Raw genomic sequence first — 57,671 nt, 5'->3', positions numbered from 1 at the left:
GGGAGAACAGCGCGGGCGTCACGGGTTCTGGGGCATCCGGTGCCCTAGGCACCCGGCGTATCGATGCGGTCCAAGGTAACTGGCTCTCAAGCATCGGCTCGGCCAGCTTAAACCTCGCCCCCTCTGCCCCAGCCACCTAGCCGGCATCAATTTACGCCAAGAGGAAACTTGCCATTCTGCGGCGGCCCCGATACGGTGATGTCAACAGCACTTCTGTACCACCTTCGTTCGAAAGGTCATCGAATGTCTGAAGAATCTGACTCGACGGTGGACTCTCCCGAAGGAGGACGTCAATATCAAGGTCCCGCCGGCGGAGATGGGGGCAGGCCGTTCTTCGATGACAGCATCGCGTCTGGTGATCGAATTGCTGAAATTCGCATCTGGTCGGGGTCAGTTGTCGACTCCATTCAACTCGTTCTCATCCGAGGCGATGGTTCGATCAGAACGCTCGACCGCCACGGAGGTTCTGGCGGCGATCCCAGTTCGTTCTCGCTTGCGAGAGGAGAGTCGATTGTCAGAATCTGGGGTAGGTGTGGCGACTTGATCGACAAGCTGAATATTCAAACTTCGGCCGGCAAGACATACACTTTTGGAGGTGGAGGGGGGCGGTCCACCTACTCCTTCAGTGTTCCGCAGGGACAAAAATTCGATGGTTTCTGGGGGCGATCCGGAAGCCTCATTGACGCGCTTGGGATAATTCATCGTTAGATCCCGACGACTGGTCGAAGTGTGGTGCTGCTGAAAATTCGACAGCACCTTCCGTCGGGAATCGAGCACTCACTCTGCGGAAGCGAACGGGCTAGGTGAGCGGACAAAACTATCCGCCTCACCACCCCGCGCTCAACACTTCCCCGCCGGCCCGGGTGGCGGCGGCTTGCCAGGTGGCGAGGTCGATGCCGTCGGCGACGAAGCGCACGGCGCCGTCGCAGAGGGCGACCTGCACACCGCCGCTATGAAAGCTGCGGGCGGTCAGGCGGGCTTTTTGTTGGCGTTGGTTCATGCAGTCCCACGCCGCGGCGTTGGGCGGGAGGGCGTGGTCGTAGAGCGTGTTGCCGTAGTTGCCGAGGATCCATTTGCCGCCCCGCTCCGTGAACCAGCCGCCGGCGGCGTCGGCGAGGCAGGCGGCGTCGATGGGGTCGTCGCCGCCGGGGATTTCTCGAATTAAACCGGCCGTCGCGGCCGGGTCGGCGGCCGCCGTCGCCGGGTCCAGATCGACCGTGCCGCCGGGGCCGAGGGGGCGTTCGCTGAAGGCGACGGTGTTCGTCACGCCGTCTCGTAAATCGGCGAAGCGGACCGCCGAGGCGGTGTAGAACACGCCGTCGGCGTCGTTCAACGAGCCGTAGTCTTTCAACCCGCTGCCGGCGTTGCCGGCGTAATTCGTGGCGCCGAAGCGGTCGGGCTCGGTCTCGAACCCGGGCACGCGGCCGAGGCCGTCGGCGGGGCAGAGGAAGGTCGGCACCACGGCCCCCGCCGCGGGGGCGTTCTCGGCCCCGCTGAACGTCACCCCGCCGCCGATGCCGAACGTCACCGGGGCGGCGTCGTAATTGATGCTGCGATGAATCGTGCTGCCCTCCAAGTAGGGCAGCAGATGAGCCTGGGGCGAGAAGATCACCGGCAGCGGCGCCCCCCGGCCGGCGGGGAACGCGCCTTCGACCCCCTCCAAATTATGCAGCGCCAACCCGAGCTGTTTGAGGTTGTTGGCGCACTGCGTCCGCCGGGCCGCCGCCCGGGCCTGCTGCACGGCGGGCAATAACAGGCTGACCAGAATCGCGATCACCGCGATCACGACCAGCAGTTCGATCAACGTGAATCCCGCCCGGTCCCGTGCCGCCCGGTCCCGTGCCGATCGTCCCCGCCCGGGAGCAAACCCCACCCGATCACGCGGGGCGGCGCCGGGGCGGCGGGGGTGAGGGGCGGCGGGCGGCCGGTCTACCATGGGGGCGTCGTCGCCGTTGGGAACATCTGAATTCCATCCGTCCTGTCAGACAGGTTCGCCGTCATGCTTCGCTCCCGCCCCCGTGCCGTCCACCGCCCGCTCCTCGGGGCGGCCCTGCTTGCCGCCGCCGCCGGGTTCGGCACGGCCGGCGCCGCCCCGGCCGCGGACGTCCCCGCCGAGTCGCGGGTGCCCGTCGAGCCGTTCGAGGCGGAGCCGATCCGCATCACCGTCGAGGACCTGCCGGAGCCGTTCGCCTCCGAGAGCGTCAGCAACAACCCGAAGGTCGTCGTCCCGCCGGACGACTTCCACCTGCACGTCCCCGAGGGGTTCCAGGCGAACCTGTTCGCCGAGGGGATCGAGAAGGCCCGCTGGCTGGCGCTCACGCCGGAGGGGGACGTGCTGGTCTCCTGCGGCCGCACGAACAAGATTCACCTGCTCCGCGATACGAACGACGACGGCGTCTCCGACGAACGCAGCCTGTTCCTCGACGAGTCGAACGGCGCCAACCTGCCCTTCGGCATGGATTTCGCGCAGGTCGACGGGCAGTGGCATTTTTATCTCGGCAACACCGACGCCGTGCTGCGGTATCCCTACGAAAAGGGGCAGACGAAAATCACCGCGGTGCCCGTGCCGATCACGGAATTGCCGGGGCAGGGTTATAACCAACACTGGACGCGGAACGTGCGGGTCGCCCCGGACGGCAAGCATCTCTTCGCCACCGTCGGCAGCGAATCGAACGTCGACAAAGAGGCCCCGCCGCGGGCCGCCGTGCTGCGGATGAACCTCGACGGCACGCACCGCAGCGTCTACGCCTCCGGCCTGCGGAACCCGGTCGGGCTGGACTTTCACCCGGAGACCGGCGCGGTCTACGTGAACGTCAACGAGCGGGATAAAATCGGCGACGACCTCGTGCCGGACTACCTCACGCTGGTGAAAGAGGGGGCCTTCTACGGCTGGCCCTACGCCTACCTGACGCCGGAGAACGTCGACCCCCGCCGCACCGAAAACGGGCAAAGCGAGCGGCCGGACCTGGTCGCCCAAACCGTCACCCCGGACGTGCTGTATCGGTCGCACTCCGCGGCGCTGGGGCTGGCCTTCTGCGACAGCGACAAATGGCCGGAACGCTACCGCGGCGGGGCCTTCAGCGCCTTCCGCGGCTCGTGGAACCGGGACGAGGGCACCGGCTATAAAATCGTGTTCGTGCCCTTCGAAAACGGCCGCCCGACCGGCGTCTACGAGGACTTCGTCACCGGCTTCCTGCTCGACCCGTCCGTGCCGCTGACCTGCGGCCGCCCGGTCAGCGTGCACTTTGCCGCGGACGGGGCGCTGCTGTTCACCGAGGAGGGCAACGGCCGGGTGTACCGGATCACCCCGCCGTCGATGTAAGCCGTGTCGATGCGACGCCTCCCCCCTCTCCCTTGAGGGAGAGGGGCCGGGGGTGAGGGTGGCGAACGGTTCGCCCGTCTCCGCTCTCTGCAGTGAGGCGCCTGACGGAGAGTCGGCGGACGGCGAACGGACAGCGGGCGTCGCTGCCCCCTCACCCCCGACCCCTCTCCCCAAAAGGGGGCGAGGGGGGACGGTTTATTTTTCTTGTTTCTTCAATCGACTCCGGCGGGTCGTTCGCCGGGGCGGGGGCTTGAACCGCCCCGCGGGAGGGGGCACAGTCGCCGCGTCCGCCGCTCCCGCGTTCGTCCCGCCCGCCGTTCCCGCATGTCCCCCGGCCGGCTCGCGCGACGCCTCCTCGCTCCGGCCCGGCGCTGGCAACTGGCCCGGCGGGGGGACGCGTTGGCGGCCGGGCACCGCCCCGTCGCCGGCGATCCGCCGCCGGGGCCGGGGGCGGGGGGAACCGTCGTGCTGGACCTCCGCGAGCGGCCGCTGGACCGCTACCCGTATTCGCTGGGCCGGCTGCTGTTCGAGGGCGGCTACCGGGTGCATCTGCGGGTGCGGTCGGAGCGGTTCGGCCGGGGGGACAAGTACGGCCGGGAGCTGTTGGCCCTCCCCGGATTGACGGTCGAGACGACCCGCCGCGGCCGCCCGGCCGGCGTGCCGGACGGCGATCCGGCCCGGATCCTCTGGATCACCGAGGACCCCGCCGCCGACGTGCCGGACCGCCCGTTCCGGGCCGTGATTCGCCTCCGCTACGACTGGGCCGCGGCCCCCGCGGGGGCGTTGGTTCTCCCCTTCCCCCTGCACCCGGATCACTACCGGCCTGCACCCCAATCCCGGCCGTTGGACGACCTCGCCGCCCTGCGGGCCCGGGACCGCACCGTCGGCGCGCTGTTCGCCGGCGCCGCCGACCCGGGCGTCTACGGCAGCGGCCCGATCCGGGAGACCTTTCACCTCGTCCCCCGGGCGGCGCTGCTGGCCGCGCTGGAGGGCCGCCCGCACGCCCCCTCCCCGCTGCCCCCCGCGGAGTCCGGCAACGCCCGCAGCGCCCTGCACGCGGCGCTGCGGCGGCAGGGGGGGACGACGCGGGACCGGTTCGTCCGCCCGGACGGGTGGAAGATCGGGGCGGACGAGTGGCTGGCCTCGCTGGCGGAGGCCGACTTCTTCCTCGCCCCGCCGGGCTACCGCATCCCGTTTTCGCACAACCTGACCGAGGCGCTGGCGGTCGGGACCGTGCCGATCACGAACTACGGCCACCTGATGCGGCCGGCGCTGACGGACCGCGAAGCCCTGCTGTTCAATACGCCGGAGCAGTTGACCGAACGCCTCCGCGAGGCGCTGGCGATGCCGGTCGACCAGCGGCGAGCGATGGGCCGGGCGGCGGCGGCGTACTATGACGCCCACCTCGCCCCCGCCGCGTTCGCCGGACGGCTGGAACGCCTGATCGAGACCGCCGAGGCGACGCCGCCGACGCTCTACCTCGTCACCCACGACTTGCCGCCCGGCCCGGTTCCCGCCCCGCCGGACGGACGCCCTGCCTGACGGGCGACGCCCGGGGGTTCCCCGGGTCGGGGCGATCGTTCCCGCCCCGGTCCGTCCGCCGGGGGCCGGCGCCATGCTGGGGGCATGCCGACTCCCGCCCCCGCCGCTCTCCGCCGCCGGCGGGGGGGCCTGTGCGCCGGGCTCCTCGGCGGGGCGGCGGCGGTCGTGGCGCTGATCGGCTGCGATCTGCCCCGCGACCCGGGGGGCACCATGGAGACGGTCCGCGGGAACGTGCTGCGGGCCGGGCTGACGGAGGACGCCCCGTGGGTCGTCCGCGGCGAGGGGGGCGAACCGGGGGGGATCGAGGTGGAACTGATCGAGGAGTTCGCCGCCGCCCACGACGCCCGGGTCGTCTGGTTCTGGGGCCCCGCCGACGAAGCCCTGCGGCAGTTGGAGCGCCGGCAGCTCGACCTGGTCGCCGGCGGGCTGACCGACGACACCCCCTGGGCCGGCCGGGTGGGGCTCAGTCACGCGTATTTCACCGAACCGCCGCGGCCGGATTCGGAGCATCCCCGCAATCACGTGATGGCGGTGCCGCCGGGGGAGAACGGTTGGCTGGTCGCCCTGGACAAGCGCCTCGCCCGGGCCGCGGCCGAACGGGGCGACCGCTGGCGGGAGCGGTTGCTCGCCGAGGCCGGGCCCGGGCCGCTGGAACCCGCCGCCCCGCCCGAGCCGTCCGCCCCCGGGAGCGAGGCGCCGCGATGAGCGACCCCGCCCCCGCCCCCGCCGCGATGCGGCCCCGGCACCCGTACGGGTTGCCGGAGGACCGCCGCCCGGCCCTCGCCCGCGCCCGCCGCCTGGAGTGGTGGACGCTGGGCTGGATGACTTCGATTATCGCCGTGATCTACTGGGCGATGGGCTCCAGCGCCGCGATGCGGGCGGCGTGGATCGAGGACCTGCTCTCGCTGGTCCCGCCGATCGCGTTTTTGTGGGCCTCCCGGTTCGAGTTCCGCAGCCCCAACGACCGCTTTCCGTTCGGGTATCTGCGGTCGATGCAGATCGCCTACCTGGGGGCCTCCGTGGCGCTGTTGATGCTCGGGGGATACCTGGTGATCGACGCGATCCTGACCCTGACGCTGGGCGACCGCCCCACCGTCGGGGCGATCTTCCCGCTGGGCGGCGCGCTGTTCGACGAACCGATCTGGGCCGGATGGATCATGATCCTGGCACTGACCTACAGCGTGATCCCGCCGGTGATTCTGGGCCGGATGAAATTAAAACTCGCCGACGACCTGCACGACGACGTGCTGGCCTGCGACGCGAAGATGAACAAGGCCGACTGGATGACCGGCCTGGCGGGGGCCTTCGGGGTGCTGGGGGTCGGCCTCGGCTGGTGGTGGGCGGACGCGGTCGCCGCGGGGTTGATCGGGCTGGACGTGACCCGGGACGGCGTCCGCGGCACGGTGCAGGTGGTCGCGGACCTGATGGACCACGTCCCCACCGGCGTGGGCGATCGCTCCCCCGACCCGCTGCCCAGCGAACTCCGCGCGCGGTTACTGCAACTGGACTGGGTGGAGGACGTGGAGTTTCGCCTCCGCGAGCAGGGCCGGGCCGTCACCGGTACGATCTTCGTCGCCCCCAAAGCCGGCGCCGTCACGACCGCGGACGAATTGATGAGCCGCCTCCGCGAGGCGGAGCGCCTCGCGGAGGACTGTCACTGGCGGCTGTACGACCTCGACGTCCGCCCGGTCCGGCAACTCAAAACCGCCGTCGACCAGCGCTCGGAGCAGGGCGAATGAGCCGTCCGCGCGGGCCGCTCATGGGCGCCCCTGCTGGCCGACGCTGCTCATGGCCGCTCCTGTTCATGGTCGACCGGCGTCCGACGGTCGGGGCCGGATCATTTACGGCGTGACGGCGACTTTCAGCACGCCGTCGCGCTGGTTGGCGAACAGATCGTAGGCCTCTTCGATGCGGTCCAGCGGGAACCGGTGGGTGACCAGCGGTTGCAGGTCCGCCCGGGCGGAGGCGAGGACGTTCATCAGGCGGCGCATCCGCTCTTTGCCGCCGGGGCACAGCGTCGTGACGACGGTGTGGTCGCCGAGCCCCGCCGCGAAGGCGTCCAGCGGCAGCGTGAGCTTGCCGGAGTACACGCCCAGACTGGACAGCGTCCCGCCCGGCCGCAGCACGCGGAGGCAGCTTTCGAAGGTCTGCTGCGTGCCGAGCGCCTCGACGGCCACGTCCACGCCGCGGCCGTCGGTGGCCTCCAGAATCGCCTCGACCGGGTCCTCGTCCTGATAATTAATCACCACGTCGGCGCCGAGTTGGCGAGCCGTGGCGAGCCGCTCCGGCAGACCGTCCACGGCGAAGATGCGGGTCGCCCCCGACAGCCGGGCACCCACGGTCGCGCACAGGCCGATCGGCCCCTGGGCGAAGATTGCGACGGAGTCGCCGATGCGGATGCGGCCGCTTTCGGCCCCGCCGAAGCCGGTGCTCATGATGTCCGGGCACATCAGCACCTGTTCGTCGCTGAGGTGGTCGGGGATCGGGGCGAGGTTGGCGGCGGCGTCCGGAATTAAAACGTATTCCGCCTGACAGCCGTCGATGGTGTTGCCGAGCCGCCAGCCGCCCATCGGCTTGCCGCCGCACTGGGAGCGAATCCCGTCGAGGCAGGAATGGCACTGTCCGCAGGGCGTGATCGCCCCGGCGATCACCCGCTGGCCGACCTCGTAGCCCCGCACCGCCGCCCCGAGTTCCGCGATCACGCCCACCGGTTCATGGCCGACGGTCAGGTTGCGGGCGACCGGATATTCGCCCTTCAAAATATGCACGTCGGTGCCGCAGATGGTCGTCGTCGTCACCTTCAGCAGGGCGTCGAGCGGCCCGACCTGCGGCACGGGCTTCTCCTCCAGCACGATCCGCCCGGGTTCGACGAAGACCGCGGCCTTCATGGTGCGCTGTCCGCTCATCTCCCGCTCCGGGGTTGAAGGTCTGACTGACGTGAAAAGGGCTCCCGCAGGGTGCGGCGCCGCGCCCGTCGCGTCAACGGGCGCCGCGTCAACGGACGCCGCGTCAACGGGCGCCGGGGCGGGGCCGTCAGTCGGCGTGCAGGTCCTCGACGAAGCGTTGCTCCGGGTGGACGCGCTCGTACGGCACGCCGCGTTGCTCCGCCACGATCCGCCGCACGGTCAGCGCCGTCCGCGGGTTCACGCCGGGGGAGCATCTGGCGAGAAACTCCGCGTCGGAAATCGCCGGCCAGCGCTCCCGCCAGTCCTCCCCGGCGGTCCGTTCAAGACGCACGGCGATCGCGAGGACGGCGACGAGCGCCGAGATCACTCCGGCGGCGAGGATCAGGAGATCGGGCACGGGGGTCCTCGTTACGGTTCCGTCGGACGGAGTGCGGGCGCGGCCTGGCCGGTCGGCGTCGGTCGAATGGACTCGCCGCTCAGTGCGGCCCCGCCGCCGGGGAGAGGTTGAGCACCACGACGCCCGCGACGATCAGCCCCATCCCGATCAGTGCGGCCGCGTTGAGTTTCTGCCCGAACGCGACCCAGCCGACGAGGGTGATCAGCGTGACGCCCAGGCCCGACCAGATCGCGTACGCCACGCCGACGGGGATCGTCCGCAGCGTCAGCGACAGGCAATAAAAGGCCGCGGCGTACCCCACGACGACCACGGCCGAGGGGCCGGGCCGGGAGAACCCCTCCGACGCCTTCAGGGCCGAGGTCGCGATCACCTCGGCGACGATCGCGACGAGCAGGAAGAGGTAGTTCAAGGGAGCGACTCGGCGGGAACGACGGGGGGCGGCCGACGGACGGAGGGTTCGGCAGCCGGTTTCGAGCGGCGCTCACGTCGTCAGGCGCTTCTGCATGACGAAGTGGGGGAGGGTCACTTCAATGAATTCGTCGCCGACCCGCCGGTAGCCGAGTTTTTCGTAGAACCCGACCGCGGTCGCCCGGGCGTGCAGCGTGACGTTCACGAAGCCCCGCCCCTTGAGGTCGCGCTCCACCGCCTCCATCAGCCGGCGCCCGAGCCCTCGCCCGTGCGCCTCCGGCCGCACCGCCATCTGCCGGAGCTTCGCCCCGCCGTCCGCCAACGGCACGGCGACGACGCAGGCCCGCAGTTCCCCGGCCTCGAACAGCCCGAGGTGCCACTGCTCCGCCTCGCCGGAGAGGTCGTCGTCTGCGAGGCGATGCCCCAACGGCCGCCGCAGCACCTCGTCCCGCAGGTCGTACTCCTGGCGGTAGTCGTCGGAGCCGAAGGCGATTTGCCGGAACTGCGGCGAGGCGTCGTGGTTCATCGGTCCTCCAACTGGCGGCGGAGGCGTCGCACGGCGCTCGCCCGGCCCGGGTTCGGCGGCTTCGCTTCGAGCCGAACAAGGTTCTGCTCCAGCTCGTGCCGGAGCCGCACCCGCCGGCGGAACCGCTCCTCGGCGACGGCGTGATTCTGCCTGTTCAGGCTCCGCCGCAGGGCCACCCACTGCTTCGCCGCGGACTTGCGGGGCGTCGGGATCTTATACCCTAGACACCGACAGGGCTTCCCGCAAAACGCGCAGCGGACGTCCCGCCCGAGCGACAGCCCTCGCCGCACGGCCTCGCGGCAGTCAAAGCAGACCCAAGTTCGGTTGCTCATGGCGTGTCGCTCGTGGGTCCTGAGGGTGCCGTATGATGACGCCCAAGTGGCGTTTCGGGTCGAGCACCGATTAGGTGTCCTCGCGGGCAATCGTATTGCACCGGAAAGACATGCTCCCTTGGCTGCTGAAATCGAGGGAGATCCGCTTCCGACCGTTCTCAATGTTCTCCGCTGCACAGTCCCAGCTCAGCGGCTGGCTAGCCTGTCGCTCGTTTTGAGTCAGCTCGATTCTAAGTTGATCGACCCACTCGAAGCGGAACAGTACCGCACTCCCCGCGGCAAACCGTAAACCGATAGACACGTCGCGGCCATCGTTGATCCAAGTGATGGAATCGAGGACCGCGTCACAGAGCGGGTACGAGTTGAACTGTTCGGCCGAGATCTCCACGGGAAGCTCACTCGGAGTTTCTGCAGCACGGCACATCGTAACGCTCCCCCGGCCTTACAGACACAGTCGCCGTGGGACAGGTCGAAGCGAGCGGTACTGACATGGGACGAGACCGCGCCGCGAACGCCCCGCCCCCGCGCCGCCCGCCCACTCCGCGCAATCCCCGTAGGCAGACTGGGGCGGATCGGGTACAATCCACTGCCCTTCTGTCCACCTATTCCGTCCCCGCCCCCCGCCGCCGTGGCTGCGTCCTCTCCCAGTTCCAACGGGTCCGCGAAGAAGAAGACCCGCCGCCGGAAGAAGAGCATGCGGCCCGAGGGGCGGCCGGAGGTGCGGTACGTCTCGCTCGCCGAGGAGACCCGGCGGCGGTACCTGAACTACGCCCTGTCGGTCATCGGCAGCCGGGCGCTGCCGGACGCCCGGGACGGGCTCAAGCCGGTCCAGCGCCGCATCCTGTACGTGATGGGGCGGGAGCTGAACCTCGCCCCCGGCACCAAGACGGTGAAGTGCGCCCGCATCGTCGGCGACACCATCGGCAAGTACCACCCGCACGGCGACACCGCCGCCTACGACACTCTCGTGCGGCTGGCTCAAGACCACGCGATGCGGGTCCCGCTGGTGGAGGGCCAGGGGAACTTCGGCAGCGTCCTCGGCCTGCCCGCCGCCGCCGCCCGGTACACCGAGGCCCGCCTCACCGCCCCGGCCGCCAGCCTGATGGCGGAGTTGGGCAAAAACACCGTCCCCACCCGGCCGACCTACGACGCCGAACGCACCGAGCCGGTCGTCTTTCCCGCCGCGTTCCCCCACCTGCTGGTCAACGGGGCGACGGGCATCGCGGTCGGCATGGCGACCAACATCCCCCCGCACAACCTGCGGGAGGTCGTCAACAGCGCCTGCCACCTGATCGACGACCCCGACGCCACCGTCGCCCAACTGATGCAGAAGGGCATCAAGGGGCCGGACTTCCCGCTGGGCGGGCGGATCGTCTCCGACCGGGCCGACATCCGCACCGCCTACGAGGAGGGCCGCGGCTCCATCAAGGTGCGGGCCGTCTGGGACTTCGACCCGGAGGATTCCCAGCCGAAGAAGGGCCGCAAGAAGGCCCAGCCGGCCCGGCTGGTGATCGACAGCCTGCCCCACGGCGTGACCAGCGGGGCGGTGATCGCGGACCTCAAGGCGCTCGCCGAAAGCCGCAAGATCCCCCAGATGCTGGAGGCGGACGACGAAACCGACCGCACCCACGGCCTGCGGATCGTCGTCACGGTCAAGAGCAAGCAGGACGCCGAGGCCGTGATGGCCTACCTCTACAAACACACCGCCCTGGAGCAGAACTTCGCGGTGAACCTCACGGCGCTGGTGCCGGACGTGTTCGACGCCGGGGAGAGCGCTGATCACGCCGAGGCCCCGCGGGGCCTCGGCGTGACGGAGGCGGAGGAGGACGAGAGCAACGAGCGGGAGGAAAGCGAAACCGAACTGCTCGACGGCGGGGAGGACGTCCCGCTGGTGCCGCGGCGGCTGGACCTCAAGCAGATGCTGCGGGTCTTCCTCGACTTCCGTCTGCAAACCGTCACCCGACGGCTCAAGCACGACCTGCGGGTGCTCCGCCGCCGCATTCACCTGCTGGAAGGGTTCGAAATCCTGTTCAGCGGGATCGACAAGGCGATCCGGCTGATCCGCGAGTCGGACGGCAAGGCGGACGCCCGCGAAAAGCTGATGGACGCCTTCCCGCTGGACGAACTCCAGACGAACGCGATCCTGGAAATGATGCTCTATAAGATCTCCCGGCTGGAGATCGACACGATTCTCGGCGAACTGGCCGAGAAGCGGGCGGAGGCCGATCGGCTGGTCAAGCTGCTGAGCGACGAGTCCGCCCTGTGGGCGCTGATCCGGGCGGAACTCAAGGAGATCGGCGACGAGTTCTCCGACCGCCGCCGCACCAGCCTGGGCGGCAGCGAGGAGGTCGAGGAGTTCGACCCGACCGCCTACATCGTCAAGGAGGACACCAACGTCGTGCTGACCCGCGACGGCTGGATCAAACGGCTGGGCACGATCAACGCCGTCGACGCCCTCCGCACCCGCGAGGGGGACGAAACCCTCTGCGTGCTGGGCGCCAGCACGCTGGACGCGATCGTGTTCTTCGCCGAGGACGGCACCGCCTATACGTTGCCCGTGGAGCAGATCCCCGCCAGCACCGGTTACGGGGAGCCGCTCAGCAAGCACGTCAAACTGGACGACGGGGTGCGGATCGTCGCCGCGATCAGCACCGATTCCCGCTTCACCCCGCTCGATTTCGAAGTGGACGGCACGCCCTCGCTGGCCCCGCACCTGTTCGTCGCCACGGAGCAGGGGCAGGTCTCCCGGGTGGGGCTGTCCGGCTTCCGGGACGTCAGCACCCGCGGCGGCCGCAAGTTCCTGCGGCTGACCGGCGACGACCGCGTCGTCCACGTGGAGCGGGTCGACGGCGCCGAGAGCGTGTTCCTCGCCACCAAAAAGGCCCGCGTGCTGCACTTTAAAATGGAGACCGTCCCGGTGCTCGCCGGCCCCGGCAAGGGGGTGAAGGGCATCGACCTGGAGAAGTCCGACGCCGTGCTGGGCGCCCAGCTCTGCCGCCGCCCCAGCGACGTGCTGCACGTTTTAAACGTGAACGACAAAGAGCTGCCGTTCGGCCAGATGAAATACACCCCCACCGGCCGCGGCGGCAAGGGGGTCAAAACCAGCCAGCGCACCGGCTTCAAACAGGTGCTGCACGACGGCCCGGACCTGGTGGACTGGGGGGCGGCGAAGTGACCCGATCGTCCTCCCGAAACCGCTATTCCCCCTCGCCGGACGGCGTTCCCGCCGTCGGCCCGTCCAAACCGAGGTTCACGAAGCTGTCCGCCGCCAGCGCCGTGACGAGGTCCGGCAGGTGGGTCTCAAACAGTGTCAGCAGGGCGTTCGTCCGCAAGTTGCCCGTCGTGACGTACAGCAGGACCGCTGGGGCCCCGAACGCCCGGTGCGTCTTCAAAAAGTCGTCGTCCTTCGAGATCACCGCCCGCTCGGCGGCGTCGGCGAACGTGCGGATATCGAAGTCGGCGCTGCTTTGGCCGCCGGGGGTGTCGAAGACGTGCAGGGCGTCGTGCCCCCAGTCGTTCAGCCGCGTCGCCAACAGCGGAGGAAGTTGCTCGTCAACGACGAACTTCACGCCGCCGCCCGCCGCGCTTTCGCAGCCGCGACCGCCTCGCCGAATGCGTCCAAGGCCGCCGGGTCACCCGTGCGGAGGGCCGGCAGAGTCGAGGCGTACAGCAGACAGGCACGGACGTCCTCCCGGGAGAGGTAAGGATAGTCCTCAACGATCTGCTCGATCGTCTCGCCGGCGCCCAGCAGGTCCAGAACCACCCAGACCATCATCCGCGTTCCCCGGACGCAGGGCTTTCCGAAGCAGACGTTCGGGTCCACGCTGATCCGCTGTAAAAGCTCCTCCGTCTCCTTCGCCGGACTCGCCGGCGTGGCTGTCGCGGCGGACATCGGAAAACTCCTCAAGTCGAACGTCGGATTACGGGCGGCGTGAGCCCGCCCCATTCTATCTCTCTTCCCGTCTCATCGCCATGTCCGCCGCCGCCGCCCCTGCCAATCGCCTGACCAAAAGCGCCAAGGCCGCCGCGCCCTCCTCTTACGGGGCGGCGGATATTGAAGTGCTGGAGGGGCTCGAAGCCGTTCGGCGGCGGCCGAGCATGTATATCGGCGGCGTCGACAACCGCGGCCTGCACCATTTGCTGTGGGAAGTCGTCGACAACTGCGTCGACGAGTTCCTCGCCGGCCACACCGACAAAATTGAAGTCGTCCTCGAAAAGGACGGCCAGGCCGTCCGCGTCCGCGACTGGGGCCGCGGCATTCCCGTGGACGACCACCCCAAATACAAACGCAGCGCGCTGGAGGTGATCCTCACCACCCTGCACGCCGGCGGGAAGTTCTCGGACAAAAACTACGCCCGCAGCGGCGGCCTGCACGGCGTCGGCAGCAGCGTGGTCAACGCCCTGAGCAGCCGCATGACGGCGATCGTTCACCGCGACGGCTATGAGTGGGTCCAGCACTACAAACGCGGCATCCCCGTCGGCCCGGTGGAGCGGGCCCGCGAGTTCCGCGGCAGCGGCACGGAGATCGCCTTCCGCCCGGACCCGCAGATCTTCAAACAGACGCGGATGAACCCGGAGATCATCAAGACCCACCTGGAGGACATCTCCTACATCCACGCCGGCCTGCACATTAAGTTCACGGACGAGGCGAAGAAGGAAACGGTCGAGTTCGTTCAGCCCGACGGCATCAAGGCGTACCTCGAAAAGCTCTGCAAGGAGGGCAAGCGCCGGTTCGTCCACGAGGAGCCCTTCACCGCGGAAAAGGACGACGGCAGCATCAAAGTCGAGTTGGCCCTCCGCTGGACCGAGGCGACCGACGAGCAGGTCCGCAGCTACGTCAACGGCATCCGCACCCACGCCGGCGGCACCCACGAGAGCGGCCTGCGGGCCGGCGTGCTGAAGGCCGTCCGCAATTATATGGCCACTCACGAGAAGACCGTCAAAGGGGTGACGATCGGCCCGGAGGACATCCGCGAGGGCGTCACCTGCGTGCTCAGCGCCTTCCACGGCGACCCGATGTTCCAGGGTCAGACGAAGGAGAAATTGAACAACCCGGAGATGACCGCCTTCGTGGAGGGCGTCGTCCGGCCGGGGGTCGAAACCTGGATGAACAGCAACCCGTCGGTCGCCGACGCGATCCTCGCCCGGCTGGTGATGGCCGCCCGCGCCCGGGCGGCCAGCCGGGCCGCCGCCGCCGACGTGCGGGGCAAGTCCGGCGGCAAGAAGCGCGGCGCCCTGCCGGAGAAGCTGCTCGACTGCCGGGGCAAGGAGATCGAGAACAACGAACTGTTCCTGGTCGAAGGCGACAGCGCCGGCGGCACCGCGGCGATGGGCCGCGACGGCGTCACTCAGGCCGTGCTGCCCCTGCGAGGAAAAATCCTCAATACGGAGGGGCTGTCTACCGGCAAGGTGCTCAAGAACGCGGAGGTCAAAAGCGTGGTCGAGGCCCTCGGCGCCGGCATCGGCCCGAACTTCGACGAGAGCCGCCTCCGCTACGGCCGGGTCATCCTGCTGATGGACGCCGACAGCGACGGCTACCACATCTCGACGTTGCTGCTGACGTTCTTCTTCCGTCACATGCCCCGGCTGGTGCAGAGCGGCAAGCTGTTCCTCGCCCAACCGCCGCTGTACCGCATCAGCGTGGGGAACCGCACGGAGTACGCCATGGACGACGCCGCCAAGGAGGCGTTGCTGGCCGAGATCCCCGCCGGCCGCAAGGTGGAGGTCTTGCGCTTTAAAGGGCTGGGCGAAATGGACAGCGAACAGCTCCGCGAGACCACCCTCGACCCCGCCACCCGCACCCTGCTGCGGGTGGACGTGGAAAGCCAGTTCGAGGCCGACGCCGCCTTCACCCAGTTGCTCGGCAAAGACGCCGGCGAGCGCTACCGCCTCATCATGGAGGGGGCGAGTCTGGCGGACGACCTCGATCTGTGAGGCCCGCTGGTGCGGGAAGCGCCGAATTCCAAGAGACAAGAACCAAAGGACGACGGGGCGAACCCGTTTTGGTTCTTGTCTCTTGGAATTTCTTCCGTCAGCGGATGTCGCGCCAGGCGTCCCAGCCGAGGTAGCCGACCAACGCGGCGGAGACCAGGAACAGCACGTCCATCACCGTCTGTCCGCCGAACACCTTCGCCGCGGGGGGCAGGGCGAGGTCGAGGATCGCCAGCAGCGCGGCGACCGCGGCCAGGGCCCAGGCCAGGAAGATCATCCGGCGGGCGGTGGTGGGGCTCGCCATGGGGAGGGAGTGGGGGCGGATCGCGGTCGGGGGGGACACGGGGCGGAGGCCAATACCCACGGGGACAATCGTGGAACGTGCCGCGAAACATACGACACGGCCGCCCGGGATCGCCACACCGGCCGCCCCGCACGGCCGACGCGGCCCCGCCGGGGGCCGGTTCTGCCGCTTCCTCGCACCTCCCGGCGGCCCTGGCGCGCGAAGCGGTCGGGTTATGCGGGCGCGACGCGCCGCCGCGGGGGGTCACGTCGGAGCGGAGCACAGTTCGATCACGTGGCCGTCCGGGTCGCAGACGAACACCTGCGTCGCCCCGTCCGGCCGCCGGGTCGCCCGGCGGACGAACCGCACCCCGGCGGCGTCCAGCAGCGGTTCGAAGGCCCGCGGGTCGTCGCACCGCAGCGCCAGGTGCGGGCCGCGGGTCTGCTTGGGGCGGCCGTCCTCGTTGATGCCCGGCGGGCCGCTGCCGGGGCCGTCCGCGTCCGGCCGGGGAGTGCCGGGGCCGTGGCTCTCGATGATGTGCAGCGCCGGCGGGCCGCCGGGGGCGGTGGCGAACCACAGCCCCCCGAAGGAAAACGCCGGCCGCGGGACCTCGGACATCCCCAGCAGGTCCCCGTAGAACGCCCGCGTGCGGTCCAGATCCCCGGCGACCAGCGTGGCGTGGTCGAAGGCCGTCACCCGCGGGCGGGCGCCGTCGGGGCCGCTCCGGGCCGGCGGGAGGCCGTCGGCGGGCTGCGGGGAACCGGTGGCGCCGGACGGGGGGGCGGCGGGCATGACGAACGGGCCTCGGGGGGAGAAGAAACGCCGGCGCCGGCGGCGCCGGCGCCCTAGCGTGGCCGGAATCGTCCCGCTTCGCACGTCCGCATGCCCGCCCTCGCCGCCCCCGAACCTCCGCCGACCGGTCCCGCCGCCGCCTCCGTTCCCACGGAGCCCGCGGCGCCGACGGACCGCCGCGTGGCCCGGTTCGCCCCGGTGGCGGCGCTGATCGAAGCCCTGCACGCCGCGGCGCCGCACCGCCCCGTCGCCGTGCTGGACGCCGGCGGGTTCGACACGTTCTGGAAGGCCCTGCCGCCGGCGTTGACGGCGAAGTGCCGGGTCACGCTGCTGGACCCGGGCCTGAAGAAGCCGCCGCGGGAGGCCCGCGACCCGCGGTTCGATTACGCGACCGGCGACCTGTGCGACCTGTCCCGCTGGCGAACGGGCGAGTTCGACCTCGCCTTCAGCCAGGGGGCCCTGGACCATCTGGGCCTGTACGAACGGCAGGAACGGTTCGCCGCGGAACTCCGCCGCGTCGCCCGGCGGTACGCGGTCCGCACGCCGAACCTGTGGTTCCCCGTCGACCCAGACTACCGCGTGCCCCTGTGGCAGTTCCTGCCGACCCGGCTGCGGTCCTGCCTGGTTCAGCGGGCGCAGATCGGCTGGATCGACCGGGCGACGAACGCCGCCGACGCGACCCGCTGGGTGGAGGAGACCCGTCTGGTCACCGCGTCCGAACTCCGCACGCTCTTCCCCGACGGCCGCCTGCACCGCGAACGTCTGAGCGGGCTGACGAAGTCGTTCCTCGTCATGGGGCCGGAGAAGTTTCTCCCGTAGGGTCCGCTGCGCGGACCGCCTTGGAGGAACCGCCGTCGTCCGGGGCGGTCCGCACAGCGGACCCTACGGCCGCGTACGCCAATCGAGCCACGCCAACCCCGCGACGCCGCCGAGCGTGGCGAGGTTGAACAGCCCGGCCTGAAACAGCACCTCGGCCCGCTTCGCCGGGTCGTCCAGGTCGAACCCGACCGCCCACCCCAGCAGCGCCGGCCCGCCGGTCAGCAGGGCCGCGAACGCCGCCCACTTCGCCCCCCAACGCGCCCGCGGCGACAGTCCCAGCCCAGCGGCCAACAGGGCGAAGCAGACGCCGGTCACGGTGCTGGTGAGCGTCAGCACGGCGTCAGATCCAACCGAGCTTGGTGAATAGCGCCCCGACGCCGAGCAACGACAAAGCGCCCGCCGCGAGGACGAGCACGACCAGCGCCCCGGGCACGCGGCCTCGTTCGACCGGGGGAACGTCGGGGCGTCGGTCGGAGCGCCAGAACCACCAGACCAGCCCGCCCAGCGCCAGCATCGGCCAACAGAAAGCCCCTGCGAACCCGGCGGCGACGAGCATGGCCCGGGTGGTCACCGTTCCCCCTCACGCCCCCGCCGCAGGGCCTTGACGAAGGGGACGGCGAAGCCCGGCAGCACGGCGCCGCCGGTGAGGTCGTCGGCCTCCGTCAGCACGGCGCCGGCGCCCTCCTCCGGGCCGGTTTCGGGGGTGTGGACTTCGCAGGTCGCGGGCTGACCGTCGGTCGCCGGGTAGATCGTCCAGCAGAGCCGGCAGCCGTTCTCGAAGTACTCCCGCCGCTTCCGTTCCATCTCCGGCCGGGTGTTGGAGGGGCTGAACACCTCCACGCACAACGCCGGGGCGCCTTCCGAGTAGCCACGGGCCGCTAGTCCGTCCGGGCGCTGTTCGTCCAGGACGACGGAGACGTCCGGCGCCCGTTGCAGCAAGCCGCCGTAGAGGTCGACGAACCCGTCCGCCCCCATCACCCAGCCGAGGTCGTGCTCCTCGAGGAAGTTCCCCAAGAACATGCCAAGTCGCATGGCGATGAAGGCGGTCACTTCACTCACGGCTTTCTCCACGAGGGTTCCGTCGACCAACTCGCACAGCACGCCCTCCGCCCGGGCCGACTCCGCGTCGGTCGCCGTCGCCGTGCCGGGAGAGGGTTTCGTCCGCACGCGATCGGCCGGCAGCGTGCCGAATCGCTCGGCCAGCTCGGCGACGGTGAAGGCGTGCGGCTCGGTCGCGGGCGGGGCGGCGACCGGCGGTTCGGCGAGGGCCGGCATCGGGTTCGCTCAGTCGGGGGCGGGGTTCCTCAGGACGATTCTACACGCCCCGCCAGACCGGCGTGCCGGGGGCGCAGGGCGGCAGCTCCTCACAGCGCCACGCGGCCGGGAGGGCGTGAAGGACGAACCAGACGGCCCATTCCGCGGGGGCGGAGGCGGGCTCGGCCGGGTCGTGCCACCAGCAGCCCTCGTCGGCCGCCCACTGCACGTTCCGCAGGCAGGCGGCGGCGTCCGACCGGTCGCCGTCCCGGGCGAAGCGGGCGGCGTGGGCGACCGCCGCGGCGACCGGCTCCACCCGGCAGGAATCGCAGTCGGACACCTTCGTCCCGTCCCGCAGGGCGACGGCGGCCTCCGTCAGCGGGGCCCACTCCGGCTCGGCGCCTTCGCCCTTCCGAAACCAGTCGCCCCGCAGCACGTCGGCGAGGGCGAACAGACGGTCGCGGGCGTCGGGGTTCTCCGCGATCTCGTCCCAGCAGTGCCGGACCATGCGAACCGCGTTCACGCACAGCCAGCACAGCCGAGCGTGCGTCTCATCGCCCGGCGCGAACGGGCCGAAGGCCGGCAGCAGCCGGACGACGTCGCCGCGGCCGTCGGCTTCGAGGTCCGGGTGCGCGGCGTCGAACGCGTCGAGAAACGCCTCCTCCGCCGCCTCCCACGCCGGGTCCGGCTGAAAGCTGAAGTCCGTACTGTCCGGCCCCGCGGGAACGGGGGCGTTCGCGACGGCGGCCCACGCGGCGGCCTCGGTCCGCAGCGGCTCCGGCAGGACCGGGTCGAGGTCCGCGGCGGCCGGAGCCGTCACGGCGTCACTCTTCCTCGCCGCCGGTCTTCTCGGCGTCGGGCTTGGCGTCGCCGTCCGCCTTTTCGCCGTCCGCCTTCTCGCCGTCGTCGCCCTCGGCGGTCTCCTTTGGGAGCTCCGGCGGGCTATCGTGCAGGTTCCGCACCTCCGGGGAGGCGGCGAACTGTTCGATCTCGGCGTTCTTCAGCTCCGTCTTCATGCCCGGGGCGGCGGGGCTGACGGTGGCGAGGATCGCCTTGACGCTGGGCAGCACGTCCGGGTCGTTCCAGGCGTACTCGCCCCGCATGATCGGGCGTTCGGTGGCGTCGCCGTAGAGCATCACCGGCCAGGCGGCGAGCACGCGGTCGCCGCAGAGGACGATCACCTCCGGGGCGAGCATCTCGATCTGATCGAGGAGCCGTTCCTGGTGGGCCAGCGCCCAGTTGACCACGCCGCGGGCCGGGGAGTCGGCCAGTTCCGGGCCGCCGCCGGTCTTTTTCAGGTTGATGATCGCCGTGTTGGCGGTCATGTTGCGGGCCGAGACGCGGCCGAACTTCTTGGGCACCTGGCCTTCGAGCAGGATCGCCGCCCAGCGGCCCAGCCCCATGCCGAAGACGCCCGGGGGGCCGTCGTCGGAGAGCAGCTTGCGCATGTCGCCGGCCTCTTTGACGGAGTCGTCCGTCTCGAAGTCCGGCTCGGCGGTGATGAACAGGACCTTCAGCGGCGCGTCCTTCCACGCCTCCTCGTCGATGGCTCCGTCGAGAACGAACGCCTCCTGCTCCTCCGGGGAAAGCTCGGCTTTCCACTCCTCGAAGAAGGCGTCGTCGGGCAGGGGCATTGTGGGGTCCGGTCGGGGCGAGACCGGATATGCTACTGGCAAAGGGGCGTACCCTTCCACCGCACGGGCGGTCCGTCCCCCGCCCCCCGCCGCATTACCGCCGGGGCGCCGTCAAAGCCGCACCGGGACATCCCCGATCCTCTCAGGGATTGAAGATGAACGCCAGCGTTCCCAAGACCACGCAGGTCACGAGAAAGGCTGTCAGCACGTACCCGGCGAGGACGGTGTCGGCGTAGTCGTCCGGCCGCTCGTCCCGGTCGCGGTACTTCCTCCAGTACGCGGCCGTCGCGGCCCCGGCGACCAGCGGGGCGACGAAGATCACCGATGCGTATACGGCGACCAGCCAGGCGAGCGTATACACCGCCCCCTCACGCCGCCGTCAGCGGGGCGACGGGTTCGCCGACGCGCCACTTGACCGGCTGCTCCGCGTCCCGCAGAACGCGGCGGTAGAGGGTGTCCCGCTCGACCGGTTCGCGGCCGGCCTCGCGGATCAGGCGGTGGAGCTGCTCCACGGTCAGCCCCTCCGGCGTGGTGGCGCCGGCGTCGTGGTAGATCTCCTCGTGCACCACCGTGCCGTCCAGGTCGTCGGCGCCGAAGGCCAGGGCCGTCTGGGCCGTCTTCTCGCCCAGCATGATCCAGTAGGCCTTGATGTGGTCGAAGTTGTCCAGCATCAGCCGGCTCAGGGCGACCATGCGAAGGTCGGTCATCCCGCTGGGCTTGGGCAGGTGGTCCAGCTTGGTGTTCTCCGGGTGGAAGGCCAGCGGGATGAAGGTCTGGAAGCCGCCGGTCTTGTCCTGCTGATCGCGGAGGCGGATCAGGTGGTCGATCCGGTGCTTCGCCTGCTCCACGTGGCCGTAGAGCATCGTCGCGTTGCTGCGCAGACCGGCCCGGTGGGCGGCGTCGTGCACGTCGAACCACTGCTTGCTGTCGGCCTTGTGCTCGCAGATTTGCGACCGCACCTCGGGATCGAAAATCTCCGCCCCGCCGCCGGGCAGGCTGCCGAGGCCGGCGTCGATCAGCTGCTCGAAGATCCACTCGTAGGATTTCTTGGTCATGTGGGCGAACCAGTGGATTTCCACCGGCGTCCACGCCTTGATGTGCAGCTCCGGCCAGGCGTCGTGGATCGTGCGGATCACGTCCACGTACCAGTCGAATTTCTTTTTGTGGTGCAGGCCGCCCACCACATGGATCTCGGTCGCGCCCTTCTGCTTCGCCTCGGCGACGCGGTCGTGGATGATCTTTTCGTCCACGGTGTAGGCCCGTTCGTCCCGCAGGTCGGCCCGGAACGCGCAGAACTTGCACCGATAGATACAGACGTTCGTCGGGTTGAGGTGCAGGTTGGTGTTATAGAACGCCAGATCGCCCCACCGGCGCTCCCGCACCTGATTCGCCAGCCGGCCGAGGGTCAGCACGTCGACCGATTCGTCGAGGAACAGGCCGTCCTCGAAGGAGAGCCGTTCGCCGGCGTGCACCTTCTGCTCGATGGTTTGGAGACGGGGGTCGGCGGGGTCGGCGAAAGCGGGCATGACGGCAGTTTGCGGATCGGAGGCCGAGAGGCCAACCGCCCCGCCCGGTCATCTTTCACCCCAGGAATCCCGTCGCCGCCAGATCCGCCCCCAACACCGCCAGCAACCCCACGGAGATGATCGCGTTGACCGTGAAGAACGCCGCCCCGACGCGGCTGAGGTCGTGCGGTTTGACCAGGGCGTGCTCGTAGATCAGCAGCCCGCACACGCCCACGACCCCGGCGAGGAAGACCCCGCCCAACTCCGCCGAGAACCACAGCCCGAACAGGCAGAGCCCGCACAGCAGATGACCGGCGGCGGCGATCTTCAGGGCCGTCGGGACGCCGAACCGGGCCGGGACGCTGTTCAACCCGGCCTCGGCGTCGAAGGCGGCGTCCTGGCAGCTATACAGGATGTCGAACCCGCCGACCCACAACAGCACGACCGCCGCCAGCCACAGCGCCGGGGGCGCCACGGTTCCCGCGATCGCCAGCCAGGCCGCGATCGGAGCGAGGGCCAACGCGGCGCTGAGCCACCAGTGGCACAGCCAGGTCCACCGCTTCGCCAGGCTGTAGCCCAGCAGCCAGGCCAGCACCGGCAGGGAGAGAACCAGCGGCCAGCGGTTCGGCAAAAACAGCAGCGTGGAGGCCACGAACCCCGCGGAACACAGCAGGGTGAATACGGCCGCCGCCGTCGGGGAGACGATCCCGGCGGGCAGGTGCCGGCCGGCGGTGCGGGGGTTGGCGGCGTCGATCTCGCGGTCGACCAGTCGGTTGAAGGCCATCGCCGCGGCCCGGGCCGTCGCCATGCAGAGCGTCACGCCCAGCAGATCCCAGGCGATCTTCGTCGGCGTCGCGGCCGTCGCCCGCCAGGCCAGCAGAGCCGCCATCAGGGCGAACGGCAGGGCGAACACCGTGTGACTGAACCGGATCAGGCTCAGCCAGTCCGCGACCGTCGCCCGGCGGGGCGCGACGGGTTGGGCGACGGGCGGGGGCGGGGCGGTCGTCATCGTCCGAACTTACCGCAGCCGCCGGTTTTCTCTTCACTCAGGTCCCCCGCTTACGGTTTTGCGGGGCCGAAGAGCGTTTGAGCCCCCGCGAAACCGCAAGCGATCGTTGCATCTTGCAGAGGAAACCGGCCGAGCCGGTCACGCCGCGGCGGCGAGCGGCTCCTCCGCCTCGGCGCCGGCCTCGTCGACCAGCGGGGCGGCGTCGGCGGAGACGCCGGTGACGCAGCGCTCGGGGCAGGCGCTCAGGTCCAGCAACTCGCCCGGCGCCCCGCCCCGGCCGGCGACGCCGCCCGGCGGGTCCAGTTCGATCAGCGGGCGGCTGTAGTCCTCGGTGACCCGCAGCACGCGGCCGCGGCGGCCGTCGTCCAGCTTCACCCGGCTGCCCAGCGGGAACAGCGACACCGTCCGCAACAGCGCCCGCACGGCCTCCGGGTCGAACGCCCCGGCGGCGGCGTCCTTGAGGAGGTGCCGCATCGCGTGGTGCGGGGCCAGCGCCGGGCGGTAGGGGCGGGGGGAGGTCAGGGCGACGAAGGCGTCGACGACCGCGGCGATTTTCGCCAGGGCGTGCAACTGCGGGGCGGTGCGGCGACGGGGGTAGCCGGACCCGTCGCAGCGCTCGTGCATCTGGTAGGCGATGAACGCTGCCCGCGGGGGAATGTCCCGGGCGCTCCCCAGGGCCTCGAACACCAGCACGGGGTGCTTGGTGATCTCCAGAAACGCCGCTTTGCCCAGCGGGCCGGGCGTCTCGTACAGGGCCGGGTCGAGCCGCAGCATGCCGGCGTCGTGCACCAGCACGCCGATCGTCAGTTCGTTCAGCGTCGGCCGGTCCAGCCCCATCGCGGCGCCGACGGCCGCGGCGAGCATCGAGGCGTGCACGCCGTGGCGGGTCGGGTAGCCGGTCCCGTGCGGGCTCAGGCCGATGGCGGCGAACAGGTCGCGGTCGGCGGCGAGGTCGTCCAACGCCTCGTCGGCGAGGCCGGTCAGCCCGGGCAGGTCCACGCCCTGGCCGGAGGCGATCTCCCGCTGGATCGCGCCGGCGACGGAGACGGCCTCGCACAGCCGGGCGACGCTGGCGTCCCGGCGGGCGGGGTCGTAGGGGACGCCGGTGCGGTCGACCAACTCGCCGCGGAACGGGTCGCCCTGCTTCGGCAGTCCCAGGCCGCGGCCGCTCACGGCGATGCGGTCCAGCGCCTCGCTGGTGGCGTTCGCGGCCGGCGCCACCACCCCGGTGCGGGACCGGGGGGCCTCCTTCGCTTCGCCCTGCGGCACGCCGGCCAGCAGCTTGGGGACTTCCTCGGCGTGGACCTGCACGGACAGCAGCCCGCGGTCCACCAACTTGGCGTGGAAGGTGTCCGAAATCACCTGCCCCGCGGCGAGCAGCAGCACCCCGCGGTCGTCCAGCACCGGCGTCTTCAGCACCGTGCCCCGCCGCAGATCGCACCGCCGCAGCGGCACGTATTCCTCCTTCGCCGGCAGTCCGAGCGCCGGGGCGGCGGGACCTCGGGGGGGAACTTCGGCGGCGGCGTGTTCGGGATCGGCGGACGACACGCGCGACGAGGGGGCTGGTGGGCGGGGGAACGTTGCGAAAAGACGACCGGCCCGTCGTCGCTTCGTGGTGACGCGGCAACGCTAGGTCCGGTTCCGCAGGCCGGCGGCGAGCGGCGGAGCGAACGGCTAGAATCCGCCCCCGCCCGCCGTTTTCGCGCCCGCGCCTGCCGACGGCGCCGGTTCTGTCGCCCCGCCGGGCGACCGCTCCCCGTCCCGCCGCGTCTCCGTTCCCGACCGTATGCCGTCCTCCCGCCCGCCGTCGCCCCGCCGGCTGGTGGTCGAGGTCGGCAACAGTCGCTGGAAAGCCGGGCTGTTCGCCGACGCAGCCGACGCAGCCGCAGCGCACGACGAAGCCGGCCGCGGCCGGCCGCCGGAGCCGGTCGCCACCCTCCGCGTCGCGCACGCCGACGATCCCGCCGCCCCGCTGCGGGCCTTCCTGGCGGAGCACGCCCCCGACGGCCTGCACGCCCCGGCGGTGTGGTCCGGGGTGAACCCCGCCGGCGCCGCCGCCCTGCTGGCCGCCTGGCCGACCGACGCCGGCCCCCCGCCGATTGAACTGCCCCGGGCGACGCTGGACCGGCTGATCGCCAACCGCACCCGCCAGCCGGAGCGCGTCGGCGCGGACCGCCTGCTCAACGCCCTCGCCGCCGCCGTCCTCGCCCCGGCGGGCTGCGAGTTCGCCGCCGTCGCCGACTGCGGCACCGCCACCACGATCGACACCGTCCGCCTGCCCGCCAACCCCCTGTCCGAAGGCGGGCGGCCGGAGTTCCTGGGCGGGGCGATCCTCCCGGGGATCGTGCTGTGCACCCGGGCCCTGCACGCCCACACCGCCCAACTGCCGGAGGTGAGCTTCACCGAGAACGCCCCCGCCGACGGCCGCGACACCGAGGCCGCCATTCGGTTCGGCGTGCTGGAAATGCAGGCCGCGGTGGTCGACCGGCTGTTGGGCGGCTGGGCGGACGGCACGGCGTTTCAGATCCTGACCGGCGGCGCCGCGGGGCTGACGGTGGACCGGCTGCGGCGCTGCGAACCGCATCTCGCCCCGCACCTCACCCTCACCGGCCTGTTCCTCGCCGCGAGGGTACTGTGAACCGGCCGTTACCAGCCCGACGCGCAAGCGTCGGCCGTCGCCGCGACCGGCGGGCGGATGGACCGGACGGGCCCCGCCTCCGCACGGCCGGAGCTTGCGCTCCGGGCTGGCACGAGGAGTGGCGACGATGACCGCCCCCGCCGCGGCGCTGCTGACCCCGCCCGGCCGGGGGGCGGTGGCGGTGATCCGGGTGGTCGGTTCGCCGACGCTCTGCGACGCCGCCTTCGCCGCCGCCAACGGGCGGCCGGTCTCCGCCCAACCGCTCGACCGCGTCGCCTTCGGCCGGTGGGGGCGAGACGAATCGGAACGGCCGGCCGAGGAACTGATCGTCGTTCGCACCGCCGAGGACGAAACGGAGATCCACTGCCACGGCGGGCGGGCAGCGATCGACCGCATCTTCGCCGACCTCGCCGCCGCCGGGGTCGAGCGGATCGGATGGGAGGAGCAGGAACGCGCCCGCGGCGGCGAGTTGGCGGCGGAACTGTCCGCGGCGCTGGCCGCCGCCCCGACGGTGCGGTGCGCGGGGGTTCTGCTCGATCAGGCGTCCGGCACGCTGGCCCGCGGGTTGGGCGACCCGTCGCGGCACGCGGCGATGCGGGACCGCATTGAGTTCGGCCGGCATCTGACGGCGCCGTGGTTGGTCGTGATCGCCGGGCCGCCGAACGCCGGGAAGAGTTCCCTGTTGAACGCGATCGCCGGGTACGGCCGGGCGATCGTCTCGCCGATCGCCGGCACGACCCGGGACGCGGTGGGGGCGACGATCGCGGTGGACGGTTGGCCGGTGCGGCTGACGGACACCGCCGGCCTGCGGGAGACGCCCGACCCGCTGGAGGCCGCCGGCGTGGCGCAGGCCCGGGCGACGCTCGCCGACGCCGACGCGGTGATTCACCTCGCCGACGGGACCGCCGACGGGGAGCCCGGCGCCCTGCCCCCCCACCGCCGCACGCTGCGGGCGTGGAACAAAACCGACCGCCCCGACGCCCGCCCGACCCCGCCGGGCTGGCTCCCCGTCTCCGCCGAAACCGGCGCCGGATTGAAAGACCTCTTGGCGGCGTTGTCGCAATTATTAGTTCCCACCCCGCCGGCGCCCGGGGAGCCGGTCCCGCTGACGGAGCGGCACGCGGGGCTGATCCGTTAGCCGCGACCGGAGGAAGCGCGGCGGCGCGCCGCGGGAACGCCTCCTCCGGTCGCGGCTAAGAACGACGCCCGCCCCGTGCCGCCGGCTCCTCGTCCAACACGTTCATCTCCCGCCACTTGCCGCCGACGAAGCGGGCGGTCATGCCCAGGCCGACGCCGACGATATATAGCGTGCAGCAGGCCCAGGCCCAGAGCACGCCGTCGCGGCCGCTCCAGTCGCCGCCGCCCAGCACGCCCCAGAGCGTCGGGGCGACCATCAGGCCCCAGGCGCAGAACACGGTCCAGACGGCGGGGAACGTGGTGTCGCCGGCGCCGCGGACGGCGCCGCCCAGCACGACGGCGAACACGTCGAACACGCTGTAGGCCGCCACGAATTTTAATAACGCCGGCGCCGTCGCCCACAACGCGGCCAACTCGCCGGGGGTGAAGGAGGAACCGTCGCCGACGTAGAGCTCGATCAGCGGCCCGGGGGCGAAGACGAAGATCGCCCCGCTGACGAGCATCCCCGCGACGCCCACCGCCGTCGCCAGCCAGCCGGTGCGGATCGCCGCGTGCGGGCGGCCCTCGCCGATGCGGTGGCCCACCAGAATCGTCGCCGCGTGCCCCAGCCCGATCGCCGGGAGGAAGCAGAGGGAGTTCAAATTGAACGCCAGCGTCGTCGCCGCCAGTTCGTCCCGCCCCAGCCGGCCGACGAGGAATAAAAAGACCGTCAGCGCCGCGACGTCCGCCGCCATGTTGAGGCCCGTCGGCAGGCCGGTCCTCAATAATCGCCGCATCATCGCCGGGTCGAACCGCACGTGTTGATAGACGTGCATCGCCCGGCCGGCGCCGCGGGTCATGGCGAATAAATAAAGACCGCAGGCGACGACGAAGCTCAGCGCCGTCGCCGCCCCCGCCCCGGCGATGCCGTACGCCGGAACCTCCATGCCGCCCGGCAGCCGGGTGCCGAAGATGAGGAGGTAGTCCAGGGCCACGTTGGTCAGCGCGGCGGCGAAGTTCACCGCCATCACCACGCTGGTGCGGCCCCGGCCGGCGTAGAACCCGGACAGGGCGAAGCTGGCGGCGGTCGGCAGCGCCCCCCAGCAGAGGGTCTGGAAGTACGTCACCTCCGCCCGCGTCACCTCCGGCCCGTGCCCGGCGAGTTCGAACAGCGGCCCGGCCAGCGGGACCAGCGCCGCGAAGCAGAGCGCCGCGGCGACCGCCGCCCACACCCCCTGCCAAACCGCCGAAGCCGCCGCCGCCGGGCGCCCGGCGGCGGCGTTCTGGGCCACGAAGGTGCCCACCGTCATGCCCACCCCCAAAAAGGGGCTCAGCACGGCCCACTGGAGCATGCCCGCCGGCATCGACGCCGCCAGCGCCGCCGGGTCGAACCGGGCCAGGAACGCCCGGTCCGCCACCTGCGCCACGCTGACCGACCCCGTGCTCAGCGCCAACGGCACCGCCACGGCGAGCAACTCCCGCAGGGAGCCGGCCGGGTGGGCGGAGGGCGGCGGCGAGGCGGGAGCGTCCATGCGCGGGAAGCGTAGCGTCGGGCCGTCGGCGGGGCGTCTCACCGAGGGCGTTCGGAAGCGGTTGAAGCGTCCGGGCGCGGTTGAAGGGTCGGGGGGGCGGGATTAGCGTCGGCCGATTCGTTCCCGCCCGTCCCGTGTCCCCCGCTCGACACTGCTATGACAAGATTTCTCGCCCTCGGTTCGCTCGGCTCCGGCCTCCTGCTGGCGGGCCTCGCCGGCCCGGCCGCCGCGGAGGTCGTCCCGGCGCCGATCTTCGGCGACCACATGGTCCTGCAGTCCGACCGCCCCGTCCCGGTGTTCGGCCAGACTGAGCCGGGCGGCCAGGTGAGCGTCACGGCGACCGTCGTCACCGACGCCCCGCCGGACGACCTGATCAACGAACGCCCCGCCGCCACGGCCACCGCCGACGAGAACGGCCGCTGGAGCGTGACCGTCGGCCCCTTTCAGCCGGGCACGAACCTCACCCTCGTCGTTGCTGACGCCGACGCCGCCGACGCTTCCGCCGAGGGCGAGGCCGACACCGCCGACCGCAAGGTCTACACCGACGTGCTGGCCGGCGACGTCTGGCTGTGCAGCGGGCAGTCGAACATGGCCTGGGGCCTGAACAACACCCTCGACGCCGACCGCGAAATTCAATCGGCCAAGAACGACGAGATCCGCCTGTTCACCGTGCCGCGGCAGAGCGTGCGGGAGCCGAAGACGACGCTCTCCGCCGACGCCCAGTGGATGAAGCTCAGCCCGGAGAGTGCCCGGAACTTCTCCGCGGTCGGTTATTATTTCGGCAAAACGATCCACACCGAGACCGGCCGGCCGCTGGGCCTGATTAACTCCAGCTGGGGCGGCACGCCTTCGGAGGCCTGGACCCGGCCCGCCACGCTGGAGAAAACCGACACCGCCGGCCCCCTGCTGGAGCGCTGGGAAAAGACGGACGACGCCGACACCAACCGCCCCCACCACCGCCCCGGCGTGCTGAACAACGGCATGATCACCCCGCTGGTCCCCTTCGCCCTCAAAGGGGCGATCTGGTATCAGGGCGAGTCCAACGCCGGCCGGGCGGAGCAGTACGACGAAATCTTCCCGGCGATGATCGAAGACTGGCGGGACCAGTTCGGCCAGCCGCTGCCCTTCTTCTGGGTGCAGCTCGCCAACTTCCGGGCCTACGAGGACGACCCCAACGCCGGTTCCGACTGGGCCGAACTCCGCGAGGCCCAGGACAACACCTTGGACGAACTGCCGGACGTCGGCCAGGCGGTCATCATCGACGTCGGCGAGGCGAACGACATTCACCCCCGCAATAAAGAGGACGTCGGCCAGCGGCTGGCGCTGGCGGCGCTGGAGGTCGTTTACGACATGGACGAGACCGGCCAGCTCAGCCCGCGGATGACGGACGTGGCGATGGACGGCAAGACCGCCACGGTAACGTTCGACACGGACGGCGACGCCCTGCAGATCCGCCGGGACGAGAGCGTCGGCGCCGACGCCGCCGCCCCCGGCGAGGCCCTCGGCTTTGCGGTGGCCGGGCCGGACAAGACCTTCCACTGGGCCCAGGCCGAATTGACCGGGCCGAATACCGTGAAAGTCACGGCGCCGGCGGGCGTCTCGGAGATCGTCGCCGTCCGCTACGCCTGGGCGGACAACCCGAAGGTGACGCTGTTCAACACCCGCGGCCTGCCGGCGGCGCCGTTCCGCACCGACGACTGGCCCGGCGTGACCGCCGGCAACTACTGACCGCCGGCCAGCCGTCCCTCCCTCGCCCCCCTTTGGGGGAGAGGGGAGGAACGGCGGGGCCGCATCCCGGGTTGGAGGGCGGCCGGGGGGTGAACTACACCCGCCCGATGGCCGAGCCCGCCCCCCCCGCCGCTGCGCCGAACCCCGCCCGCCCCGCGCTGCCGCTGTTGTTCCGCGTGTTGCACGCGGAAAAGGCCAAGAGTACGCATCACAAGCTGGCGCTCGACGCGCTGACGCACCTCTCCGGAGAGCAGGCTGAGGCGTGGCGGAACCTGTTCCTCCGGCAGGTCGAGCCGCTGCTGACCGGGGCGAAGGCCCCGGACAAGGACTTCCGCGACTTCGCCAACCACGTGCTGCACGTCCGCGACGGGCTGTGGGGCGGGGCGCCGAAGAAGGTCCGCGAGTGGTACGGCGTGCTGGTCGAGCGGCTCTCCGTCCGCGACTGGCCCGCCGCCGCCTACGCCGCCGGCGTGCTGAGCCACTATTACACGGACCCGCTGATGCCCTTTCACACCGGGCAGAGCGAGGAGGAAAAACGCATCCACCGGGCCGCCGAGTGGAGCTGCACGAAGTCCTACGACCTGTTCCGCAGCGACCTGGAAGGCCCGCTGGGCTGGCCGACGGTCGCCGTCCCGGCCGGCGACGACTGGCTGGAGCGGATGACGATCGACGGCGCCGCCCGCGCCAACGAGTTCTACGACGAGTTCTGCGAGCGGTACGACTTCGCCGCCGGAGTGAAGAACCCGCAGGCCGGGCTGGACGGCGTCTGCCGGCGGGAACTGGCCCTCTGCTGCGGGCACGCCGCGGTCGGCTTCGCCTGCATTCTCGACCGGGCCATTGACGAAGCCGGCCAGGCCCCGCCGCGGGTCGGCGTGAGCGTGATCGGGTTCCTGACGGCCTTTTCGAAGCCGATCCTCTGGCTGACCCGCAAGCTGCACGACCGGGCCGACCGGAGAGAGGTGCTGCGGATCTGGAAGGAATTCAAGAAGACCGGCGACGTGGTCAAACGCCTGCCGGAGGAGAACCGCGTCGTTCGCGAGGCGTTCGCCGAGCACCAAAAAGCTAGCGCCGCCCCCGCGGCCCCGGCGACCGCGGAGCCGGCCCGCACCCGGCCGCGGATGCTCGCCCCGGTCGCGTCGCGGGAGGCGTCCGAGGAGTTCGAGCCCGGGGTCCAACCCAGCTTCCAGCCGACCTTCCGACCGGCTCCGCAGCCGGACTTCGAGCAGCGCCTCAAGCAGGCGTTCAACCCGCCCCCCGCCGCCCGGCCCGAGCCGCCGACCCCGCGGGAGGAGCCGGCATCGGAGCCCGTCGTCGACCGGGCGTTCGGCGGTTCTGCCGCCCCGCGGTTCGCCCCGCCGGAACGCCCCGCCCCGGAGGCTTCCCCTCCGCCCTCCGCCCTCCGCCTGCCGCCGTCCGACGCGTCGTCGCTGACCTTCCGCCTGCACCCCGGCGACCCGGTGGTGGACGCGCCCGGCGTCGGTCCGAAGACGGCCGCCCGGTTTTTGAAGATCGGCGTGGAGACGGTCGGCGACCTGCTCTCCGGCGATCCGCACGATCTGGCCGACCGGCTGGACACCCGCTGGATCGTGCCGGAGGTCGTCCGCGACTGGCAGGACGCGGCGAACCTGATGTGCCGCATCCCCAACCTGCACGGCCACGACGTGCAGATTCTGGTGGCGGTCGGCGTGACCGACCCGGACGACGTGATCGGCCTGGCCCCGGAGGACCTGCTCGGCCTGACCGAACCGCTGCTGGAGACCAGCGAGGGCGAACGCATCCTCCGCGGCAGCGCCCCGCCGGACCTGGCCGAGGTGACGAACTGGTGCGCCTGGGCCAAACAGGCCCGCCCCCTCCCCAACGCCGACGAACCCCGCCGGGCGGCGGCGTGACAACAGGCCGTCAACACCAACCCGAAGCGTCAGCGAGGGCATCAGCGCCTGCGGCCCTCGCTGACGCTTCGGGTGACCGAAGAAGAAACTACGGATCGAGCCGTTTAATCTTCACGTCCCTAAACCGCACGACCATCGGCGGGCCGCGGTGGAGTTGGAGGGCGATCACGCCGGCTTTTTCGCGGTCCGGGCGTTCGTCGGTCACCTCGGACATGAGTTGGCCGTTGATGTAGTGCCGCATCACGGGGCCGTCGGCGACGATGCGGTATTCGTTCCAGTCGTCCGCGTTGATGTGCTTCGCCTGCAACTCGGCAGGGTCGCCGCTGGAGCCGACGACCTCGTTCCGGCCCTTCTTGCCGTCGGGGACGACCTTCACCTTCTGGCCCCGCAGGGCGACGATGCCGCGGGCGCCCTCGCTGTAATGAATGCCGGTGTATTTGGGGGAGCTGTCGATATCCGCCTGCGGGCCGCGGACGCGGTGGGCCTCTTCGTCGAAGACCTCCGCGCGGTATTGCACGCCGCTGTTGCCGCTTTCAATTTTGTATCGGAGCCGCAGGTCGAAGTTTTCCGCCGGTTCGTCGCGGATCAGGAAGGTGTTCGCCTCCAGCGGATCGTCGGCGGAGGTGCGGCCGACGATCGCCCCGTCCTCGACGCGCCATAGGCCGTCGCGGCCGCGCCAGCCGTCCAGCGTTTCGCCGTCGAACAGCGGCGTGAACCCGGCCTCGGCGGCGTCCCCGGAATCCGGGGCGGCCAGGCCGAGCGAAGCGAGCAGCAGGGCGGCGAGCATGACGGAGCTTTCGTCAGGGAACGGGCGAACGCCGTCAGCGTAGCGGATGCGGCGGGCGCTCACCGCTTCGCGGGCCGGAACGCCGCTCAGGTCGGATTCGCCTCGTCGAGATCCTCGGGCGAAGGCTCCGTGAAGCCTTCGGGCGTCGCGCCGGGGGCGGGCGGCGCCATGTCGTCGAAGGTACCGGTCTCAGGAAACGACGCCCGGGCGTCCGCCGGCGGCGCTTCGCCCCGACGCAGCGTCCATAGGGCGAGGGCGTCGTCGCCGGTGGCGATGGGGTTGTTGCGGAACCAGCGGGAGCCGGCGGCGGTCACGAACCGCTCGCCGTCCGGCAGAAAAGCGACGTCCCAGAGGAACCCGCCCTCGTAGCCGCGGTCGAGCTGTTTGACGCCGGTGTTTACGTCGAGGACCGACAGGGCCCGGTTCTGCGGCGTGCCGCTGCCGCCGCCGACCAGGGCGAGGTTCCCGTCCGGGCTGAGGGCGATCGCCTGAATCGCAATGACGCCGCACATGGTGGACCAGACTTCCTCGCCGGTCTCGAGGTCCCACAGCCGCACGATGCCGGCGTCGTCGCCGACGAGGGCCCGTCGGCCGTCGGCCAGCAGGGCCAGCCCGCCGTCGCCGTCGCCCTCGCGGTCCGGCAGGCCGACCGGGATCGCTTTGACGAACGCCCCGTCGTCCAGGTTCCAAATGAGCAACTGACCGCTGCGGTCGATCGCGACGACCCGGCCGCCGTCCGGCGTGACGGCGACGCGGGTCGGTTGTTCGCCTTTGTGCTCCAAGACATGAACCACGTCTCCGGTGCTGGCTTTCCACACGTACACTTTGCCGTCGGCGGCGGCGCCGACCACAATCCCCCCTTCGACGGTGTCGTCCGGACCGTAGGCGACGTCCAGCAGCGCGCCCGGAGCCCAGAACTCACGGACCACACGGCCGACGTCGCCCGGGCCAGAGAGATTCCAAACCCGTGCCACGCCGTCTGCGGCCCCTGTCAGCAGCCGATATCCCTTGGGGCTGAACGCGACCGCATAGACTGACGCATCGTGTTCGAAGGTGTGGAGCAGTTTCCCCGTTTCAACCTCCCACACACGGGCGGTGCGGTCGCCGATCGGTCGCCCGCTGCCGCTGGCGACCAGGGCGCCGTCCGGGGAGACGGCAACCGTTCCGGGGGCGGCGTCATGCCCCCCGAACCGGCGGACGAGCGACAGCGCCGCTTCGTGCTGCCGCGGGCCCTCCGGACCGAACGTCGGGTACTGCGGCTGCACGAACTGCGGCCCGTCGTCGGCCCGTCGCGGCCCGCGGTCGGTCCCAGCGGCTCGGTTCGAATCCCGATTGGGGAAGACCTCCGGCAGTTCCCACAGGCTCACCGCGAAGTCGCCGGTGGGCAGGGCGTCGCCCTTCATCCAGCGTGAGCCGGAGACGGTGACGAACCGTTCGCCGTCCGGCAGGAACGCGGCGTCCCACACCAGCCCGCCCTCGTAGCCGCGTTCGAGCCGCTTCTCCCCCGTCTCCCAGTCGAGGACGGCCAACGCCCGATTGCGGACCGAACCGGCGCCGCCGACGGCCAGCGCCGTGGCCCCGTCGGGGGAGACGGCGATCCCCTGCACCGCGGTGATCCCGCTCATCATCGACCAGCGCTGCTCCCCGGAGTCCAGGTCCCACAGCCGCACCAGGCCGGCGTTGTCGGCGATCATCGCCTCGCGGCCGTCCGGCGAGAGGGCCAGGCCGACGCTGCCCTTCCGGTCCGGCGCCGTCGCCGGCAGGGCCTTGAGGAAGGTTCCGCCGTCGAGGCTCCAGATCAGCAGTTGGCCGCTGTCGTCGGCGGCCACGACGCGGTCGCCGTCCGGGGTGACGACGACCCGCAGCGGGCGCCGGCGCTCGTGCTTGAGCACGTGCGCCACGGCGCCGGTCTCCGCGTTCCAGACGTACACGGCTTCGCCGAAGTGGGACGCCGCGAGGACCGTCGCCCCGTCGGGGCTGTAGGCGACGTCCATCAGCACGTCGGTGCCTTTGTACTGCCGCAGTTCCTCACCGGAGTCCAGATCGAAGACGCGGGCGATCCCGTCGGCGCCGCCGGTCAGCAGTTGGGCGCCGTCCGGGGAGAACGCCACGTCCATCACCGCGGCGGGGTGGCGGAAGACATGGCGTTCGCGGCCGGTGTCGACCTCCCAAACGCGGGCCGTTCGGTCGCCTTTGGGGAACCCGCTGCCGCCGGCGACCAGTTCGCCGTCCGGCGAGACGGCGACCGCCTTCGGCGCCGCCGTGTGCCCCTCGAAGCGGCGGACGAGCGAAACGGCTCCGGCCCCGCCGACCGGCGCCCGCACGCCGAACCGCGGGGCGACGAACTGCGGATCGCGGTCGGCCGGTTCGACGGGAGCCGGTTCGGCAGGGGTCCCGCGGCCGGTCAGGCGGTCCCAAAGCGCCCGGAATTCCTCCGGGGAGTGGGGGGCGTCGGGACGGGCGGGGAGGTCGCGGGGTTCGCCGTGCTTCAGAACGATATTGCGCAGCCAGACCGTGCCGCCGCCCTCGATGACGAGGTTCAATTCGACGCCCTCGGCCCGCTGCCCGGCTTCCAGATCGAACGGCGTGGCGATCGTGGTCCAGTCGGTCGTCTCGCGGACCGCGGAGTCGAACCCGCGGGAGAAAAACCGGCCGCCGTCCGGCGTGCGGACCCACATCTCCAGATACGCCTTGCCGGTGACGTTCTCGGTGCGGGCCTGGGCCTGATAGAGCAGCGTGCGGGCCTTGTCGGCGGCGTTCGGACCCTCGTTCAGCGACAGCTCGTACAGCCGCACGTTCCGCCCGGCGAGGCCGTCGATCTTCCAGGCTTCGGCGGTGGCGTCCCAAGTCACCTTATAGGAGTTCAGCGGAGCGTCGCCCGCATGAAAGCGGCGGGGCAGCGAGGCGGCGGCCGGGGCGTCGGCCCGTTCCACGGTCTCCGCGACGGCGCCCTTCGGTTCCCAGCGGACGTTGACGGCCTCGCGGCCGTTGCGCTCGACGGTGATGACTTCCTGAAACACCGGCTCGCCGTCGCGGTCGGCTTTGACCGTGTAGGCGCCGGGTTTGACGCGGATCTCCCCGGCGCCGGCCCCGGTGATGAGCAGGTCCTCCCCCTCGACCGTCACCCGGACGTTCGGGTCGCTGACGGCGATCGCCAGCACGCCCTCGCCCCGCACCAGCCGCACGACGGTGGGGACGATCTCCGTCACGCCGGTCGCCTCCGCGGCGCCGATGCTCAGCAGCGACGCCAACAGCACGGCCCCGGCGAGCGTCCAACGCCGCAGCCGCCGCCCGCCGGCCGGGCGCCGGACCGGCGCCGGGCTCGGGTCGGCGGCCGCCGGGAGAACCGTCAGGCCGGGGTTTTCCAGCTCCAACAGGCGGCGGTTCAGCAGGGCGGCGACCTCCGCGGCGGACTGGAAGCGGTCGTCCGGGTTCTTGGACAGCAGCCGTTCGATCAGCGCCGCCAGCCAGGGCGGGACCTCCGGGTTCGCCTCGCGGAGCGGCCGGGGCAGTTCGTCGCAGACCCGCCGCAGCACGGCGACGGTCGATTCCCCCCGGAACGGCGGGCGGCCGGCGCACATCGCGTACAGCACCGCCCCCAGGCTGAACAGGTCGCTGCGGTGGTCGACCGCCCGCCCCTCGGCCTGCTCCGGCGACATGAACTGCGGCGTGCCGGCGATCTGCCCGGTCTGGGTGAGCGCCGCGTCGTCCGCGGCCCGGGCCAGGCCGAAGTCCGTCAGCTTCACCCGCTCCACGCCGTTCTCCAGCAGTACGTTGCCGGGTTTGACGTCCCGGTGGATCAGCCCCCGCTCGTGGGCGGCGGCCAGGCCGGCGGCGGTTTGGGCGCCGATCCGCAGCGTCTCGCGGAGTTCCAGCGGGCCGTCGGCGTCCAGCTTCTCCTTCAGGGAGCGGCCGGCAACGTACTCCATCACCAGAAACGGCGTCGGCCCGTCCGGTTCGACGGCGTGGATGGTGACCACGTGCGGGTGCGTCACCGCCGCGGCGGCCCGGGCCTCCCGCACGAACCGCCGCCGGGCGACCGGGTCGGCGGCCAGTGCCGGGGTCAGCGCCTTCACCGCCACGATGCGGTCCAGCCGCCGGTCGCGGGCTCGCCAGACCACCCCCATCCCCCCGCGGCCGACCGGCTCCAACACGTGGTAGTTGCCCTGCGTGTCGGGGAACGGGGGAAGCTCGGCGGCCTCCGAGGCCCCGTCGGTCTCCCCGCGGCCGGCGGTCGGGCCGTCGGCGAGGGTGCGGTCCAGTACGCCGCCGGCCGCCGCGTGGGCGGCCAACAATTCCTCCACCTCCGCCCGCAGCGCCCGGTCGCCGGCGCAGCGGGCGTCCAGCAGGGCGGCCTGCTCGACGGGGTCCTCCCGTTCGACGGCCTCCAGGAACAGGCGATCCGCCGCGGTTTGGCCGTTCTCGGCGGCGGAGTCGGCGGCGGGCACGGGCGGTCGAGCGGACATGCGACGGTGCGGAAAGCGGGAGAGGGGCGTTCCTTAATGCGACGGCCGTCCGCGGCCGTGCTCACGAAAAATCCCCGCCGCCGCCGAACCCGGCGATCTCGCGGTGCAGCCAGGCCCGGCCGAGCGTCCAGTCCCGCACCGCGGTCGCCCGGGAGATGTCGAGGGCGGCGGCGGTTTCCTCGAAGCTCAGTCCGGCGAAGTACCGCAGCTTGACGACCGCGGCGGCCCGGGGGCGTTCGGCCTCGAACCGGTCCAGGGCGGCGTCCAGGGCGAGCAGTTCGCCGGCGCCGCCGTCGTCCGCGAAGCCCGGCGGGTCGACCGCCGGCCCGGCGCCGGCCCGCAGCGCCGAGGACAGCGACGCCCGCCGCCGTCCGCCGCCGTGCTTCAGCCGCCCCCGGCGGCGGGCCCGCTCGATCAGGATCCGCCGCATCGCCTCCGCCGCCGCCGCGAAGAAGTGCCCGCGGGAGTCCCACCCCCCGGCCCCGATCGCGGCCCCGTCCGCGGTCCCGCCCTCGCTTCCGGCCGCGGCCGACGGGCGGTCGTTCCCGGGCCGGACGAGCCGCAGGTAGGCCTCGTGCACCAGCCCGGTGGCCTGCAATGTGAGGTCGCCCGCCTCGCGGTTCATCCGGCGGCGGGCCAGCCGGCGGAGTTCGTCGTACACCAGCGGCAACAGGGCCTCGGCGGCGGCGGGGTCGCCGGACTCGCAGCGGTCCAGCAGGTGCGTCACGTCGCTCACGGCGGCCTCCCGGCGGTCTGTCCTGGCCTGTCACGCTAAACCCCCGCCGCCCCCCACGCCACCGGCGGGTCGCTGCGTGGGGGGAGCCGCGACGGGGGAGCCGCGACGGGGGGAACCGCGGGGAGGCGTCCGGTCGCGGGGACCTGACGCCCGGGGGGACGCCCCCGTGGCGCCGGGCCGGGCCGGCGGGGAGAATGCCCGCCCCGCGGCGGAGGGCCGCGGCCGTCCGTTCCCGAGATCCCGGAGTCCGCCGTGCGACGTGTCCTGTCCGTCGCCGTACTGCTGACGTGGTTCGCGACGCCCGATCCGGCCGCGGGCCAACTGACCGAGCTGTTCGCCCGCGGCGCCGAGGCGGTGCGACGGCAGGCGACCCGGGCGGGCGCCGCCGGGGCCGACGCCGCCACCGTCACCCGCACCGTCAACGTACAGGACGTGGACCTCGCCACGCTCAAGGAGCGGCTGGCCCGCTTCGGCGTGTACGTGCCGATCGAGGCGGAGGGGACCGTCAGCGCGAGCCTCACCGTCACCGCCCGGCTGGCCCAGATCACGCAGTCCGGTGCGATCACCGCGACCGGCCGGATCACCTCCCCCCGGCTGACCCTCGCCCCCGCCCCCGGCGCCTTCCAGGCCGACCCGGTCGCGGCCCCCCCGCCGGCGGAGCCGCTCGTGCTGACGGACGTCGTCGCGGACCTGTCGCTGGCCCGCGGGGTGCTCGCGCTGAACGACCTCACCGTGAACCTGCCGGCCGACGGGGTCGCGGTCGGGGGGCCGGTCGGCACGCTGACCGGCTCCGCCTCGCTGCCGCTGGCCGGGGAGGAGACCGAGGCGACGGCGACCCTCACCGCGACCGACGTGCCCCTCGCCCTGCTGTGGGAGCGTCTGGGCGAAGGACTGCCGGTCGCCGGGGGGACCTTCACCGGCACGGTGACCGCCGCCGTGCCCTGGCCGGAGCGGGGCGACCCGACGGCGTACGAAGCGACCGCCCAGGTCGCCGCCACCGGGCTGACCGTCGCCGGCCGGGCCGTGAACGACCTGAACGCCGCCCTCGCCCTCGCCGACGGCACGGCCGAGCTGGAACGCCTCTCGGTCCTCGTCGCCGGGCAACCGCTGCGGGGCGCCGCCTCGGCGGGGATCGTCGCGCCGTACCCGTTCGAAGCGGCGGTGACGAGCGATCGGTTCGACCTCGCCGCCGTCGAGGCCCTCTTTCCCGACGGGCGCCCGGCGTGGCTGCCGGAGAAGCTGTCCGGCACGCTCGCCCTGGACGTTCAGGCCGACGGCACGCTGGAGCCGTCGGCCGGGACTCTCGCCGCGTCGCTGCGGGGCGGCGCCGCCCTGCCTCCGGCGGGTGCTGACGGCGAGGGCGCTGAGGGGGAGGCGGGCGAACCGCTGCGGATCAACGGGTTGGCGATCACGGAGGTGCGGGCGGACCTCGCCGCCGCCTTCTCGCCGGATCCCGAGAACGAACCGGACCCGGGGAACGAACCGGAACCGGGGCTCGTGCCGGACCTGGGGGACGCCGAAGAGGCGACGATCGCGGTGCGGAACCTGCTCGTGCGCACGGAGGCCGGCGCGGTGACCGGCTCGGCCACCGCCGACCTCGCCGGCCCCGGCGCCTGGACCGTGGAACTGGCAGCCGCCGACCTCTCCCCCCGACTGCTCGAAGCCCTGCCGGAGAGCGTGCGGCCGCCGGACGAGGCGATCGGCGGGGACGGCACGCTGTCGGCCCGCGGCACGGCCGCCGGCACGCTGGAGCCGCGGACGGTCGCCGCCGCGGACCTGACCTTCGACGGGGAAAATCTGACGGTCCTCGGCACGCCGCTGTCGGAGGTGACGGCGCGCCTGTCCGTGGCGAACGAGACGCTCGTCTTGGAAAACCTCGCCCTCGAACTGCCGGTGGACGGGCGACTCGGCCGGCTGACCGGCTCCGCCGCGCTCCCGCTGACCGAGGAGGCGCAGACCGAGGCGGCCGTCGACCTCGCCGCGACCGACGTGCCGCTCTCCCTGCTGTGGGATTACCTGGGCGACGACCTGCCCGTGTCCGGCGGGACGTTGACCGGCACGGTGACGGGCCGCGTGCCTTGGCCGCAGCGCGACGACTTGGCGGCGTACGAGGCGACCGCTGAGATCGCCGCCACCGGGCTGACGGTCGCCGGCCGGGCGCTGGACGACCTGGACGCCGCCCTCGCCCTGGACGACGGCGTCGCCGAACTCGATCGGTTCAACGCGCTGATCGCCGGGCAACCGCTCCGCGGCGCCGGGGAGCTGGGCGTCGTCGCGCCGCATCCGTTCGAAGCGACGGCGACCAGCGAGCGGTTCGATCTGGCCCTGCTCACCGCCCTGTTCCCGGACGAGCCGCCCCACTGGCTGCCGGCGAACGTCGCGGGCACGGCGGCTCTGGACGCGCAGGCCGAAGGGACGCTGGAACCCGCCGCCGTCTCCCTCGCCGCGACGCTCCGCGGCGGCTCCGCGCTGCAGCCGGACGGAGACCCGCTGTCCGTGAACGGATTGGCGGTGACGACGCTCAGCGCCGACCTCGCCGTCGCCTACTCCCCCGAACGCGGGAACGACGGCGAGGCCGACCCCGGCAACGACGGCGACGCCGTGGACGAGGACGGCCCGGACGCGATCAAACTGACGAACGTCGTGCTGCGCACCGAGGCCGGCAGCGTGGTCGGTTCGGCGACCGCGGATCTCACCGGCGCCGGCGCCTGGACCACGGAACTGACCGCCACGGACCTCGCCCCCCGGCTGCTCGAAGCCCTGCCGGAGCCGATCCGCCCGCCGGCCGGGGCGTTGGCGGGGGAGGGTTCGCTCACGCTGGCGGGCACGCTGGCGGGCACGCTGGAGCCGCGGGCCCTCACCGCCGCGGAACTGACCCTCAGCGGGGACAACCTGCGGGTGTACGACGTGCCGGTGTTCGACGTGGCGGGGAACCTGTCGGTGGCGAACGGGGAGGCGGCGCTGACGGACGTGCGGGCGGTCACCGACCGCGGGACCTTCACCGGCGGCGCCGCCGTCGGCCCGGACGGCTGGACCGCCGAGGGCCGGCTGGGCGAGGTCACCGCCGCCGCGTTCGACCTGATCCCGGAGTGCGTCCGCCCGCCGGAGTGGCTGGTGGCCCGGCAGGGCCGGTTCGCCGCCGCCGGCCGGGCCCGCGGGCCGGCGAACCCGTGGGGGCTCGAACAGGTGCGGGCGGACGTGCGGGGGACCGGTCTGCGGCTGTTCTCCCTGCCGGTGGAGACGCTGTCGGCGGACCTCCGCCTCGCCGACGACCGCCTGACCGCCGCCGAGGTGAACGTCGCCTTCGAGGGCGCCGGCGCCGGCGAAGGCGAGGGCGAAGAGGGCGAGGCGCCGGGCGGGTCCCTGACGGGCATCGCCGCGGTGGACTTCGACCGTCCCGACCTGCCGCTGACGGCCGAACTGACCCTGTCGAACCTCGACCTGACCCGGCTGCCGGCGGACCTGCTGCCGCCGGAGTACGGGCTGAACGGCGTCGCCGCGGGCAACGGCCGGATCGACGTGCGGTTCCCCCCGCCGCCGGACCCGGACGCCACCGACCCGAACGACCCCTGCGTGCCCCGCCGCGGCTTCCGGGTGGCGGCGGCGGACGGCTCCGTCACGCTGCGGAAGCCGACGCTCGCGCTGCCCGGCGGGGGGAGGATCGCCTTGCGGGAGGCGTCCACGAAGTTCGGCGTCGCGAACGACTCCTTCCAGTGGCGCGACCTGCTGCTCGTGCCCGTTCCGCCGAACGGGAGTCAGACGGCCCGGGGGCGGCTGACGGGCGAGGGCGCCGTCGGGCTGTCGGCGCCGCGGCCGTTCCGGGCGACGCTGCGGTGGGACGAGTGGCCGACCGACGCCCTGCTCCCCCCGCTGCTGGGCGCCCTCGGCTTCCCCGCCCCCGAGGAGCCCGCCGCCGCAGAGGCGCCCCTCGCCGGCGCCCGCCGCGGCTCCACGCTGGGACAGATCGCCGCGACCGGCACGCTGGAACCGCTCCACCTGGAGACCGCCGAGGGCGTGCTGCGGGCGTCCGACGTCCGTCTGCCGAGGCTGGCGCCGGGGTTGGCGCTGCCGTCGCTGGCCGCGGAGGTCGCCCTCACCCCGGAGCGGCTGACGGTAAACTCCTTCAAAGCCCGCTTCCTCGCCCCGCCGGACCCCGTTTCCGGATCGAACCCGCCGGACGCCGAGCCGCGGGTCGGCACGCTGACCGCCTCCGGATCGCGGTCCCGGCGGGAGCCGCACCCGTTCAAACTGAAGTTCGACGCCGACGACCTGCCGCTGGCGGTCGCCGCCCCGGGCCTCGCCGCCGCGGGGGTGCTCGGGGAGGAAGGCGGCTCCGGGGCCGCCGCCGGCGGGCCGCTGGCCGGGCTGCCGACCGGTCCGGAGGCGTTCGCCGGGACCGTCACGCTGGGCGCGGACCTGTCCGGCTCCGACGACCCCGCCGACCTGCGGGGGACGCTGTCCCTCTCCGGCGAGGAGGTGACGGCGTTCGGCGTGGGGATCGACCTGCTGACGCTCGCCGCGGAGGCCGACGAGAACGTGATCCGGGTGAACCGGCTGGGCGTGGCTCTGGGGCAGGCGGCGGCCTCCGGGCGGGCGGAGCTGCGGACCGACGGCGCCCGACCCTGGGCCGCGGCGGCGAACGTCACCGGCGCCGACCCCCGCGACCTCGCCCGGCGGCTGGCGCCCGTGCTGCCGCTGGCCGTGCGGGAGCTGGGGCCGGATTCCCCCGACAGCCCCGTCGCGCTGGGCGGGGCGTTGAACTTCTCCCTGACCGCGGACGGCCGGCTGGGCGACCCGGCGGCGCCCGAGGGCTCCCCTGAGGCGGCCGCCCCGTGGAACGTCGACGCCGACCTGACCTCGGAGCGGTTCGCCCTCGAAGTCCCCCCGGACGAGGACTTCCCCGGCCTCGGCCCGGTCGTGCTGACCGACGTGACGACGGACCTGTCCGTCGCTCACCCCGCCCGCGGCGGCACCCGGCTGACGGTGGAGCGGCTGGCGGCGAAGCTGGCCGACGGCGACCTGCGGGTGACGGCGTCCGTCCCCCTGCCGCGGGACGAACCCGCCGCGGAACCCTCCGTCGGCTCGCCGGCGCCCCCGGTTGAGCAGGACAAGGTCGAGCCGGAGAAGAACGGGACCGCGACGCTGGCGTGGGTCGGCGGGGACGTGGGCGCGTTGCTGACGGCGGCCTCCCCGCCGCGGTTCGACCCGGCCGCTGGCGGGACCGAACCGGCGCTGACCGGCGCCGCCACCGTGCGGATCGCCTCCGCCTGGCCGGCCGGGCGGCTGTCGCTGAAGACCGTCGCCCTAAACGGCCGGGTGACCAGCGACCTGCTGACGGTCGTGCGGCGCAGCGGCGCCGGGCGGCCGGTGCGGCTGCGGGACGCGATCCTCACCGCCGAACTGGCCGGGGGCGTGGGCAAGGGGGGGCTGGAGGCCCGCGGGCTCGGCGGGGACCTCGGCGCCGCCGCCGCGTTCCGCCCGCTCCCGCCGGCCGTGGAACCGACCCCGCGGCTCGCCGTCGCCCCCGCCCCGGTTACGCCCGCGGGGGCGTTGGACCCGGCCGCCGTGCCCGCCGTCGTCACGGACCCGATCGCCGGGGAATCGGTCGCCGTGAGACCGGCCGCCGCGGACTCCAACGACTTCGGCTTCGGTTCCTGGCCGTTGCGGGTGGTCGCCTCGGCGGGGGTGCGGAACGGGGATCTGTTGGAACTGGAATCGGTCCTCCGCGGCCGCAGCGGGGCGGCGCCGTCGCTCCGCGGGCAGGCCGACCTGTGCCTGCGGTTCGACTCCCACCCCGAGGGCCCGCCGGTCGATCTGGCGGCGCTGCTGCCCGGCGTCGCCCCCCCGCCCGGCTGCGCCGCCCTGCCGACGCTCCCGCCGGCGGAGGTCGAATCCCTGCGATCCGGCCCCCCGCCCCGGCTGACCGGTACGGTGCGGCTGCGACAGGTCACCTGGGGCGGCAAGCAACTCGTCAACGACGCCGCCCTGGCGATCGACGCCCGCGACCCGACCGACTGGACCGGCGAACTCCGCAACGGCCGCTACGCCGGCGGCACGTTCCAGTTGACCGTGGGCCCCCCGCCCGGCGGCGACTCCCTGAACGGCGCGGTGCGGATCGAACTGCTGCTCCGCGACGCCGAAGCCGCCCGCGCCTTCGCCCCGGTCCCCTGGCTGGGCGAGAACGTCACCGGCCGGCTGGGCGCGCGGCTGAACGGCGTGCTCGGGGTGCACTCCATTTCCCTGCGGGGTCAGGTGGAACTGGACCGCGGACGGTTCCTCGCCGCGGAGGCCCCCGGTCGGCCGGGGAACGAATACCTGTTCGACGTCTCCCGGTGGCGGCTGCCCACCGAGCTGGTCTACACCCCCGCCGCCGGCTCCGGCCGGGTGCGGATCGGCGGGGCCAGCGCCACGCTGGGCGGCGGCTCCGTGGAGGGCGCCGCCGTGGTCGATTTCGGCCGCAGCCCCGGCGTGGGGCTGGACGTCGATCTGGACCTGCGGGGCGTGGACTCCAACGTGTTCACCCGGGGGGCCGGCGGGAACCTGACCGGCGGCCGCGTCGCCGGCTCCGTCACGCTGGCCGGCCGGGCCGTCGACGGGCTGGAGGACCTGGAGGGCGAGGCCCGGCTGATCCTGTTGAACCCCTCCCCGCAGGGCTTGCCGGTGCTCAGCGCGCTCCAGCCCTTCCTGAAGTTCCGCGGCCCCGCGACGGCCCGCACCGGCGAGCTGGCGGTGCGGTTGCGGAACTCCATCGCCCGGATCGAGAAGCTGACGCTCTCCGGCCCCGGCATCCGGCTGTTCGCCAGCGGGACCGCGGCGCTGCCCGCCGGGCGGCTGGACCTGGAGGTCGTCGCCGACACCGGCCCCCGCAACGTCACCGAGGACGTGCTCCTCCGCCTGATCGAGGAATCCGCCGGGCCCACGCCGGTCGGCTTCGCCCTCCGGGCCGCCCGCCTGCTGCGGGACCGCGTGGTCTATCTGCACGTCGGCGGGACGGTCCGCCGCCCGCGGGTCCAGGTGCAGACCGGCCGGCAGGTTCGGGAGGAAGCGATCCGCTTCCTGTTGGGCGAACTGTTCGTCCCCGGCGGCGGCCCCGGCGCCGCCGCCCCCGGCGGGTGACGCGGCCTCCCTCCTCGCCCCTGGGGCGGGGAGCGGGGCCGGCGGCGTGTGGGCTGCGGGGCGGCTCGTTACCCTGCGGGCATGGCCGCACCCGAGAACGACCCGACCGCCCCCGAGGGCGACCGTACCCCCTCCCCCGCCGCGACCCCGCCGGCAGAGCTGTTCGACCTGACCGACCGTCGGGCCGTGGTCGTCGGCGGCACCGGCGTGCTGGGCGGGGCGATCGCCGAAACCCTGGCCGCCGCCGGCGCCGAGTTGATCATCGTCGGCCGCGGGGAGGCCGCCGGCAACGAGGTCGCCGACCGCATCAAGGCCGCCGGCGGAACCGCCCGGGTCATGACCGCCGACGCCACCCGCCGGGAGGATTTCGAAAGCCTCCGCGACGCCCTGCTGGCCGAGGGCGCCGCCCCGGACGTGCTGGTGAACGCCGCCGGGGTGAACGCCGCCACGCCGTTCCTGGAGATCTCCGACGACGAGTGGCACAAGATCTTCAAGGTGAACCTCGATTCGGTCCGGCTGGCCTGTCAGGTTCTCTGCCCGCCGATGCTGAAGCGGGGCTCCGGCAGCGTGATTAATTTGGCCAGCATGTCCGCGGAGATCCCGCTCTCCAAAGTCTTCACCTACAGCGCCAGCAAGGCGGCGGTGCTGAACCTCACCCGCAACCTCGCCCGGGAGTGGGCTCCGCGGGGCGTGCGGGTGAACGCGCTCTCCCCCGGCTTCTTCCCGGCGGAGCAGAACCGCGACATCCTCTCCGAGGAGCGGGTCGCGGCGATCATGAACCACACCCCGATGAACCGCTTCGGCGACCCCGGCGAACTGGCCGGCGCCGTGCTGCTGCTCGCCTCCGACGCCGGCCGGTTCATGACCGGCGTGAACCTCTGCGTCGACGGCGGGTTCAGTGCGATGACGATCTGAGGAATGTGGGATTGGGGATGTCGGATGGCGGATATGCCCCGTTCGACGCCGCCCCAAGCCCCTCCGTCCCCCATCCCAAATCCGACGTCCGACATTGCTCATCCTCGCCACCCGCAACCGGAAAAAACTGGCGGAGGTCGTCGATCTCCTCGCCCGCTACGGAGTGAGCGGCGACGCGGTGCGGGACGTCTCCGTTTTTGACGAGGGCGGCGAACTGGCCCAATACGGCCCGGTTCCGGAAGTGGTCGAAGACGGCGAAACCTTCGCCGCCAACGCCGCCCTCAAAGCGACGCAGACGGCCCGGTTCCTCGCTGAGCAGGGGGTCCCCCCCTTCGCCGACGGGACCGGGTTCGTGCTGGGCGAGGACAGCGGCCTGTGCGTGGACGCGCTGAAGGGGGCGCCGGGCGTGTACAGCGCCCGCTACGCCGGCACGCACGGCGACGACGAGGCCAACAACGACAAATTGCTGCGCGAACTGGACGACGTCCCGCCGGAGAAGCGCGGCGCCGGGTACGTGAGCAGCGTCGCGGTGGCCGACCCCGCCGGGGACGTCGTGCTGACCGCCGAGGACGCCTGCCGCGGCCGCATCGCCGCCGAGCGCCGGGGGACCGGGGGGTTCGGTTACGACCCGCTGTTCGAAATCCGCGAGCTGCACCGCACCTTCGGCGAACTGCCGGCGGCGGTGAAGCGGGCCCTCTCCCACCGCGGCCGGGCGTTGCGGTCCCTCGGCCCCCAATTGGCCGGTCTGCTGCGGTCCGCCTGACGCTCCCCCCGGTTCGCCGTGGCCCTGAGGCGGCGCGCGTCGGACCCTACGGCTCGGAGAGCCCCTGCGGGAAAGGGGGAACCACGAACCGGGAACGCCCCCAGCGGGTCCGACCGGCGGCGACGGTTCCGCCTTCCGCGAGCCCCGCCCCCGCCCGGATCCGCGGCGCCGGGGAGAACCCCCCGTTTCACCCCGCGGCCGGGTGGCGTACACTTCCCCCAGCGGACGACGGGTCCGACCGGTTCGGCCGGATTCGCCTCGCCCGCACCTCAACGGGAGAACCGGAGACGTGAGCGTGCCCAGCGACAACCGGCCCCCCACCAACCGGCTCGGCGTTCCCAACGGCGGCCCCCCCGGCGACGGGCGACCCGGCGACGAATCCGGCGACGGCGTCCCGCCGCTGACCGCGGCCGGCAAAAAACCGGTGCGGCTCGGCCCGCTGGTCGTCAGCGGAGAGATCGACAACACCCGCCCCTACGCCGTGTGCGGCTGGATCAAGCTGCGGGGCCAGGAACACCCCATCACGCTGAACCTCACCGGCGACGCCGGCGAGGGCCTCCGCGGCAAACGGGTGCGGTTCGAGTCCGCCCCCGACGGCGTGCAGATCTTCACCCCGCCGGAGCTCTCCGAAGCCCTCGCCTGGCAGCAGGTCGGCCCGACCGGCCCGATGACCCTCGACCGCCCCGGCCCCCGCGAGCCCGGCGGCGCCCTGCGGAGCGGCGATCACGGCCCCGCCGCCGGCCTCACCCCGCCGGCCTCCGGCCCCACCCCCGCCCGGCCGAGCTCCGACCCCGCCCGCCCCGGCCGCGACCTGTTGCGGTTGGAATGGGACAGTCAGAACGGCCGCGTCCGCCTGCACCTCGCCGGCCCCGTCATCACCGAACTGCCCTCCCACGACGAGGAGGACGACCTGGACGACCCGGACCTCGTCGCCGGCTCCGACCGGGACGACGACGAACGGGCGGGCTACTCCGACGACGGCGATTTCCGCCTCGGGTACGACGACGAAGAGGACGACGCCCCCTACGCCGACGGCGAGGCGCTGTTCGACGACGAGGACGACGACCCGTTCGGCCTGTTCGACCCTGCCCTGCAGGACGCCCTCGATGACGACGCCGACGCCCTCGACCGGGACGCGATGCCCGACCTGTTCGGCAGCGGCTTCGGGGGCTTCGGCGACGACGGTTACGAAGGCGGGTTCGGCGAGGGCGAGGCCCCCGGCGGGCAGTTCGGCGAGGACCTCCGGCGGCTCGAAGCCCTGATCGAGGGCGGCGCCGGCGTGCCGATCGGGCAGGTGTTCGATCCGCCCCTGCGGCTCCGCCGGCCCGAGCAGCTGGACGACGCCAAGGTCGAGGCCGCGCTCAAACTGCTGCTCTCCCGCTTGGCGGAGCACGGCATCGCCCTAGACGTCTGCGAGCACTTCACCCCCCGCGAGAGCTACGCCTACCTGCTGGAGGAGATCTGCCCCACCGAATTAACGCACCCGGAACTCGACCCGGTGCGGTGGGTCCAGCACTTCAGCACCTCCGACGCCTGCCCGGCCTGCGAGGCGGAGTTCGAGCGCGAGTTCGAAGAATACGAACGCAACCGCCGCCGCCGGGACGACGACGAGGAATAGGGCCGCCCTCACGCCGTTCACCGCCCGCCGGCTCACCCGTCAGACGATTGATCACCGCAATGAGCGGGAACGGGTGAACCGTTCGCCCCCCTCACCCCCGGCCCCTCTCCCTCCAGGGAGAGGGGAGCAGAGCGCAGCGAACCTCTTCTCATCGTCCGCAGATCGTGTCCCCCCTCGCCCCCTTTTGGGGGAGAGGGGTCGGGGGTGAAGGGGCAGCGACGCCTGATTGCTCTTCAGATAGCGTATCCGTTATTGACCAGAGGCTCGGTTCGGCCGTAGCGACCAAACTCAATGACGTTTTCATGGTGAAACACGCAGGCCCATTGGCCTGTGGAGTCCGTCGCAATCATCGAGTCGCCGACGGACCAAGCAAACGCGTCCCAGTATTTCACGAGCAGCCGCCAAGGCATGCGGAGCGCTTGTCGACGATCGTAGAACGCATAAATCGTCGTTCCGTACGGCACGGACCGGCCGTACAGCCATTGGCGTACGGACTCGACGCCGGCATCGGTGTTCCAGGACTCGTCGGGCAGCCGCAGACGCTCACAAAGCGGGAAGCCCAGGCGGTCGGCCGATTCCCACGGGAGTAGCCGGTCGAGCCAAGCGATCAGTCGTCGCCGATCCTCCAGTTCCACTTTGGCGATCGACTCGAGATGCGTTCGCGGGAGAGGACCATAATTCTCCTCGAGCCACGCGAACCCCCGTTCTTCCGGCGAAAGTTCCGACCAGCGAACCACGTCGGGTGTGAAACCGAACATCGCAAACAGGTCCTTCATTGAGCCGGCAACCTTAATCTCCCGTCCCCTGTCGGCGGTGACGCCCGATGGCACCTCAGGCGACGCGCGGCCGGAGCTTGCGCTCCGGGCTCACATGCGATCGCTCCGCCCCTACCGCGGTTGCCGAGCCTGGGCGAATTTGATGTTGCCGACCAGCGGGACGGTCGTGCCGTCCGGCAGTTTGTCGCCGCTGACGGCGCCCACGGTTTTAATGAACCAGCGGTAGTTCAGGTCGTAGTCCGGATCGATCGTGACGGACAGCTCCTCGTTGGGGGTCTCCCCGCTGGGGTCGCCGGCGATCGCGCGGATCTTGCTCGTCAGTTCGGCGAACGCCGCCTCGTCGTTGCCGAGGTTCACGCCGTTGAGCTGCAACGCCCCCAGCTCCCCGGTCGGCGTGGCCAGCACGCGGACGTCCATCTCCGGGATCAGCGAGTCGCTTTCGGAGTTGCCCTGGCCCAGCGGCATATTAATGCCGAACTCGCCCTCCGGGGCGACGATCTTCAACGTCAGCATAAAGAAAATCAGGAGCTGAAACACGACGTCGATCATCGGCGCCATCTGCGGCGCGATTTTTTCGGCCTTGCTGCCGCCGCGGAATTTCATGGGTGCGCTTTCAAACTCGCTGATCGGTGGGGGACGCCGCGACGCCCGTCGTTGCGGCGCCCGTCGTTGCGGCGTCGGTCACTGTTCTTCCTGCTGGGCCTTGACCGCGAACAGCGTGAACTGTTGGGCCTGCGCTTTGGAAATCAGGTTTTGAATCTGTCCGCTGGGGACCTCCGCGTCGGCCCGGATGACCACGGTCACGTCCTCCAGCTTCGTGCCCTCGTCCTGAAAGCCGCGGGCCTCCCGGGCGAGGATCGCGTCGGCCTGCGGGATCGGCACGCCCTTCCCCTCGTCGGCCTGGTCGAACACCAACGCCTCGTCCGGGTCGCCGATCACCGACCCGTCGGCGTTGCGGTTGAACCCGACGTTAAGCAGCAGGTCCTTGTCGCGGGGAGCCTCGATGGGGCGGGCGATGGCGTCGATCGGCAGCTTGACCCGCTCGTCGGCGCGGGTGTTTTCGAAGTTCGTAATCACCATAAAGAAGGCGATTAGTTGGAACACGATGTCGATCATCGGGGTCATATCGACCTCCGCGACGTTCGGTTCCCGCTCTTTGACGCGCATCGTCCGCTCCGGCGGTGGGGGCTATAAATGGGACCGGGGGATCGGGCTCAGGCGTCCTTCTTGGTCCGCCCCAGGGCGCTGAAGCGCTGCATCAGGCCCTCGCTGACGATGCCCACCTCCAGGATGTAGCGGGCCACGCGGTTCCGCAGCAGGCTGTAGGCGACCATCGCGGGGATCGCGATCGCCAGCCCTTCCAGCGTGGTGAAGAGCGCCTGCGAAATGCCCTGGGCCAGCTCGGCCGGTTTGGGGGCGGTGGTGCTCTGGGCGATCGTCTGGAAGGAGGCGATCATGCCGGAGACCGTCCCCAGCAGGCCCAGCATCGGGGCGATGGCGCCCAGCAGCGCCAGGTAGCTGAGGCTGTGCTCGTAGGTCATGTTTTCGTCCTCGCCGACCTCCTGCATCGCCTCGACGGCCTCCGGGTAGCCGCGGTTCAGCCGCCCCAGCCCGGCGGCGAGCACGCGGGCCACCACGCTCTCGTCCTCGCGGGCCAACTCGTAGGCGCCCTGATAATTCTTGGCGCCCAGTTCGGCCTCGAAGTCCTCCACGAAGCCGTCCGGCAGGAAGTTCTGCCGCCGCACCTTGAGCACGTTCAGCGTGATCAGGGCCACGGTGACGAACGAGAGCGTCAGGAAGATCAGGCCGAACAGCCAGCCGTTCGCCTCCAACATCCAGACCAGGAAGTTCTGGCTCTCCGGCGCCGCGGCGGTCGCGGGATCGGCGCCCCCGGCGGGGGCGGCGTCCACGTCTTGGGCGAAGCTCGCCGCGGGGGTCAGCAGGAACAGGCCCAACAACAGGGCGGACGCGAAGCGGCGGGACATGGCGGGACGGCGGGAACCGGTCGGAAGGTGAGCGGGAACGATGACGGGCGGGACGCGGGGCGTCGGCCGGGGGCTGAGCGGGCGGTCGGGGCGGCGGTCTAAACGGGCGGTCTAAACGGGCGGTCTAAACGGGCGGGCGGGACCGCGGGTCGGGGACGCGGCGGCGGGCGGAAATCAGCCGGCGGAAATCAGCCGGCGGACAGCTTTCCGGCCCAGTCGCTGTTCGGGTAATTGGTCTTCAATTTGGCGGCGGCTTCGGCGGCCCGCTCCGGCAGGCCCACGGTCGCCCACAGCCGGGACAAATGATACAGGCTCTCCGCATGCGCGGCGCTGGCCCCGGAGTAGAGCACATCGACTTTGAGGTATTCGAGGATCGCCGGTTTGGTTTCTCCGGTCGCCTGCAGGCTCTCGCCCCGGCCGACGTGGGCGGCGGCCCGCAGTTCGGCGTCGCTCGCGTCGGTTTCGTCCAGCACGCCCTCCAACACGGTCAGCGCCTCGTCGTGCCGGTTGAGCCGCGTCAGCGCCGCCGCCCGGCCGATCTTCGCCTCCGCGGCGGCCCGGCCCTCGGCGTTCTGCAGCACGGAATCGAAGGCGCTCAGGGCGGCGTCCGCCTCGTTCCGCTTCAACGCCAGCTGACCTTCGGCGACGGCGGCGGCCGTTTGGAACTCTTCCGACGGGCTCTGCTTGAGCTGTTCCAGCGTCGCGGCGGCGGCGTCCAGCTCGCCGGCGGCGGTTTGCACGTCGACCAGCATCCGCAGGGCCGGGTCGGTGCGGAAGTGGTCCGGGTAGTCCTTGACGAACTGCTGCAGCGAGGCGACGGCCTCCGCCCGGCGGGCGGGGTCGTTCAGGGCCAGCTTGCCCAGCACGCGGGCCACTAGGAACTGCCCGTCCGCCTTGGCGAGCGGGCCGATGCTCGCCATTTTCGGGGCCGCTTCGCGGTAGACCTCCAGCGCCCCCACCAGGTCGCCGCGGCCCTCGCGGCCGCGGGCGGCGCCCATCGTCGCCGGTTCGCCGTCCCAACTCACCTCCGCGATCTCCGCGGCCGGAACCGTCTCCGCCGGGTCGGTCGCGGGCTTGATCGTCAGTTCGCTGCGGTCGCCGGCGGTGATCGTCCCGGGGATCGTCGGCTCGCCCCGGGGCGTCACGGAGTCCGCCCACGCCGGCGCCGCCAGCAGGGCGAACGCGGCGGCACCCCAAATCACGGCGAACCGGGTCGCGGCGGGCCGGGAGCCGGAGCGACGGGCGGCGGGAAGCGGAAGGGCGATCATCGGGCGAGCGAAAGTCGGAGCGAACGGGGCGACGGCCGGCAGGCGGCGAAACGCGCCGCGGAGCGGACCGCGGCGGGGCGGGCGGCCGCGGGGGCTATTCCGAAGGCGGCTTCGGCCGCCGCTTGCGGGGCGCGTCGGATGAAGACGAACCGGACGACGAAGAGCCCGACGACCCCGACGAGGAGGAGCGGCGGCGAACCGTTTTGCCGTCCGGCGCGGCGGCGCCGGAGCCGGCGGACCGCCGCGTCTTCCCGCTGGAGGAACTCCCGCTCACGGACGAGCCGGAGGACGAACCGGACGAGGACCGCCGCCGTTTGACGGCTTCCGGGCCGGACGTGCCGGAACTGGACGAGCCGGAGCGGGTCCGCGGGGCGGTTCCGGCGGCGGGCTTGGAGGCTTTCTTCTGCGGCAGGGCGGAGAAGTCCGGGAAGCCGGTGCCGGTCGGCCCGTCGTCCTCGTCGGCGGCCGGCGCGGCGGCGGGGATCGGGGCGATCTCCGGCAGCGAGCTGCGCACCACCCCGTGCCCCTTCATCTTGGCGTGCGTGGCGCCGTCGTCCCGCGGTTTGCCGGTCGAGCGGCGGGCGGCCCGCTTCCGGGGCTTCGGCTTGAAGGCGACGATCGCCCCGATCGTGATCAGCGACAGGACCACCAGCCCGACGATCAGCAGCACGACGTTCGGGCCCTCGTCCTCGTCTTCCGCCGCGGCGTTGGGGGACGCGGCGTTCTGCGGGGCGGTCCCGTCGCCGGCGTCGGCTAGTTGGGAGTCCCCGCCGTCGCCGGAGGGGGTTCCGGCGGGGGCGCCGCCGGCCGGCAGCGGCTCCGGCGCGGTCACGCCCCGGCTCTCCTGCAGGCTGCGGTACAGTTCCTCGGCCCGCGCGCGGGTTTCCGGGGCGATCTTGTCCGGCGGGGTCAACGTCACCCAAGAGAGCAGTTCCTTCTCCGCCTTCTGGTACTCGGCCTTCCGCTCCTCGCCGGACTTCGTCTCGGCCAGGGCGGCCCGCACCGTGGGGATCTGGAGGCGGGCGTCGTTGTAGTCGTCTTGAAAACGATCCCCCTCCGGCGTCGCCAGTTGCCGGGCGAGCATCTGGGAAATCTTGCCCCAGCCCCAGACGTGGGCCGCCTCGTCCCCGGTGAGGGCTTTGACCAGCGTGGCGGCGTCGGCCTCGGCCGCGCCCCAGTCAGCCAGCAGATTGGCGGCGACGGTCTGCACGTTCAGGGCGTTCGGCTTGCCCTCGAGCACCTGTTCGACCTGGGCGTAGCCCTCCTGGTACTTGCCGGCGCCGGCCAGCACCTCGGCCAGCCGCAGCCGCACGGCGTTCTCCGCGGACTCCCGGTTCTCGTCCGGCAGATGGTTTTGCGCGGCGGACCGCAGGGCCTTCGCGGCGGCGTCGTAGTACTGCCGGGCCTGGGCGGAGTTCTCCGGCAGGCTCTCGGCGAGGCCGGCGTAGGTCTCCGCGACCCACATCAGCGAGCCGAACGTCTGGTCGTCCGAACCGGCGATCTCCTCCAGGAAGCTGACGAGGTTCGCCCGCGCCTCGTCCCGTTCCGGGCCGGGCGGGATGCCCTCGAGTTCGTCCTGAATCTGCCGGCCCAGCGAGACGAACACGCCCACGTCCCCGCCGGCGCTGACGGACTGGACCTCCTTGATCGTCTCCCGGGCGGCGTCGATGTTTTTGAGGCCGATCTGAGCCCGCAACAATTGTTGATAAACGATCTTGGCGAACGCGGCGCTTTCGATCCCCCGCTCGGGCCGTTCGCCCTCCCCGGGGGCGGCGACGGCGTTCTTCACCTTCGCCTTGCCGCCGGTCAGTTCGTCGACGGCCTTCTGGAACTCGCCCTCGCCGTTATAAATCTGGGCGAGCGTCGTTTTGCCGATCACCAGCGCGGGCGAAGGCTCCGCGTCGCCGCTGAGGGCGGCCTCGGCCTTGGCGACGCCGCGTTGCAGGTACTGCTTGGCCTCCTCACGCAGGGTTTCCGGGCCCGGTTCGTCGGCAGACGGGTCGCCGGCGGGGGGCGCGGTCGCGGGGTCGTCGGCCGCCTCGGCCCGGGCCAGCTCCAGGCTGCGGCGCCAGAGGGCGTCGCCGGCCCGCAGCTGGGCGTCGGCGTAGCCGGGGTCGGACTCGGGGATCGCGGCGAACGCCTCGGCGGCGCGGGCCAGTTCGCCCTCGTTCAGCAGCACGCGGCCGAGGGTCACGCGGGCCTTGGTGGCCTGGTCGCTGTCGGGGTACTGCTCCGCGATCCAGGAGGCCATCCGCTCCAACTGGGCCAGCTCGAAATCGCCGTCGAAGCCCTCCGGCCGGGACTGGTAGGCCTGCGTCCAGGCCAGCGCCGCCGTGCTGGCGGCCTGCAGCGGGATGGCGGACTGGTCCGGGGCGTTCTGGTTCTCCGGGTCCGGCGGCGGGGGGGTGAAGTGCTTGGCGACGTGCTCCGCCAGCACGGCGGCCTCGTAATTACGGCCGGACAGGGCGTTGACGTACGCCAGCAGGTAGCGGGCCCGGTTCAACTCGCCGACGTTGGTGGTCGAATCCGCCAGCGTGTTGGCGGCGTTGAGCAGCCGGGCGATCTCCGACAGCAGGGAGTCCAGGTCCCCCTGGGCGGCGGCCTTGTCCTCCGGGCTCTCGGCGGCGGCGACGGCGTCCTGCTTCTCCTTGAGCTGGCGGAGCAGCGCCTGGGCGGCGTCGAAGGCGTCGGCGAAGCTGCGGGGCTCGTCCCGATCCAGGCCGAGCTTCTCCCGCACGCGGTCGGCGGCGAGGGTCGCCGGGCCGCGGACCGCGTCGCTGCGGCGGGCGGCGGTTTGGAAGTCGGTCAGGGCGGCCCGCAGCGCCTGGGTGCGCTCGCGGCCGTCCTCCGCCGGGGCGCCGCGCTCGTGGGCGATGCCGCGCTCGAAGATCACCCCGGCGCCGGTGTCCGTGCCGCCGCGGGCGCGGTCGGCGTCCAGCCAGTTCGTCGCCTGGGTGACGACGGTCTGATGATCGGCCTTGAGCGGGTGGTTGAGGACCGACAACCGCAACCGCTGGGCCGTCCCGCGGAGCCGGTCGACCGCCGCCCGCACCGCGGGGCCGGCGCCGCCGGGCGGCTCCTGATTGACCACTTCCTCCAGGATCGCCGCGGCGGTGGTCAGCTGTTTGACGGCCTCGGCTTTCTCCTCGCCGGAGAGCGCCTTGACCGCCTCCGGGTCCTCCGGCACGCGGGCCATGCGGATCTGGCCCTGAATAATGCGGCCCGGCAGCGCCCCGATTTTGCGGCGGAAGTCGTTGCGCAACTCCTCCAGCGGGGCGTCGGCCTCGTCCAGCAGGCGGCTGCGGTCCGGGCTGCCGACCGGGTAGGTCTGGGCCCGGCGGAACACCACGCGGGCGGCCTCCACCCGGGCCCGGATCAGCCGGCCCTCGGCGGCGGTGCGGCGGGCGACGGCGGCGTCGTCCCGCTGCTCCAGGCCGATCTCCCGGATCGTCCGTTCCAGGCCTTCGCGGGCCCGACCGTAGACCCGTTCGGCGTCTTCCAGCAGGCGCCGGGCCTGCGTTTTCGTCTCCTCCGGCAGCGCGACCGGGTCGTCCACGTCCAGCAAATCGGCGGCGGCCTGTTGCAGGATCTCCGCCCGCAGGAACTGGGCGTCGCCGGCGAGGGGGTGGTTCGGGTTCTTGAGGGCGAAGTCCTCCAGCAGCGCCGAGGCCTCGTCCAGCCGGGCGCGGGCGTTCGCCCCCGGGCCGGCGGTGCGGGCGAGGCTCAGCAGGGTGAGGGCCCGCTCGTAGGGCAGCGCGGTCTTCAGTTCCGCCGGCGTATCCTCGTCGGCGGCGAGGCGGTCGATCTCCAGCAGGGCGTAATCCGCCATCCGCCGTTCCCGCAGGCCTTCCAAAAACGCCCGCTCCGGCCCGTCCAGCGCGGAGGACTCCGCGGCGTCGTCCTGGGCGACCGCGGCCCCGCACAGCAGCCCGCACAGCAGCGCGACGCCGCACAGGCCCGCCGCAACGGGGCGGACCGTCCGCCGGGCCGTCGCCCACGGCCGGACCGTCCGCGGGGGGGGGGCGTGGTGCATACCAGACAGACAGGGGAACGAGTGGCCGGAACGAGTTCCCGAGCGGGAACGCAGTCACGATACGTCGAGAATCAGGGGGCCGCAATTGGCGTCGGGCCGCCGGCGACAGGGCGCGCGGCGAGCGCGGGAACCGTCTGTGAGGGGGAAACCACCCGCCGTCCGCCGGCGCCGGGCCGGAGCGCCGCCCTCGGGGAATCACCCGTGGACTCGTCCCGAACCGCCTCTAGGGTGGAACGTCGCCGGGTTTCCTCCACCCCCATCGACAAGGAATGATGCGGGAGACCGCGGTCCCCCGCGCCACCGGCCCCGTACGCTCCGTCTGCCGTGTCTGATCCCTCCCGCCCGGCGTCCCCCGCCGCCGTTCCGGCCCCGCCGTCCGGGTCGCGTTCGTCCGGGCCGGGTCTGTTACAGGACCGGGACGCCGATCGGTTCGACGTACCCTTCACGGTCCCGCTGACCCACCGCCTGCGGTTCACCCGAGACGCCCTGGGGGCCGACGCCTCCGAACTGGCGGCCCTGCTGGAGTCGGGCGAGGGCGAGCACCGCGTCGTCCCCAAGGTGCAGATCTGGACGGACGCCGCCCTGGCCGAGGGGGTGCCCGGCCTGACGGAGCGTCTGAACGAACTGCTGGCCGAATGGGCCGCCGCGGGCCTGGCGGAGCCGGCGGGGGCGTACCGCATCGTCGGCGGGGAGGCCTGCAAGAACGACCCCCGGCACGTGGACCGGGTGCTTAAGGCGATCAACGACGCCGATCTGGACCGCCGCAGCTACGTGCTCGCGCTGGGCGGCGGGGCCGTGCTGGACGCGGTCGGCTACGCCGCGGCGACCGCCCACCGCGGCGTGCGGTTAATTCGTCTGCCCAGCACCACGCTGGCGCAGGGGGACAGCGGCGTGGGCGTCAAAAACGCCGTCAATCGCTTTCAAAAGAAGAACTGGCAGGGCGCCTTCGCCGCCCCCTGGGCCGTGGTGAACGACGCCCGCCTGCTGGAGACCCTGCCCGACCGCGACTTCCGCGGGGGCTTCAGCGAATGCGTGAAGGTCTCCCTGCTCAAAAGCGCCGAGGACTTCGCCGACCTCTGCGACCGGGCCGCCGCCATTAAGAACCGCGAGTTCGACGCCTACTGGCCGGCCCTGAAAACGAGTTGTCTGTGGCACCTCAATCACATCACCGCCGGCGGCGACCCGTTCGAGGCCCGGGAGGCCCGGCCGCTGGACTTCGGCCACTGGAGCGCCCACCGGCTGGAGCCGCTCAGCGGCTACGCCGTCCGCCACGGGGAGGCGGTCGGCATGGGCGTGGCTCTGGACGTGCTTTATTCCGCCGCCGTCCACGGCCTGCCGCAAAGCGACGCCGACCGGGCGCTGGATTGTCTGGCCGCCCTCGGCCTGCCGCTGTGGCACCCGCTGCTGGGCGAAGCCGACCGGCTGCTGCGGGGGTTGGAGGAGTTCCGCCAGCACCTCGGCGGCCGGCTGACGATCACGTTATTGAACGGCGTCGGCCTCCCGGTGAACGTGCACGAGATCGACGACGCGGCGATGCGGGAGGCGCTGCGGTCGCTCTCCCGGGCCGCCCGCGACCGCGGGGCGACGTGGGAAGGTTTTTTTCAAGATTTAGGACAGTCCCTCCCCCGTCACGCGGAGGCCCGGC

The 57,671-nt window shown here is 72.2% G+C and carries 47 protein-coding genes; 17 read left to right on the top strand and 30 right to left on the bottom strand.

All coding sequences use genetic code 11. The features are described from left to right. The first annotated feature begins 243 nt into the window (after positions 1–243). Entirely contained in the window at positions 244–708 is a 465-nt protein-coding gene (locus ACG2DA_RS04330) for a jacalin-like lectin (RefSeq protein ID WP_395254243.1), read from the top strand. Between the two features lie 118 nt (positions 709–826). Here the strand turns inward: ACG2DA_RS04330 and ACG2DA_RS04325 are convergent, their stop codons facing one another. Beyond that, on the bottom strand, positions 827–1,873 hold the full coding sequence (locus tag ACG2DA_RS04325) for a DUF1559 domain-containing protein (RefSeq protein WP_395254244.1): 1,047 nt from the start codon (positions 1,871–1,873) through the stop codon (positions 827–829). Positions 1,874–1,999: 126 nt separating this feature from the next. Between ACG2DA_RS04325 and ACG2DA_RS04320 the strand changes: the two genes are divergently transcribed. The 4 genes from ACG2DA_RS04320 (at position 2,000) to ACG2DA_RS04305 (ending at position 6,603) form a co-directional block, all read left to right on the top strand. Then, the gene (locus ACG2DA_RS04320) at positions 2,000–3,322 is read left to right on the top strand and encodes a PQQ-dependent sugar dehydrogenase (protein WP_395254242.1); all 1,323 of its coding nucleotides are present in this window, start codon (positions 2,000–2,002) and stop codon (positions 3,320–3,322) included. A 324-nt stretch (positions 3,323–3,646) separates the two neighbouring features. Then, entirely contained in the window at positions 3,647–4,864 is a 1,218-nt protein-coding gene (locus tag ACG2DA_RS04315; RefSeq protein WP_395254241.1) for a glycosyltransferase, read from the top strand. 84 nt (positions 4,865–4,948) lie between these two features. Then, positions 4,949–5,569, top strand: coding sequence for a transporter substrate-binding domain-containing protein (locus ACG2DA_RS04310; protein ID WP_395254240.1), 621 nt, complete (start codon positions 4,949–4,951; stop codon positions 5,567–5,569). Next, entirely contained in the window at positions 5,566–6,603 is a 1,038-nt protein-coding gene (locus tag ACG2DA_RS04305; RefSeq protein ID WP_395254239.1) for a cation transporter, read from the top strand. The genes ACG2DA_RS04310 and ACG2DA_RS04305 overlap by 4 nt, the downstream gene beginning before the upstream one ends. Before the next feature lie 102 nt (positions 6,604–6,705). Here the strand turns inward: ACG2DA_RS04305 and ACG2DA_RS04300 are convergent, their stop codons facing one another. The 6 genes from ACG2DA_RS04300 to ACG2DA_RS04275 form a co-directional block, all read right to left on the bottom strand. After that, a complete protein-coding gene (locus ACG2DA_RS04300; protein WP_395254238.1) occupies positions 6,706–7,770 on the bottom strand; it encodes an NAD(P)-dependent alcohol dehydrogenase in 1,065 nt (354 codons plus the stop codon). A gap of 127 nt (positions 7,771–7,897) precedes the next feature. Then, positions 7,898–8,167 (bottom strand): hypothetical protein, encoded by a 270-nt coding sequence (locus ACG2DA_RS04295; RefSeq protein ID WP_395254237.1) that lies wholly within the window; start codon positions 8,165–8,167, stop codon positions 7,898–7,900. 79 nt (positions 8,168–8,246) lie between these two features. Further along, on the bottom strand, positions 8,247–8,576 hold the full coding sequence (locus ACG2DA_RS04290) for a DMT family transporter (RefSeq protein WP_395254236.1): 330 nt from the start codon (positions 8,574–8,576) through the stop codon (positions 8,247–8,249). A gap of 72 nt (positions 8,577–8,648) precedes the next feature. Beyond that, positions 8,649–9,101 (bottom strand): GNAT family N-acetyltransferase, encoded by a 453-nt coding sequence (locus ACG2DA_RS04285; protein WP_395254235.1) that lies wholly within the window; start codon positions 9,099–9,101, stop codon positions 8,649–8,651. Further along, positions 9,098–9,433 carry a hypothetical protein gene (locus ACG2DA_RS04280; RefSeq protein ID WP_395254234.1) on the bottom strand — a complete coding sequence of 112 codons (336 nt, stop codon included), beginning with the start codon at positions 9,431–9,433 and terminating at the stop codon, positions 9,098–9,100. Before ACG2DA_RS04280 ends, ACG2DA_RS04285 begins: the two co-directional genes overlap by 4 nt. A 70-nt stretch (positions 9,434–9,503) precedes the next feature. After that, the gene (locus ACG2DA_RS04275) at positions 9,504–9,821 is read right to left on the bottom strand and encodes a hypothetical protein (RefSeq protein ID WP_395254233.1); all 318 of its coding nucleotides are present in this window, start codon (positions 9,819–9,821) and stop codon (positions 9,504–9,506) included. A 240-nt stretch (positions 9,822–10,061) separates the two neighbouring features. Here ACG2DA_RS04275 and ACG2DA_RS04270 point away from each other — a divergent pair, with 240 nt between their 5' ends. After that, a complete protein-coding gene (locus tag ACG2DA_RS04270; RefSeq protein WP_395254232.1) occupies positions 10,062–12,608 on the top strand; it encodes a DNA topoisomerase (ATP-hydrolyzing) subunit A in 2,547 nt (848 codons plus the stop codon). 22 nt (positions 12,609–12,630) lie between these two features. Here ACG2DA_RS04270 and ACG2DA_RS04265 read toward each other — a convergent pair whose 3' ends face one another. Both ACG2DA_RS04265 and ACG2DA_RS04260 read right to left on the bottom strand, forming a co-directional pair. Then, entirely contained in the window at positions 12,631–13,002 is a 372-nt protein-coding gene (locus tag ACG2DA_RS04265) for a DUF5615 family PIN-like protein (protein WP_395254231.1), read from the bottom strand. Further along, positions 12,999–13,325 (bottom strand): DUF433 domain-containing protein, encoded by a 327-nt coding sequence (locus ACG2DA_RS04260; protein ID WP_395254230.1) that lies wholly within the window; start codon positions 13,323–13,325, stop codon positions 12,999–13,001. Before ACG2DA_RS04260 ends, ACG2DA_RS04265 begins: the two co-directional genes overlap by 4 nt. An 80-nt stretch (positions 13,326–13,405) precedes the next feature. Between ACG2DA_RS04260 and ACG2DA_RS04255 the strand changes: the two genes are divergently transcribed. Further along, positions 13,406–15,367, top strand: a complete 1,962-nt coding sequence (locus ACG2DA_RS04255) for a type IIA DNA topoisomerase subunit B (RefSeq protein ID WP_395254229.1) — start codon at positions 13,406–13,408, stop codon at positions 15,365–15,367. A gap of 97 nt (positions 15,368–15,464) precedes the next feature. Here the strand turns inward: ACG2DA_RS04255 and ACG2DA_RS04250 are convergent, their stop codons facing one another. Further along, a complete protein-coding gene (locus tag ACG2DA_RS04250) occupies positions 15,465–15,707 on the bottom strand; it encodes a hypothetical protein (RefSeq protein ID WP_395254228.1) in 243 nt (80 codons plus the stop codon). 204 nt (positions 15,708–15,911) lie between these two features. Then, positions 15,912–16,439, bottom strand: coding sequence for a VOC family protein (locus ACG2DA_RS04245; RefSeq protein ID WP_395254227.1), 528 nt, complete (start codon positions 16,437–16,439; stop codon positions 15,912–15,914). Between the two features lie 90 nt (positions 16,440–16,529). Here ACG2DA_RS04245 and ACG2DA_RS04240 point away from each other — a divergent pair, with 90 nt between their 5' ends. After that, complete coding sequence (locus ACG2DA_RS04240) at positions 16,530–17,258, top strand: methyltransferase domain-containing protein (protein ID WP_395254226.1); 729 nt, start codon at positions 16,530–16,532, stop codon at positions 17,256–17,258. A 63-nt stretch (positions 17,259–17,321) separates the two neighbouring features. Here ACG2DA_RS04240 and ACG2DA_RS04235 read toward each other — a convergent pair whose 3' ends face one another. The 9 genes from ACG2DA_RS04235 to ACG2DA_RS04195 form a co-directional block, all read right to left on the bottom strand. Further along, the gene (locus ACG2DA_RS04235) at positions 17,322–17,594 is read right to left on the bottom strand and encodes a hypothetical protein (protein ID WP_395254225.1); all 273 of its coding nucleotides are present in this window, start codon (positions 17,592–17,594) and stop codon (positions 17,322–17,324) included. A gap of 4 nt (positions 17,595–17,598) precedes the next feature. After that, positions 17,599–17,814, bottom strand: coding sequence for a hypothetical protein (locus tag ACG2DA_RS04230; protein ID WP_395254224.1), 216 nt, complete (start codon positions 17,812–17,814; stop codon positions 17,599–17,601). Between the two features lie 11 nt (positions 17,815–17,825). Continuing rightward, positions 17,826–18,533: a Uma2 family endonuclease gene (locus ACG2DA_RS04225; RefSeq protein WP_395254223.1), complete on the bottom strand. Its 708-nt coding sequence runs from the start codon at positions 18,531–18,533 to the stop codon at positions 17,826–17,828. Between the two features lie 40 nt (positions 18,534–18,573). Beyond that, entirely contained in the window at positions 18,574–19,332 is a 759-nt protein-coding gene (locus ACG2DA_RS04220) for a hypothetical protein (protein WP_395254222.1), read from the bottom strand. A 4-nt stretch (positions 19,333–19,336) separates the two neighbouring features. Beyond that, complete coding sequence (locus tag ACG2DA_RS04215) at positions 19,337–20,146, bottom strand: hypothetical protein (RefSeq protein WP_395254221.1); 810 nt, start codon at positions 20,144–20,146, stop codon at positions 19,337–19,339. A gap of 142 nt (positions 20,147–20,288) precedes the next feature. After that, positions 20,289–20,507 (bottom strand): hypothetical protein, encoded by a 219-nt coding sequence (locus ACG2DA_RS04210; RefSeq protein WP_395254220.1) that lies wholly within the window; start codon positions 20,505–20,507, stop codon positions 20,289–20,291. 7 nt (positions 20,508–20,514) lie between these two features. Then, positions 20,515–21,672: an aminofutalosine synthase MqnE gene (gene mqnE, locus ACG2DA_RS04205; RefSeq protein ID WP_395254219.1), complete on the bottom strand. Its 1,158-nt coding sequence runs from the start codon at positions 21,670–21,672 to the stop codon at positions 20,515–20,517. Positions 21,673–21,727: 55 nt separating this feature from the next. Beyond that, entirely contained in the window at positions 21,728–22,660 is a 933-nt protein-coding gene (locus ACG2DA_RS04200; protein ID WP_395254218.1) for a UbiA-like polyprenyltransferase, read from the bottom strand. Between the two features lie 138 nt (positions 22,661–22,798). Next, entirely contained in the window at positions 22,799–24,208 is a 1,410-nt protein-coding gene (locus ACG2DA_RS04195; protein WP_395254217.1) for an HD-GYP domain-containing protein, read from the bottom strand. 238 nt (positions 24,209–24,446) lie between these two features. Between ACG2DA_RS04195 and ACG2DA_RS04190 the strand changes: the two genes are divergently transcribed. Together ACG2DA_RS04190 and ACG2DA_RS04185 are read left to right on the top strand one after the other, a co-directional pair. Then, positions 24,447–25,298 carry a type III pantothenate kinase gene (locus ACG2DA_RS04190; RefSeq protein WP_395254216.1) on the top strand — a complete coding sequence of 284 codons (852 nt, stop codon included), beginning with the start codon at positions 24,447–24,449 and terminating at the stop codon, positions 25,296–25,298. A gap of 127 nt (positions 25,299–25,425) precedes the next feature. Beyond that, positions 25,426–26,436: a GTPase gene (locus ACG2DA_RS04185; RefSeq protein WP_395254215.1), complete on the top strand. Its 1,011-nt coding sequence runs from the start codon at positions 25,426–25,428 to the stop codon at positions 26,434–26,436. Between the two features lie 55 nt (positions 26,437–26,491). On the opposite strand, the gene ACG2DA_RS04180 is transcribed toward ACG2DA_RS04185, so the two are convergent. After that, positions 26,492–27,946 (bottom strand): MATE family efflux transporter, encoded by a 1,455-nt coding sequence (locus tag ACG2DA_RS04180; RefSeq protein ID WP_395254214.1) that lies wholly within the window; start codon positions 27,944–27,946, stop codon positions 26,492–26,494. A gap of 156 nt (positions 27,947–28,102) precedes the next feature. Between ACG2DA_RS04180 and ACG2DA_RS04175 the strand changes: the two genes are divergently transcribed. Beyond that, on the top strand, positions 28,103–29,674 hold the full coding sequence (locus ACG2DA_RS04175) for a sialate O-acetylesterase (RefSeq protein ID WP_395254213.1): 1,572 nt from the start codon (positions 28,103–28,105) through the stop codon (positions 29,672–29,674). A 107-nt stretch (positions 29,675–29,781) separates the two neighbouring features. Beyond that, positions 29,782–31,563, top strand: coding sequence for a DUF4332 domain-containing protein (locus ACG2DA_RS04170; RefSeq protein WP_395254212.1), 1,782 nt, complete (start codon positions 29,782–29,784; stop codon positions 31,561–31,563). A gap of 88 nt (positions 31,564–31,651) precedes the next feature. Here ACG2DA_RS04170 and ACG2DA_RS04165 read toward each other — a convergent pair whose 3' ends face one another. The 3 genes from ACG2DA_RS04165 to ACG2DA_RS04155 all read right to left on the bottom strand — a co-directional run bounded on the left by ACG2DA_RS04165 (position 31,652) and on the right by ACG2DA_RS04155 (position 37,552). Beyond that, positions 31,652–32,350, bottom strand: a complete 699-nt coding sequence (locus ACG2DA_RS04165) for a DUF1080 domain-containing protein (RefSeq protein ID WP_395254211.1) — start codon at positions 32,348–32,350, stop codon at positions 31,652–31,654. Positions 32,351–32,436: 86 nt separating this feature from the next. After that, complete coding sequence (locus ACG2DA_RS04160; protein WP_395254210.1) at positions 32,437–36,816, bottom strand: WD40 repeat domain-containing serine/threonine protein kinase; 4,380 nt, start codon at positions 36,814–36,816, stop codon at positions 32,437–32,439. Between the two features lie 61 nt (positions 36,817–36,877). Next, positions 36,878–37,552 (bottom strand): ECF-type sigma factor, encoded by a 675-nt coding sequence (locus ACG2DA_RS04155; protein ID WP_395254209.1) that lies wholly within the window; start codon positions 37,550–37,552, stop codon positions 36,878–36,880. Between the two features lie 252 nt (positions 37,553–37,804). Here ACG2DA_RS04155 and ACG2DA_RS04150 point away from each other — a divergent pair, with 252 nt between their 5' ends. The 4 genes from ACG2DA_RS04150 to ACG2DA_RS04135 all read left to right on the top strand — a co-directional run bounded on the left by ACG2DA_RS04150 (position 37,805) and on the right by ACG2DA_RS04135 (position 47,964). Next, the gene (locus ACG2DA_RS04150) at positions 37,805–44,668 is read left to right on the top strand and encodes a hypothetical protein (protein WP_395254208.1); all 6,864 of its coding nucleotides are present in this window, start codon (positions 37,805–37,807) and stop codon (positions 44,666–44,668) included. An 81-nt stretch (positions 44,669–44,749) separates the two neighbouring features. Next, complete coding sequence (locus ACG2DA_RS04145; RefSeq protein WP_395254207.1) at positions 44,750–45,583, top strand: SDR family NAD(P)-dependent oxidoreductase; 834 nt, start codon at positions 44,750–44,752, stop codon at positions 45,581–45,583. A gap of 94 nt (positions 45,584–45,677) precedes the next feature. Further along, positions 45,678–46,346 (top strand): non-canonical purine NTP pyrophosphatase, encoded by a 669-nt coding sequence (locus ACG2DA_RS04140; protein WP_395254206.1) that lies wholly within the window; start codon positions 45,678–45,680, stop codon positions 46,344–46,346. 289 nt (positions 46,347–46,635) lie between these two features. Next, a complete protein-coding gene (locus ACG2DA_RS04135; protein WP_395254205.1) occupies positions 46,636–47,964 on the top strand; it encodes a hypothetical protein in 1,329 nt (442 codons plus the stop codon). A 233-nt stretch (positions 47,965–48,197) separates the two neighbouring features. Here ACG2DA_RS04135 and ACG2DA_RS04130 read toward each other — a convergent pair whose 3' ends face one another. The 6 genes from ACG2DA_RS04130 to ACG2DA_RS04105 form a co-directional block, all read right to left on the bottom strand. Continuing rightward, entirely contained in the window at positions 48,198–48,740 is a 543-nt protein-coding gene (locus ACG2DA_RS04130; RefSeq protein WP_395254204.1) for a hypothetical protein, read from the bottom strand. A gap of 111 nt (positions 48,741–48,851) precedes the next feature. Continuing rightward, positions 48,852–49,343: an ExbD/TolR family protein gene (locus tag ACG2DA_RS04125; protein WP_395254203.1), complete on the bottom strand. Its 492-nt coding sequence runs from the start codon at positions 49,341–49,343 to the stop codon at positions 48,852–48,854. A 78-nt stretch (positions 49,344–49,421) separates the two neighbouring features. Beyond that, on the bottom strand, positions 49,422–49,907 hold the full coding sequence (locus ACG2DA_RS04120) for an ExbD/TolR family protein (protein WP_395254202.1): 486 nt from the start codon (positions 49,905–49,907) through the stop codon (positions 49,422–49,424). Positions 49,908–49,954: 47 nt separating this feature from the next. After that, positions 49,955–50,725: a MotA/TolQ/ExbB proton channel family protein gene (locus ACG2DA_RS04115; RefSeq protein ID WP_395254201.1), complete on the bottom strand. Its 771-nt coding sequence runs from the start codon at positions 50,723–50,725 to the stop codon at positions 49,955–49,957. A gap of 188 nt (positions 50,726–50,913) precedes the next feature. Then, on the bottom strand, positions 50,914–51,993 hold the full coding sequence (locus ACG2DA_RS04110; protein WP_395254200.1) for a tol-pal system YbgF family protein: 1,080 nt from the start codon (positions 51,991–51,993) through the stop codon (positions 50,914–50,916). A 94-nt stretch (positions 51,994–52,087) separates the two neighbouring features. Beyond that, a complete protein-coding gene (locus tag ACG2DA_RS04105) occupies positions 52,088–56,026 on the bottom strand; it encodes a hypothetical protein (protein WP_395254199.1) in 3,939 nt (1,312 codons plus the stop codon). 324 nt (positions 56,027–56,350) lie between these two features. Here ACG2DA_RS04105 and ACG2DA_RS04100 point away from each other — a divergent pair. Next, a partial coding sequence (locus ACG2DA_RS04100; protein ID WP_395254198.1) for a 3-dehydroquinate synthase occupies positions 56,351–57,671 on the top strand: 1,321 nt, incomplete at its 3' end.

Origin of the sequence: Alienimonas sp. DA493 (genome assembly GCF_043951915.1) — a bacterium.
In the GTDB taxonomy this organism is placed as follows: Bacteria; Planctomycetota; Planctomycetia; order Planctomycetales; family Planctomycetaceae; genus Alienimonas.
This window is presented reverse-complemented; position numbering and strand designations above follow the sequence as displayed.

Excerpts from the sequence above, each read along its gene's own strand:
- ACG2DA_RS04180 (WP_395254214.1), bottom strand. The coding sequence starts at position 27,946 with ATGGACGCTCCCGCCTCGCCGCCGCCCTCCGCCCACCCGGCCGGCTCC.
- ACG2DA_RS04320 (WP_395254242.1), top strand. The coding sequence starts at position 2,000 with ATGCTTCGCTCCCGCCCCCGTGCCGTCCACCGCCCGCTCCTCGGGGCG.
- ACG2DA_RS04230 (WP_395254224.1), bottom strand. The coding sequence starts at position 17,814 with ATGCTCGTCGCCGCCGGGTTCGCAGGGGCTTTCTGTTGGCCGATGCTG.
- ACG2DA_RS04310 (WP_395254240.1), top strand. The coding sequence starts at position 4,949 with ATGCCGACTCCCGCCCCCGCCGCTCTCCGCCGCCGGCGGGGGGGCCTG.
- ACG2DA_RS04315 (WP_395254241.1), top strand. The coding sequence starts at position 3,647 with ATGTCCCCCGGCCGGCTCGCGCGACGCCTCCTCGCTCCGGCCCGGCGC.
- ACG2DA_RS04305 (WP_395254239.1), top strand. The coding sequence starts at position 5,566 with ATGAGCGACCCCGCCCCCGCCCCCGCCGCGATGCGGCCCCGGCACCCG.
- ACG2DA_RS04200 (WP_395254218.1), bottom strand. The coding sequence starts at position 22,660 with ATGACGACCGCCCCGCCCCCGCCCGTCGCCCAACCCGTCGCGCCCCGC.
- ACG2DA_RS04165 (WP_395254211.1), bottom strand. The coding sequence starts at position 32,350 with ATGCTCGCCGCCCTGCTGCTCGCTTCGCTCGGCCTGGCCGCCCCGGAT.
- ACG2DA_RS04160 (WP_395254210.1), bottom strand. The coding sequence starts at position 36,816 with ATGTCCGCTCGACCGCCCGTGCCCGCCGCCGACTCCGCCGCCGAGAAC.
- ACG2DA_RS04255 (WP_395254229.1), top strand. The coding sequence starts at position 13,406 with ATGTCCGCCGCCGCCGCCCCTGCCAATCGCCTGACCAAAAGCGCCAAG.
- ACG2DA_RS04215 (WP_395254221.1), bottom strand. The coding sequence starts at position 20,146 with ATGCCCCTGCCCGACGACGCCTTCTTCGAGGAGTGGAAAGCCGAGCTT.
- ACG2DA_RS04125 (WP_395254203.1), bottom strand. The coding sequence starts at position 49,343 with ATGAAATTCCGCGGCGGCAGCAAGGCCGAAAAAATCGCGCCGCAGATG.
- ACG2DA_RS04185 (WP_395254215.1), top strand. The coding sequence starts at position 25,426 with ATGACCGCCCCCGCCGCGGCGCTGCTGACCCCGCCCGGCCGGGGGGCG.
- ACG2DA_RS04225 (WP_395254223.1), bottom strand. The coding sequence starts at position 18,533 with ATGCCGGCCCTCGCCGAACCGCCGGTCGCCGCCCCGCCCGCGACCGAG.
- ACG2DA_RS04110 (WP_395254200.1), bottom strand. The coding sequence starts at position 51,993 with ATGATCGCCCTTCCGCTTCCCGCCGCCCGTCGCTCCGGCTCCCGGCCC.
- ACG2DA_RS04260 (WP_395254230.1), bottom strand. The coding sequence starts at position 13,325 with ATGTCCGCCGCGACAGCCACGCCGGCGAGTCCGGCGAAGGAGACGGAG.
- ACG2DA_RS04175 (WP_395254213.1), top strand. The coding sequence starts at position 28,103 with ATGACAAGATTTCTCGCCCTCGGTTCGCTCGGCTCCGGCCTCCTGCTG.
- ACG2DA_RS04245 (WP_395254227.1), bottom strand. The coding sequence starts at position 16,439 with ATGCCCGCCGCCCCCCCGTCCGGCGCCACCGGTTCCCCGCAGCCCGCC.
- mqnE (WP_395254219.1), bottom strand. The coding sequence starts at position 21,672 with ATGCCCGCTTTCGCCGACCCCGCCGACCCCCGTCTCCAAACCATCGAG.
- ACG2DA_RS04130 (WP_395254204.1), bottom strand. The coding sequence starts at position 48,740 with ATGAAGGACCTGTTTGCGATGTTCGGTTTCACACCCGACGTGGTTCGC.
- ACG2DA_RS04300 (WP_395254238.1), bottom strand. The coding sequence starts at position 7,770 with ATGAGCGGACAGCGCACCATGAAGGCCGCGGTCTTCGTCGAACCCGGG.
- ACG2DA_RS04120 (WP_395254202.1), bottom strand. The coding sequence starts at position 49,907 with ATGCGCGTCAAAGAGCGGGAACCGAACGTCGCGGAGGTCGATATGACC.
- ACG2DA_RS04285 (WP_395254235.1), bottom strand. The coding sequence starts at position 9,101 with ATGAACCACGACGCCTCGCCGCAGTTCCGGCAAATCGCCTTCGGCTCC.
- ACG2DA_RS04280 (WP_395254234.1), bottom strand. The coding sequence starts at position 9,433 with ATGAGCAACCGAACTTGGGTCTGCTTTGACTGCCGCGAGGCCGTGCGG.
- ACG2DA_RS04145 (WP_395254207.1), top strand. The coding sequence starts at position 44,750 with ATGGCCGCACCCGAGAACGACCCGACCGCCCCCGAGGGCGACCGTACC.
- ACG2DA_RS04240 (WP_395254226.1), top strand. The coding sequence starts at position 16,530 with ATGCCCGCCCTCGCCGCCCCCGAACCTCCGCCGACCGGTCCCGCCGCC.
- ACG2DA_RS04330 (WP_395254243.1), top strand. The coding sequence starts at position 244 with ATGTCTGAAGAATCTGACTCGACGGTGGACTCTCCCGAAGGAGGACGT.
- ACG2DA_RS04105 (WP_395254199.1), bottom strand. The coding sequence starts at position 56,026 with ATGCACCACGCCCCCCCCCCGCGGACGGTCCGGCCGTGGGCGACGGCC.
- ACG2DA_RS04115 (WP_395254201.1), bottom strand. The coding sequence starts at position 50,725 with ATGTCCCGCCGCTTCGCGTCCGCCCTGTTGTTGGGCCTGTTCCTGCTG.
- ACG2DA_RS04190 (WP_395254216.1), top strand. The coding sequence starts at position 24,447 with ATGCCGTCCTCCCGCCCGCCGTCGCCCCGCCGGCTGGTGGTCGAGGTC.
- ACG2DA_RS04170 (WP_395254212.1), top strand. The coding sequence starts at position 29,782 with ATGGCCGAGCCCGCCCCCCCCGCCGCTGCGCCGAACCCCGCCCGCCCC.